Source organism: Rhizobium sp. BK312, from assembly GCF_014193605.1.
Taxonomy (GTDB): domain Bacteria; phylum Pseudomonadota; class Alphaproteobacteria; order Rhizobiales; family Rhizobiaceae; genus Rhizobium.
This window is the reverse complement of the sequence record NZ_JACHZP010000010.1, coordinates 57672-115342: the sequence shown is the minus strand read 5'-3', so window position 1 is coordinate 115342 and position 57671 is coordinate 57672. Positions and strand designations below refer to the sequence as shown.

The 57671-nt window shown below is 59.6% G+C and carries 51 protein-coding genes (2 of these 51 cut by a window edge); 30 read left to right on the top strand and 21 right to left on the bottom strand.

Features of this window, described 5'->3' with window-relative positions; genetic code table 11:
- The 3 genes in view from FHT85_RS25280 to FHT85_RS30620 are tightly spaced (at most 40 nt apart) and all read right to left on the bottom strand, a layout consistent with a single transcriptional unit that may run on beyond the window.
- Positions 1-1822 carry the 5' portion of an error-prone DNA polymerase gene (locus tag FHT85_RS25280; protein WP_112410478.1) on the bottom strand. 1646 nt of this gene lie to the left of the window's left edge, so 1822 of the gene's 3468 nt are visible here — the first part of the coding sequence; its start codon is at positions 1820-1822; the stop codon falls past the left edge of the window.
- A complete protein-coding gene (locus FHT85_RS25275) occupies positions 1819-3246 on the bottom strand; it encodes a DNA polymerase Y family protein (RefSeq protein WP_246780097.1) in 1428 nt (475 codons plus the stop codon). The genes FHT85_RS25280 and FHT85_RS25275 overlap by 4 nt, the downstream gene beginning before the upstream one ends.
- Before the next feature lie 40 nt (positions 3247-3286).
- A complete protein-coding gene (locus FHT85_RS30620; protein WP_246780087.1) occupies positions 3287-4267 on the bottom strand; it encodes an ImuA family protein in 981 nt (326 codons plus the stop codon).
- A gap of 274 nt (positions 4268-4541) precedes the next feature.
- Between FHT85_RS30620 and FHT85_RS25270 the strand changes: the two genes are divergently transcribed.
- A complete protein-coding gene (locus FHT85_RS25270) occupies positions 4542-4979 on the top strand; it encodes a metallopeptidase family protein (protein ID WP_015341742.1) in 438 nt (145 codons plus the stop codon).
- Between the two features lie 49 nt (positions 4980-5028).
- Here the strand turns inward: FHT85_RS25270 and FHT85_RS25265 are convergent, their stop codons facing one another.
- Positions 5029-5235 carry a DUF1737 domain-containing protein gene (locus FHT85_RS25265; protein ID WP_037155128.1) on the bottom strand — a complete coding sequence of 69 codons (207 nt, stop codon included), beginning with the start codon at positions 5233-5235 and terminating at the stop codon, positions 5029-5031.
- Positions 5236-5272: 37 nt separating this feature from the next.
- The gene (locus FHT85_RS25260; protein WP_112400258.1) at positions 5273-6217 is read right to left on the bottom strand and encodes an HpcH/HpaI aldolase/citrate lyase family protein; all 945 of its coding nucleotides are present in this window, start codon (positions 6215-6217) and stop codon (positions 5273-5275) included.
- A gap of 111 nt (positions 6218-6328) precedes the next feature.
- Between FHT85_RS25260 and FHT85_RS25255 the strand changes: the two genes are divergently transcribed.
- The 10 genes from FHT85_RS25255 (at position 6329) to FHT85_RS25210 (ending at position 15333) form a co-directional block, all read left to right on the top strand.
- Positions 6329-6565, top strand: a complete 237-nt coding sequence (locus tag FHT85_RS25255; protein WP_041677743.1) for a hypothetical protein — start codon at positions 6329-6331, stop codon at positions 6563-6565.
- 185 nt (positions 6566-6750) lie between these two features.
- Positions 6751-7359, top strand: coding sequence for a 3-isopropylmalate dehydratase small subunit (gene leuD, locus FHT85_RS25250; protein ID WP_112400257.1), 609 nt, complete (start codon positions 6751-6753; stop codon positions 7357-7359).
- A 281-nt stretch (positions 7360-7640) separates the two neighbouring features.
- Entirely contained in the window at positions 7641-8459 is an 819-nt protein-coding gene (locus FHT85_RS25245) for a sugar phosphate isomerase/epimerase family protein (protein ID WP_112400256.1), read from the top strand.
- Positions 8460-8615: 156 nt separating this feature from the next.
- Positions 8616-9728, top strand: coding sequence for a 3-isopropylmalate dehydrogenase (leuB, locus tag FHT85_RS25240; protein ID WP_112400255.1), 1113 nt, complete (start codon positions 8616-8618; stop codon positions 9726-9728).
- A gap of 200 nt (positions 9729-9928) precedes the next feature.
- Complete coding sequence (gene lpxE / locus FHT85_RS25235) at positions 9929-10693, top strand: lipid A 1-phosphatase LpxE (protein WP_112400254.1); 765 nt, start codon at positions 9929-9931, stop codon at positions 10691-10693.
- A 152-nt stretch (positions 10694-10845) separates the two neighbouring features.
- Complete coding sequence (locus FHT85_RS25230) at positions 10846-11100, top strand: ArsR/SmtB family transcription factor (protein WP_083258232.1); 255 nt, start codon at positions 10846-10848, stop codon at positions 11098-11100.
- Positions 11101-11257: 157 nt separating this feature from the next.
- A complete protein-coding gene (locus FHT85_RS25225) occupies positions 11258-12007 on the top strand; it encodes an SDR family NAD(P)-dependent oxidoreductase (RefSeq protein WP_112400253.1) in 750 nt (249 codons plus the stop codon).
- A 298-nt stretch (positions 12008-12305) separates the two neighbouring features.
- The gene (locus tag FHT85_RS25220; protein WP_112400252.1) at positions 12306-12815 is read left to right on the top strand and encodes a Dps family protein; all 510 of its coding nucleotides are present in this window, start codon (positions 12306-12308) and stop codon (positions 12813-12815) included.
- A gap of 378 nt (positions 12816-13193) precedes the next feature.
- Entirely contained in the window at positions 13194-14228 is a 1035-nt protein-coding gene (locus tag FHT85_RS25215) for an aspartate-semialdehyde dehydrogenase (protein ID WP_112338628.1), read from the top strand.
- Positions 14229-14511: 283 nt separating this feature from the next.
- Complete coding sequence (locus FHT85_RS25210) at positions 14512-15333, top strand: lytic transglycosylase domain-containing protein (RefSeq protein WP_112338627.1); 822 nt, start codon at positions 14512-14514, stop codon at positions 15331-15333.
- Between the two features lie 112 nt (positions 15334-15445).
- Here the strand turns inward: FHT85_RS25210 and FHT85_RS25205 are convergent, their stop codons facing one another.
- Both FHT85_RS25205 and FHT85_RS25200 read right to left on the bottom strand, forming a co-directional pair.
- A complete protein-coding gene (locus tag FHT85_RS25205) occupies positions 15446-16087 on the bottom strand; it encodes a carbonic anhydrase (RefSeq protein WP_112400251.1) in 642 nt (213 codons plus the stop codon).
- A gap of 98 nt (positions 16088-16185) precedes the next feature.
- Entirely contained in the window at positions 16186-16893 is a 708-nt protein-coding gene (locus FHT85_RS25200; protein ID WP_106999610.1) for a DUF1013 domain-containing protein, read from the bottom strand.
- A gap of 224 nt (positions 16894-17117) precedes the next feature.
- Here FHT85_RS25200 and acs point away from each other — a divergent pair, with 224 nt between their 5' ends.
- Complete coding sequence (gene acs / locus FHT85_RS25195; protein ID WP_112400250.1) at positions 17118-19076, top strand: acetate--CoA ligase; 1959 nt, start codon at positions 17118-17120, stop codon at positions 19074-19076.
- Positions 19077-19272: 196 nt separating this feature from the next.
- On the opposite strand, the gene FHT85_RS25190 is transcribed toward acs, so the two are convergent.
- Positions 19273-19500, bottom strand: a complete 228-nt coding sequence (locus FHT85_RS25190; protein ID WP_112338663.1) for a DUF1674 domain-containing protein — start codon at positions 19498-19500, stop codon at positions 19273-19275.
- A 108-nt stretch (positions 19501-19608) separates the two neighbouring features.
- Between FHT85_RS25190 and htpX the strand changes: the two genes are divergently transcribed.
- The 4 genes from htpX (at position 19609) to purH (ending at position 25598) form a co-directional block, all read left to right on the top strand.
- The gene (htpX, locus tag FHT85_RS25185; RefSeq protein WP_112400249.1) at positions 19609-20607 is read left to right on the top strand and encodes a zinc metalloprotease HtpX; all 999 of its coding nucleotides are present in this window, start codon (positions 19609-19611) and stop codon (positions 20605-20607) included.
- Positions 20604-22013 carry an RsmB/NOP family class I SAM-dependent RNA methyltransferase gene (locus tag FHT85_RS25180; protein ID WP_112400248.1) on the top strand — a complete coding sequence of 470 codons (1410 nt, stop codon included), beginning with the start codon at positions 20604-20606 and terminating at the stop codon, positions 22011-22013. The genes htpX and FHT85_RS25180 overlap by 4 nt, the downstream gene beginning before the upstream one ends.
- Before the next feature lie 92 nt (positions 22014-22105).
- Positions 22106-23809 (top strand): heparinase II/III family protein, encoded by a 1704-nt coding sequence (locus tag FHT85_RS25175; protein ID WP_112338622.1) that lies wholly within the window; start codon positions 22106-22108, stop codon positions 23807-23809.
- Between the two features lie 172 nt (positions 23810-23981).
- A complete protein-coding gene (gene purH / locus FHT85_RS25170) occupies positions 23982-25598 on the top strand; it encodes a bifunctional phosphoribosylaminoimidazolecarboxamide formyltransferase/IMP cyclohydrolase (RefSeq protein WP_112400247.1) in 1617 nt (538 codons plus the stop codon).
- Between the two features lie 66 nt (positions 25599-25664).
- Here the strand turns inward: purH and FHT85_RS25165 are convergent, their stop codons facing one another.
- Positions 25665-27053, bottom strand: coding sequence for an MFS transporter (locus FHT85_RS25165; RefSeq protein WP_112338620.1), 1389 nt, complete (start codon positions 27051-27053; stop codon positions 25665-25667).
- Between the two features lie 49 nt (positions 27054-27102).
- Complete coding sequence (locus FHT85_RS25160) at positions 27103-31893, bottom strand: NAD-glutamate dehydrogenase (RefSeq protein WP_112400245.1); 4791 nt, start codon at positions 31891-31893, stop codon at positions 27103-27105.
- 294 nt (positions 31894-32187) lie between these two features.
- On the opposite strand from FHT85_RS25160, the gene pdxY reads away from it, so the two are divergent.
- Positions 32188-33063, top strand: coding sequence for a pyridoxal kinase PdxY (pdxY, locus tag FHT85_RS25155; RefSeq protein ID WP_112338618.1), 876 nt, complete (start codon positions 32188-32190; stop codon positions 33061-33063).
- Between the two features lie 18 nt (positions 33064-33081).
- On the opposite strand, the gene FHT85_RS25150 is transcribed toward pdxY, so the two are convergent.
- Positions 33082-33741, bottom strand: coding sequence for a YggS family pyridoxal phosphate-dependent enzyme (locus FHT85_RS25150; RefSeq protein WP_112338662.1), 660 nt, complete (start codon positions 33739-33741; stop codon positions 33082-33084).
- 199 nt (positions 33742-33940) lie between these two features.
- Here FHT85_RS25150 and leuS point away from each other — a divergent pair, with 199 nt between their 5' ends.
- From leuS to holA, 3 genes are read left to right on the top strand one after another with little or no spacing between them, the layout of a single operon-like run.
- Entirely contained in the window at positions 33941-36571 is a 2631-nt protein-coding gene (leuS, locus tag FHT85_RS25145) for a leucine--tRNA ligase (protein WP_112410475.1), read from the top strand.
- Positions 36561-37082 carry an LPS assembly lipoprotein LptE gene (locus tag FHT85_RS25140; RefSeq protein WP_112338616.1) on the top strand — a complete coding sequence of 174 codons (522 nt, stop codon included), beginning with the start codon at positions 36561-36563 and terminating at the stop codon, positions 37080-37082. The genes leuS and FHT85_RS25140 overlap by 11 nt, the downstream gene beginning before the upstream one ends.
- A gap of 13 nt (positions 37083-37095) precedes the next feature.
- Positions 37096-38133 carry a DNA polymerase III subunit delta gene (gene holA / locus FHT85_RS25135; RefSeq protein WP_112338615.1) on the top strand — a complete coding sequence of 346 codons (1038 nt, stop codon included), beginning with the start codon at positions 37096-37098 and terminating at the stop codon, positions 38131-38133.
- A gap of 85 nt (positions 38134-38218) precedes the next feature.
- Here the strand turns inward: holA and FHT85_RS25130 are convergent, their stop codons facing one another.
- The 8 genes from FHT85_RS25130 to hemE form a co-directional block, all read right to left on the bottom strand.
- Positions 38219-39103, bottom strand: a complete 885-nt coding sequence (locus FHT85_RS25130) for a ParB/RepB/Spo0J family partition protein (protein ID WP_112338614.1) — start codon at positions 39101-39103, stop codon at positions 38219-38221.
- 33 nt (positions 39104-39136) lie between these two features.
- Positions 39137-39934 (bottom strand): ParA family protein, encoded by a 798-nt coding sequence (locus tag FHT85_RS25125; protein ID WP_015341771.1) that lies wholly within the window; start codon positions 39932-39934, stop codon positions 39137-39139.
- 21 nt (positions 39935-39955) lie between these two features.
- Positions 39956-40573: a 16S rRNA (guanine(527)-N(7))-methyltransferase RsmG gene (gene rsmG, locus FHT85_RS25120; protein ID WP_112338613.1), complete on the bottom strand. Its 618-nt coding sequence runs from the start codon at positions 40571-40573 to the stop codon at positions 39956-39958.
- Positions 40574-40599: 26 nt separating this feature from the next.
- Positions 40600-42480, bottom strand: coding sequence for a tRNA uridine-5-carboxymethylaminomethyl(34) synthesis enzyme MnmG (gene mnmG / locus FHT85_RS25115; RefSeq protein ID WP_112410557.1), 1881 nt, complete (start codon positions 42478-42480; stop codon positions 40600-40602).
- A 107-nt stretch (positions 42481-42587) separates the two neighbouring features.
- Positions 42588-43922 carry a tRNA uridine-5-carboxymethylaminomethyl(34) synthesis GTPase MnmE gene (gene mnmE, locus FHT85_RS25110; protein WP_112338612.1) on the bottom strand — a complete coding sequence of 445 codons (1335 nt, stop codon included), beginning with the start codon at positions 43920-43922 and terminating at the stop codon, positions 42588-42590.
- A gap of 133 nt (positions 43923-44055) precedes the next feature.
- Positions 44056-45321 carry a transcription termination factor Rho gene (rho, locus tag FHT85_RS25105; RefSeq protein WP_015341775.1) on the bottom strand — a complete coding sequence of 422 codons (1266 nt, stop codon included), beginning with the start codon at positions 45319-45321 and terminating at the stop codon, positions 44056-44058.
- Between the two features lie 200 nt (positions 45322-45521).
- Positions 45522-46067 (bottom strand): protoporphyrinogen oxidase HemJ, encoded by a 546-nt coding sequence (gene hemJ / locus FHT85_RS25100; RefSeq protein WP_181476394.1) that lies wholly within the window; start codon positions 46065-46067, stop codon positions 45522-45524.
- Positions 46067-47101 carry a uroporphyrinogen decarboxylase gene (gene hemE, locus FHT85_RS25095; protein ID WP_112400243.1) on the bottom strand — a complete coding sequence of 345 codons (1035 nt, stop codon included), beginning with the start codon at positions 47099-47101 and terminating at the stop codon, positions 46067-46069. Before hemE ends, hemJ begins: the two co-directional genes overlap by 1 nt.
- 402 nt (positions 47102-47503) lie before the next feature.
- Between hemE and FHT85_RS25090 the strand changes: the two genes are divergently transcribed.
- The 5 genes from FHT85_RS25090 to dnaQ are packed head-to-tail and all read left to right on the top strand — an operon-like array spanning position 47504 to position 51143.
- On the top strand, positions 47504-48325 hold the full coding sequence (locus FHT85_RS25090) for a pyruvate, water dikinase regulatory protein (protein WP_112338610.1): 822 nt from the start codon (positions 47504-47506) through the stop codon (positions 48323-48325).
- A gap of 33 nt (positions 48326-48358) precedes the next feature.
- A complete protein-coding gene (locus tag FHT85_RS25085; protein ID WP_112338609.1) occupies positions 48359-48958 on the top strand; it encodes a Maf-like protein in 600 nt (199 codons plus the stop codon).
- Positions 48951-49808, top strand: coding sequence for a shikimate dehydrogenase (locus FHT85_RS25080; RefSeq protein ID WP_112400242.1), 858 nt, complete (start codon positions 48951-48953; stop codon positions 49806-49808). The genes FHT85_RS25085 and FHT85_RS25080 overlap by 8 nt, the downstream gene beginning before the upstream one ends.
- Before the next feature lies 1 nt (position 49809).
- Positions 49810-50409, top strand: a complete 600-nt coding sequence (coaE, locus tag FHT85_RS25075) for a dephospho-CoA kinase (protein WP_112338607.1) — start codon at positions 49810-49812, stop codon at positions 50407-50409.
- Between the two features lie 17 nt (positions 50410-50426).
- Positions 50427-51143 carry a DNA polymerase III subunit epsilon gene (gene dnaQ / locus FHT85_RS25070; RefSeq protein ID WP_112338606.1) on the top strand — a complete coding sequence of 239 codons (717 nt, stop codon included), beginning with the start codon at positions 50427-50429 and terminating at the stop codon, positions 51141-51143.
- Positions 51144-51224: 81 nt separating this feature from the next.
- Here the strand turns inward: dnaQ and secB are convergent, their stop codons facing one another.
- A complete protein-coding gene (gene secB, locus FHT85_RS25065) occupies positions 51225-51707 on the bottom strand; it encodes a protein-export chaperone SecB (protein ID WP_069613913.1) in 483 nt (160 codons plus the stop codon).
- 95 nt (positions 51708-51802) lie between these two features.
- Complete coding sequence (locus FHT85_RS25060) at positions 51803-52333, bottom strand: FxsA family protein (protein ID WP_112410474.1); 531 nt, start codon at positions 52331-52333, stop codon at positions 51803-51805.
- Positions 52334-52480: 147 nt separating this feature from the next.
- On the opposite strand from FHT85_RS25060, the gene FHT85_RS25055 reads away from it, so the two are divergent.
- The 5 genes from FHT85_RS25055 to gyrB all read left to right on the top strand — a co-directional run.
- Positions 52481-53182, top strand: a complete 702-nt coding sequence (locus tag FHT85_RS25055; protein WP_015338173.1) for a Tim44/TimA family putative adaptor protein — start codon at positions 52481-52483, stop codon at positions 53180-53182.
- Entirely contained in the window at positions 53179-54297 is a 1119-nt protein-coding gene (locus tag FHT85_RS25050) for a murein transglycosylase A (protein WP_112338603.1), read from the top strand. Before FHT85_RS25055 ends, FHT85_RS25050 begins: the two co-directional genes overlap by 4 nt.
- Positions 54297-54881 (top strand): Smr/MutS family protein, encoded by a 585-nt coding sequence (locus tag FHT85_RS25045; protein WP_112338602.1) that lies wholly within the window; start codon positions 54297-54299, stop codon positions 54879-54881. Before FHT85_RS25050 ends, FHT85_RS25045 begins: the two co-directional genes overlap by 1 nt.
- Complete coding sequence (locus tag FHT85_RS25040; protein WP_112338601.1) at positions 54878-55243, top strand: helix-turn-helix domain-containing protein; 366 nt, start codon at positions 54878-54880, stop codon at positions 55241-55243. The genes FHT85_RS25045 and FHT85_RS25040 overlap by 4 nt, the downstream gene beginning before the upstream one ends.
- 260 nt (positions 55244-55503) lie before the next feature.
- Positions 55504-57671, top strand: the 5' portion of a protein-coding gene (gene gyrB / locus FHT85_RS25035; RefSeq protein WP_112400240.1) for a DNA topoisomerase (ATP-hydrolyzing) subunit B. Its footprint extends 268 nt past the window's final position; the window shows 2168 of its 2436 coding nt (coding positions 1-2168); its start codon is at positions 55504-55506; its stop codon lies beyond the right edge, outside the window.

Here is a 57671-nt window from a genome sequence, read left to right as displayed (position 1 = left end):
AAACCGGCTTGCCGTCCGGATATTCCTTGCTCCCAAGATCGGCGAGCGCCTTCTTCACATCGTAATGCAGCAGCAGGAGGTCGAAAGCCTTGGCGAGACAGGTCAACATGCCGAGCGCAAGCACGTCGATCTTCAATATGTTGAGATTGTCGAGATCGTCCTTGTTCCACTCGATCATGTAGCGATCGTCCATCGCCGTATGCATGATCGGCACGACCTCATCCAGCCGATCCCGGGTGATGACGAAGCCGCCGACATGCTGGGTCAGGTGCCGCGGAAACCCCATCAGCGTCGAGGCATAGGAAAGGACGTTGCGTGTCGTCTTGTTCGTGAGATCGAGGCCGGCAATCTTCGCCTCACGCTCGGACAGCTCCTCCGTCGACCAGCCCCAGACACCGCTTGCAAGGGCCGACTGCACATCCTCCGACAAACCGAAGGCTTTCGCCACTTCGCGGCCGGCCGAGCGCGCCCGATAGCTGGTGACCGCCGCGGTCAGCCCGGCATGCTCCTTTTTGTAATGCCTGTAGATGAACTGAATGACTTCTTCGCGTTTCTCATGCTCGAAATCAACGTCGATATCAGGCGGCTCCTCGCGCTCCGTCGAGATGAAGCGCTCGAAAAGCAGGCTTGTTAATTCGGGATTGACCTCGGTAATCCGGAGGCAATAACAGACCGTCGAATTGGCGGCCGATCCGCGCCCCTGGCATAGGATATTCGCACTGCGGGCAAACTCCATGATGCGGTGCACCGTCAGGAAATAAGGCTCATATTGCCGTTCCCGAATGAGCTTGAGCTCATGCTCGATCTGCGCCGAAACCTTTGGCGGGATCCCTCCGGGAAAGCGCCACTCGGCGCCCTCCCATGTCAGCCGCTTCAGCGTCTCCGCAACGGTCTCTCCAGGAACGCTTTCGTCGGGATAATTGTGTTTTAGCTCGTCCAGTGAAAAAGAAAGCCGGCTAAAAAACTTCTGCGTATTGGCGATAGCCTTCGGATAATCCCGCAACAGACGTGCCATCTCGGCAGCGTCCTTCATGTAGCGCTCGGCGTTCGCTGCCAGTTTGAAACCAGCCTCGGCGATCGGTACATGTTCGCGGATCGAAACGACGATATCAGCAAGCGGCTTGCGCTCGGTCGCATGATAGAGCGGCTGATTGCTGGCGATCAGCCGCACGCCATTGCGCTGCGCCAGGATGGAAAGCGTGGCGAAGACCATCCGGTCCCGCCCGTCATAGGCCGGCGACAGGACCATGTGGAACTTCCGGCCGAAGCGCATCCATAACCGCTTGAGGCATTGCTCTAGCTTTTCCTGCCCTTCTTGCGTCTCGACGCTTTCAGCATCGGGAACCAGCGCCAGCATCATCTCGTCACCCCATTCCACGAGGTCGCTTTCATTCAGGATGCAGACGCCTTTTTCGCCGCGCAGATTACCGGCGCTCAGCAGCCGGCAGAGATGCGCCCAGCCCTTTCGGTTTTCCGGATAGGCAAGAATGTCAGGTGTACCGTCCGAAAACACGAGGCGCGCACCAGGCTGGAAAGGGACCGGCTTCAGAAGCGGCTTTTCTGGCTTGCCCTTCGCTTGAAGCTCCAGGTTTTTCTCAATGCCCTCCTTGTACTTCTCCCGGAGAAGCTTGGTATGCGCATGCGCCTTGACCACGCCGGCAACCGAATTGCGGTCGGCAATCCCAAATCCGGAAAGTTTCAGAATGGCGGCCTGCGCCACGATTTCCTCCGGATGCGAGGCACCTTCGAGAAAGGAGAAATTCGTTCTCACCCCGATCTCAAAGAAGGGTACGGGTTCGTGGAAACTCGGGCGCGCGTTCATGCGAAGACCCCGTGCATGTACCAATCCGGCGTTGTGCCGCCTCGGCCATAGAGCCCCTTGCGGAACAGCCAGAAACGATGGCCCTCCTCATCCTCGACCTGGAAATAATCGCGGGCAGGCTCTTCCTTTTCCTCGACCCACCACTCCGCCGAAAGCCGCTCCGGCCCTTCGGCCCGGCTGACCCGATGCATAACCCGCCGCCAGCGGAACTGCCGGGGCGGGCCGTCGGGCACTTCGGCAGCAATGGTTTCGACCAGCTCCGGCATGCGAAACAGCCGCAGCGGCCGTTCGCCGCGGAAGAAACCATGGCCGGCATCCTTCTCACCTGTGCGCCGCTTCGAGGCGAGGATAGCCATGGCCGGCAGCGACCGCACGGCCCGCTCAGGGATGTGGCTCTGCCGCAACTCGAACCCTTGCAGACAGTCCGGCCCCAGCCGGGCGGCCACACGATCCACAAAGGCGGCAAGAGATCCTTCCTGGCGGTCTTCTCCGACAAAATCGCCTTGCATGGCATCGAAGGACGCATGCTGAAGCACATTGAGGCGGATGATTTCGAAACCGTAGCCGACATCGAGATCGTTATGAATGGCGCCGAAGCGCTCCGTGAACAGGCTGGCGATCCGGTTCGGCTCCCGCAGCGGCTGCGATGCGCCAGCCGCGATGCGGAAAACCGCCCCATCCACCCGGAAAAGCAGAAGCTCGAAGGAACGGCCGCCGACGCCGCGCGCTTCCAGCCCCGGCTTCAGGGTTTCGGCAAGCTGGCGAGCAAGCTGAAGAATATCCTCTTCCGCCTGCACCGGCTCGGCAAGCCGACGCTCGGCTGACAATTGCGCGACCGGGCGACGCGGCGAAATCGGTTCCTCGACGAGGCCGACGGCCTGATCGAGCCGCAACATTAGCTGCGCACCGAAACGGCGGGCAAGCGGCGCACGCGGTGCTGCCAGAAGGTCGCCGACCTGCTTCAGGCCCATCTTCTGCAAGGCGGCGACAATCTCCTCGCCAAGCCGAAGACATGCAACCGGCAGCGGTGCCAGTGCCTCTTCCATGGCTTCGGGCGGAACGATGCGGCTCTCGTCAAAGCGGGCGACGGCCCAGGAGAGGCCGGGCGCAGAGGAAATGGCGCCGCGCACATCGAAGCCCAGTCGGGAAATCCGGATCAAGATATCCTCGAGCAGCGCCTCTTCGCCGCCGAAAAGATGGGCGCAGCCGGTAATATCGAGAAAAAGGCCATCCTTGCCGTCGATCGCCACCAGCGGCGTATAGCGGTCGCACCAGTCGGCGATCGCTTCCAGAAGCTTGCGATCCGCGACCGGATCCTCCTCGACGACATCAAGATCAGGACAGATCGCCTTTGCTTCAGCCACGCCCTGACCCTGCTTCAGGCCGATCATTTCGGCGCGCTCGTTGATGGCGGTCAGCCGCATGGCATTGTTCAGCTTACCGGCACAGGCGAGCGGCGGCGCTTCAAGCCTGCCTGCCGAACGCCAGGACAGACCCCAGCGCTTTCGCGCGATCCGGTCGGTCGGCAGATGCGGGAAGGTCAGCGCCAGAATGCGCTGTGTGTTCGCCGGGAAAGGCAGGGTAATGAACATCGGAGACAGGGGCAAAGCGGCGGTCATGGGCATTCCACTCCAGGGTTATGGAAAGGGGCGCCGGGTTTCGGCTCTTTTCCAAGGTCAGACGAAAAGCCGGGTGACCAATGCTGCCGCCAAGCACCGATCCGTCCGGCAGGGGCCGCGCCTGTGCCGGCGCGGGTTCGACGGAAAAGCGGAAGAGGGCGCTGCTTGCTTCCTCCTCGCCTCCCTGTCGCAACAGAAACAAGGGCCGTCCCGCCGCCTTGGCCCTCAGCGCCAGCCGCCGGCTTTCGGTCAGACCGAAACGGGCGGGATTGCCGCGCACTTCCAGAATGACGACGGCAAAGGCAGCACTGCCAAGGGCTGCTTCCGCCACCCAGAGCGCATCGTCGAGCTTGCGCGGCGACGCCTGCAGGAGAGCCTGAGGCTCCAGCCCGAAATCGCCGATGCCGATGGCATAGGGCAGGCCTGCCTCCATCGTTGCCACCGTATCGCCGATCCATAGGACCGGCGACTTGGCCGCGGTCTTATCCGATGCTCGCGCATGCAGTCTCGCCGCAAGCGCCAGGGCAAAGCCGCTCGCCGCCCCGGCATCGCGCAGGCCGAGCGAGCGGATTTCCGTCAGCGCATCGAGCGGCAGACCGCCTTGCAGAGCCGCATCGAGCTCATCGATGCCGATCGGAAGGAGCGACTGTTCAAGCGTAGGCTCAGTAGGCAGGGATTTCGCACTACCCATCGCCTCTCTCACCGGCTTGTCTGCCAAAGCCTCATGCGCTGCGGCTGCCAGCGCCGGGATCGGCCTGCCTTCCAGTCGGGCAATGGTTTCACGCAGGGCAAAAAGCGTTTCCCGCGCCACGGCAGCCTCGGCCATGACGTTCACTCCAGATCGATAATGTTCCTGTTATGTTCTTATGGATTCCAGAGCTTGGAGAAAGAGTCAACACCATTTCATAAGAAAATATTCCTGTGAACCGAGCCAGATGATGTCGGTCTGTCACCCGAAAATCCGAATCCGCTCTAGAATCAAAAAAATAGAGCATGACGTCGATCGAAAACCGCTCAAACACTTTTCGGTATCACGCCCTATTCCGCTCTCGTAAAAGCAGCGCAAAGTCTCTATATGACCAGCCAAGGAAGGAATATTCATGGCTCGCGTTGACCAGAGCGAAGATTGGCGGGATCGCCATTCTCCCTCCATCAGCACATTCGAATCTCTGGCAATGGAGGCTTACAGCCACCTGCCGGAGGAATTCCGCTCGCTCACCGGCAACCTCGTCATTCTCATCGAGGATTTCCCGGATGACGAAGTGTTCGAGGATATGGCGCTGGAAACACCCTTCGACCTGCTCGGCCTTTTCGAAGGTCGCGGCATCTCGGAGCGCTTTACCGCCCAGACCGGCGACATGCCGAACAAGATCCGCCTCTATCGCCGGCCGATCATCGACTATTGGGCTGAAAACGACGAAACTCTCGGCGACATCATTACCCATGTCCTGATCCACGAGATCGGCCACCATTTCGGCCTGAGCGACGAGGACATGGAGCGCATTGAGGAAAGTGCTGAGGAAGCGACGGATCGGTAATACCAACCCCGATCGTAAGCCAACCTGGGCGAAGAACTTCGGTTACGGCTTACTGCTCCGAAAGCTTCATATCCGGATCGTAATCCTTGCCGGCAACTTCCTTGACGACGGCCTGACCGCACTCCATACGCCCGCTTGCAGAATTGAAGCCATAGGTCGGCGAGCCGTATAGCTCCCAGCCCTTGTTCAGCGCCGCACTGACCTTGTGGCAGAAGGAAGCGTCATCGGGGCCGGTGAGGAAGCGGTAGAGTTTCATTAGGGTATCTTTCGTATTTGGCCGGGCAATTCGACGGTCAGACCTCGGTGCGGGACGCCGCTGCCGTGCCCGAAGAGCGCTGTTCGATCAGGCGAGCTTTATGAATGAGTCTTTCCGCCTGGACAAGGTGCAGCCGCTCCACCATGCGCCCGCCAAGGTTCACGACATTGAGAGTGGCGGCGCTCGTTTCGGCAAAAGCCGCAATGATGGCTTCGGCCTCGGCAATGGCAGCCTCAGCCGGGCCGAAATGCCGGTTGGCCGCCTCGATCTGGTTTGGGTGGATCAGCATCTTGCCGGCAAAACCCATGGCGACACCCTGGCCACATTCGGCCTCAAATGCTTCAGCATCCCTGAAATCGTTGAAGACGCTGTCGATCGCCTCAAGGCCGTAAGCGCTGACGGCCAATATCACCTGCATCAGCCAGGGCACGAGATAGGGGCGACCGGGCTGCGGCAGAACGCCCGTTTCCTTTCTGAGGTCGTTGAGACCGACGACGAAACAATCGAGCCGGCTTCCTGCCGTGCGCCCAGCTTCGGCGATCGCCGCCGCATTCAGGATGCCGCGCGGCGTCTCGATCATGGCCCAGATACGCAAGTCTTCCGGTGCATCGGCTTCCGCAAGCCGGTCACTGACATCGCTTACGTCCTGCGGCTCGCCCACCTTCGGCAGCAACACCGCATCCGGCTCCAACTCCGTAACCAGCGCCAGGTCATCGGCGCCGAAATTGGAGGAGAGCGCATTGATACGGATGATCCGCTCCTTGCCGGGAAGCTGCGAGACCGCAAAGAAGGCCCGGAGATTCTCCCGCGCCTCGGCCTTTTTCTCCGGCGAAACCGAATCCTCAAGATCGAAAATGACCGCGTCGCATTCGAGGCTCGAAAGCTTGTCCAGCGCGCGTCGGTTGATCGCGGGAACGCTCAAGACCGAGCGGCGCAGACGGGCGGGACGGGACGAGGGGTTTTGGCTCGCAGATTGGCTCATTGTGCCGTTTTGCCGCGCTTTTAATCGGCAGGCAAGTCAACAAAAAGCCATGCTCCTCTTGCAGATGACAATCATGAGGGCCACATTGCTTGATGTAGAGAGGTCTCGACCATGCAGAATATTCGTTCCCTGTTCATCGCACTTGCCGGTATCACCGTGTTTGCAGCCATGGCGCTGTTTACCGTTTCGGTCACGCTCGCCGTCGGCGCTATCCTTACCGTGCTGATGGCAGCCCGCGCGATTTCGCTGCGCATGAAGCCGGCCCCGGTGCACGCCAAGGCGAAGACGAACGGCCAGCGCGAAATGCGCATCTGGAACGACGGTCGCGGCACGATCATCGACCTCTAGGATTGAAAGCAGGGCAGGGTGGTCTATCCGGCGGGCCTATGTGTGCGATCAGGCCTCGTCCTGAAGGGCACCACGACCCAAAGCGCCGCGTTTTAGAGCATTTCCAAGATTTCCCTTCATTTCGAGCCGGATTTGCTCTATTGGCAGGATAATTCGTGCTTAGACGAGAATGAAGGCAGGACCCCATGGACAAGTTCGTGAAATTGACCGGTGTCGCAGCACCCCTCCCGGTCGTCAATGTCGATACCGACATGATCATCCCGAAGGATTACCTGAAGACCATCAAGCGCACGGGTCTCGGCAAGGGCCTCTTCGCTGAAGCCCGCTACAATGAAGACGGAACGCCGAACGAAGATTTCGTGCTGAACAAGCCGGCCTATCAGAATGCCAAGATCCTTGTCGCCGGCGACAATTTCGGCTGCGGCTCCTCGCGTGAGCATGCTCCCTGGGCACTTCTCGATTTCGGCATCCGCTGCGTTATTTCGACCAGCTTCGCTGACATCTTCTACAACAACTGCTTCAAGAACGGCATCCTGCCGATCAAGGTCAGCCAGGAAGAGCTCGACAAACTGATGGACGACGCCTCGCGCGGCTCCAACGCCATTCTGACGGTCGATCTGGAAAACCTCGAGATCACTGGCCCGGACGGCGGCTCGCTGAAGTTCGAACTCGACGAATTCAAGCGCCACTGCCTGCTGAACGGCCTCGACGATATCGGCCTGACGCTGGAAAAATCCTCCGCGATCAGCGATTTCGAAAAGACGAACGCCGCATCGCGCCCCTGGGCTGCCTGATCGGTCTTTCGTTTATCGCATGTTTCGAAGCCGGGCCTTGCGCCCGGCTTTTTTCATGCCGGGCATATTAGACTCCCTCTCCCCGCCTGCGGGGAGAGGGGACTATCCCGCAATTATCACAGCCCAGGAGTGGAGACCGCAAATCCCGCGAAAACAGCTCAGACGCCGTCTTTCCCGCCCGCTGTAATATGATCGACAAGAAGGAGGTCCATACAGACCGCCGAGATCCTTCGGGCCGTCTCTCTCACCCTTAAATTTTCTCCACGCAATGGAGCCCCTTCATGACCTCCCTTCCCATTGTCGGCGCCGCCATGACGCTCGACGACGTCGAAATCCATCGCAACTGGCTGCTCGAAAAGCCGCGCGATCTGGAGCTGCAGAGCTTTGTCGAAGCCGAAATCCTCAACGGCGATTGGGCTCCGCTGGCCGAGCGCGCCCGCAAGCTGCTCGACGGCCATCAGGGTCGCCTCGGTATCCACGGCCCGTTCTGGGGTTTTGTCGTCGCCTCGCAGGACCCGGACGTCCGCGCCGTCGTCACCAAGCGCCTGCTGCAGGCGCTCGACGTCTGCGCCAATATCGGCGCCACGCAGATGGTCATCCATAGCCCCTATACGTCGTGGTCCTACAACAACCTCGACAACAACAAGGGCGAGCGCGAAAAGATCATCGAATACACGCATCTGACGCTGAAAGAAGCCGTCAAGCGCGCCGAAGACATCGGGCTCACCATGGTCATCGAGAACATCGAGGACAAGGATCCTCATATCCGCGTCGGCCTCGCCGACAGCTTCAATTCACCCGCCGTCGCCGTTTCGATCGACACCGGTCATGCCCATTACGCCCATGGCTATACGGGCGCTCCTCCTGTTGACTACTACGTCCATGCCGCCGGCAACCGCCTGCAGCATGTCCACCTGCAGGACGCCGACGGCTATGCCGACCGCCACTGGAGCCTCGGCGAAGGCAACATCCACTGGCGCGCGGTCTTTGCCGCCCTTGCCAAGCTAAATAGCAATCCGCGTCTGATCATCGAGATCAAGGACAAGTCGAAGATCCCGGCATCGGCCGCCTATCTCGCTTCGCTCGGTCTGGCTGAGTAAGGGTAAGCGACGCAAACCACCCGCCCTCGTGGTTCAAGGGCGGGTGCCCAGTCTCAAAAGCCCGAAAACCGTACCGTTTCGGCCTCTTCCTCGCTTGAAAAGCCGCATTTGGAAGTCTAAAAACCCCGCAACTTTTTCTTTCGCGGAGGCTTCCTCATGACAGTGCGCAATCTTTTCCTCCTGCCGGGTGACGGCATCGGCCCAGAGGCCATGGGTGAAGTTCGCAAGATCATCGCTTACATGAACGAGGCCAAGAACGCCGGCTTCGTCACCGACGAGGGCCTTGTCGGCGGCAGCGCCTATGATGCGCATGGCGCGGCGATCTCCGATGCCGACATGGCAAAGGCAATGGCGGCTGACGCCGTGCTCTTCGGCGCTGTTGGCGGCCCGAAGTGGGATAGCGTGCCTTACGAAGTACGTCCGGAAGCAGGCCTGCTGCGCCTGCGCAAGGATCTACAGCTCTTCGCCAACCTGCGCCCGGCCATCTGCTATCCGGCACTGGCATCCGCTTCTTCGCTGAAGCCGGAGCTGGTCGAAGGTCTCGACATCCTCATCGTGCGTGAGCTCACCGGCGGCGTGTATTTCGGCGAGCCGAAGGAAATCATCGACCTCGGCAACGGCCAGAAGCGCGGTATCGACACCCAGGTCTACGACACCTACGAGATCGAGCGCATTGCCGGCGTCGCCTTTGAACTGGCACGCACCCGCAACAACCGTGTCTGCTCGATGGAAAAGCGTAACGTCATGAAATCGGGCGTGCTCTGGAACCAGGTCGTTACCGCGACGCATAAGGAAAAATATTCCGACGTGCAGCTCGAGCATATGCTGGCCGATGCCGGCGGCATGCAGCTCGTGCGCCAGCCGAAGCAGTTCGACGTCATCGTGACGGACAACCTCTTCGGCGACATGCTGTCCGACGTTGCCGCCATGCTCACCGGCTCCCTCGGCATGCTGCCGTCCGCCTCACTCGGCGCCCCCGATGCAAAGACCGGCAAGCGCAAGGCTCTCTATGAACCCGTGCATGGCTCGGCCCCCGATATCGCCGGCAAGGGCATTGCCAATCCGATTGCCATGATCGCCTCCTTCGCCATGTGCCTGCGCTATTCCTTCGCCATGGTTGCCGAAGCCGATGCGCTGGAAAAGGCGATCGCCAACGTGCTCGACAGCGGCATCCGTACCGGCGACATCATGTCGCCAGGCAGCCGCCAGGTCGGCACCACCGAAATGGGTGACGCCATTCTTGCCGAATTCAAGGCTCTCTCCGCATAATCTCCGGCAGAAATAGCCTGATATATTTCACGTGAAACACGAAGCCCCATTCTGCGAGGAACGGGGCTTTTTCTTGTGAACGGGATGGGCGCGTCTCAGCTCGAGACCGCGGCGCCGGCCCCCGTCATCGATTTTTAGAAAAACTGTAACAACAACCTGCTATCTATCGGATCGATTGGAAATCGACATAGGCACTGATTATGCAGGCGATCTTGACGTCTCTCGACAGGCGTTGGCGGCGAAGCGATGCAGCTTTTGCACCATCCCATTGGAAACTCTGCCTTTTTGTGACAGCCAATATTGTCCTTCTTTCCGCTCTCCTGTTCGATGGGCCTGTCGGCGCCACCCTTAAAGACCTATCGCCCTCCATTCGCTTCGTCGGTGGAATGCTGACCGATTTCGGCGATTCCGGATGGATCCTTCTCATCAGCGCCTTCCTGTTTTTCGAAGGTTGGGCAGGCAGCAAGCTGCTGCATTCGCAACGCTGTCGCTGCCAAGCACTGCGCATCTGTCAGATCGGCGGCTATCTCCTGACAACCGTGGCGCTTTCAGGCATCCTCGCCAATTTGCTGAAGCGTGCCATCGGCCGCGCCCGCCCGACGCATTTTGCCGATTGGGGGCCTTTTGGCTTCTCGCCTTTTAATGGCCGTGCCAGCTTCGAAAGCTTCCCCTCCGGCCATGCGACCACCATCGGCGCCCTGTTCGTGGCGCTTGCCTTCCTGTTTCCGCGCTATCGCTATATCTTCGCTGCTTGCGCCCTATGGCTGGCGATCACCCGCGTCATGGTCGGCGCGCATTATCCGAGCGACGTCATGGCCGGCCTGGCGCTCGGCGGCTGGTTTTCCTTCATGATAGCCATCGTCTATTCACGCTACGGCCTGCTCTTCCGCATCGACGCGGCCGGTTGGCCGACGCCGCGCTTGCCGTTCTTCAAAAGCAGCAGGCTGCGTCAGACCGATTCCTGAGCCCGCCGCGGCTGCATCGCAAAGGTTGCCAAGGCTCTCGCGCATTCATATATCTGGCAGGATGGGGATGATCGAAGCCAGTCAACCCGATTTTGTTTCCGTTTGCGATGAACACCATGGATGCCGGGCCAATACGTTTGAGCGAAAGGCAGATGGGATTGATCTCCCGGGCACTTGCCGAGCCGCGACGCGTGCAGATCCTGAAGGAGATCGGCACACGGAGCGAACCCATGCCCTGCAGCCTCCTGAACGAATGCCACGCTGTCAGCGCCGCGACAATGTCGCATCATATCAAGGAGCTGGAGAATGCGGGCCTCATCGAGATCCAGCGCGAAGGTAAATTCGCCAATCTCGTGCTGCGCCGCGATACGCTGAACGCCTATATGGCGGAACTTTCCAAGATCTGACGATTCCATTCACGCCATCAGCATTTCTTCTCACCGCCCTTGTATCAATTAGATGATTATCTAAATATCAAAGTGACGGTGCGATCGGTTTTCGGGTCGCACGCGCCAAATGATTCGATGATTGTAAAACTGTCTAAGTTTTTCGAAGGAAAATGACATGAGCAAACTGGCAGGCAAGGTCGCGATCGTGACCGGAGCATCCAAGGGCATCGGTGCCGGCATCGCCAAGGCAATGGGCGAAGCGGGCGCGGCCGTTGTCGTCAACTACGCCTCGAGCCGCGAAGGCGCCGACAGGGTGGTTGCGGAAATCGCAGCCAAGGGCGGCAAGGCGCTCGCCGTCCATGGCGACGTTTCCAAATCAGAAGACGTCAAGCGCCTCTTTGCAGAAACGAAACAAGCCTTCGGCCGCGTCGATATCCTCGTTAACAATGCCGGCGTCTATCAATTCGCCCCGATCGAGGAATTCACCGAGCAGGAGTTCCATCGCCAGTTCAATATCAACGTACTTGGCACGTTGCTGGCCACGCAGGAAGCCGTGAAGCACTTTGGCGCCGAGGGTGGCAATGTGATCAATATCGGCTCCAACGCCGTCAGCATGAACCTGGCGACGGCCTCCGTCTATACGGCGACCAAGGCCGCTGTTGATTCCATCACCAAGATCCTCGCCAAGGAACTCGGTCCACGCAATATCCGCGTCAACAATCTGGCACCCGGTGGCGTCGAGACGGAGGGCGTCGTTGCCGCAGGCATCATTGGCAGCGATTTTGAGAAGCATCTCGTCTCCCAGACACCGCTTGGCCGTCTCGGCCAGCCGACGGATATCGCGCCGGTCGCCGTCTTCCTCGCCTCCCAGGATGCGGGCTGGGTGACCGGCGAAACCATCTATGTCGGCGGTGGCCTGAAGTAACCGCATGATCCCGATGCCGCCTCCGAGAAGAGACGGTATCGGCGGCGCGGCGGGACGGCACGCCGCGCCAATCCATAGCCAAGCAATTGCCAAACCATTCCATTTTCCTATTTAGTAGAGACGTTCGGGTTTTTCCGCCTAAGCATCGCAGTTGGCCATGCCGCGAAGCGACATTTCGACTGTGAAATTTCAAAACAATCCTGTCTTCAATGCGATCCCGCGCAGCAGCTGATGTCATCGAACTCCCCTAAGATCCGCCGGCGATCGCTGTCGTGAACAACAAACGGAGGACGCCTTTATGAATACCGCCAACACCAAATCGAAATTGGGTACGCGCACCAATCTCAGCGAGGAGGCGACGCGCGATATTTCCGCGGCCTTGAGCGCCCTGCTGGCGGATGTCTTCGCCCTCTATCTGAAAACCAAGAATTTTCACTGGCATATGAGTGGGCCGCATTTCCGCGATTATCACCTGCTTCTCGACGAACAGGGCGAACAGATTTTCGCGATGACCGACCCGATGGCAGAGCGTGCCAGGAAGATCGGCGGAACGACCCTGCGGTCGATCGGGCAGATCGCCAAGCTGCAGCGCATCCCGGACAATGATGCCGAATATGTCGATCCGCAGGACATGCTCGCCGAGCTGGCGGACGATAATCTGAAGCTTTCCGCCGAAATGCGTGCCGTTCACGACGTTTGCGACGAATATGGCGATGTCGCCACAGCCAGCCTTCTCGAAAACTGGATTGACGAGACCGAGCGCCGCACTTGGTTCCTGTTTGAAACCACCCGCCAGTCCAACCGCTGACATCGAAGTGACACGCCTTCGAACACGATAGGTCGAAGGCCGGTTTCGACGCCTCCGATTTCCTCGCTCCGGCAACGATGCAAGCGAGGAAATCCTTGACTCCTGTGGAAAACATCTTAGAACCGGCGACGGAAAAGGAAGACTTCCATGGTTCGCTTCGAACAGCTCGATAGCTTCAGTCACCTGGCGCAACGTGCCGGGCGGGATGTCTATTTTCCGGTTTCTTCCAAAACCAAGGCCAAAACGACGACGAAAACCGTCTGACGTCTCTGGCCTGCCGCTCTCTCCCCGGCCCGGCCGGGGACAGGACCCGTCGCCGATGGATGGCCGCGGTTCCCCCCTCGCCCAAGAGGAGAGAAGAGAAAGAGAGCTTGAGAAATGGGTTTCAAAGTTGCAGTAGCGGGCGCGACCGGGAATGTCGGCCGTGAAATGCTCAATATCCTCGCCGAACGCGGCTTTCCTGCCGATGAGGTCGTGGCACTCGCATCGGCCCGCTCGCAGGGAACCGAAGTCTCCTTCGGCGATCGGACGCTGAAGGTTTCCAACCTGGAGAATTACGACTTCTCCGACACCGACATCTGCCTGATGTCGGCCGGCGGCGACGTTTCCAAGAGGGTATCGCCGAAGATCGGCGCCCAGGGCTGCGTCGTCATCGACAACTCCTCCGCCTGGCGCTACGACGCCGACGTGCCGCTCATCGTTCCGGAAGTAAACCCGGATGCCATCACGCAGTTCACCAAGCGCAACATCATCGCCAATCCGAATTGCTCCACCGCGCAGCTCGTTGTTGCGCTAAAGCCGCTGCATGACTTCGCCAAGATTAAGCGCGTCGTCGTTTCCACCTACCAGTCGGTTTCCGGCGCCGGCAAGGACGGCATGGACGAGCTCTTCAACCAGACCCGCGCCGTCTTCGTCGCCGATCCGATCGAGAACAAGAAGTTCACCAAGCGCATCGCCTTCAACGTCATCCCGCACATCGATGTGTTCATGGAAGACGGCTATACCAAGGAAGAGTGGAAGGTACTGGCCGAAACCAAGAAGATGCTCGACCCAAAGATCAAGGTCACCTGCACGGCTGTGCGCGTGCCTGTCTTCATCGGCCATTCGGAATCGGTCAACATCGAATTCGAGAACGAGATCACTGCCGATCAGGCCCGTGACATCCTTCGCGAAGCTCCGGGCTGCCTCGTCATCGACAAGCATGAGAACGGCGGATACATCACGCCGTACGAATCCGCCGGCGAAGATGCGACCTATATTTCGCGCATCCGTGAAGACGCGACCGTCGAAAACGGCCTCAACCTGTGGGTCGTCTCCGACAACCTGCGTAAGGGCGCCGCGCTCAACGCCATTCAGATCGCCGAATTGCTCGTCAACCGTGGGCTGATCAAGCCGCGCAAGCAGGCTGCATAAGGATCTGTAAACCAATTTACGGTTTATCAACCCTCATTGGGTAAGCAGGACAGAACGGAAGCCTCGCCATTTCGATAAACGGCGGGGCTTTTTTGAATGATTTTGGCGGCGATGTTTCAAATGCAACGAAAACATCACGCGCTAAAATATGATGACATGATGGCCGGATGCTGGCATGGTCCGGTGACGACTAAACGCACGTGATCCCTTGGCTTCCAAGGGTTTGCGCGCCATTGAAAACGGTTACCGCGTTCGCATCGCGGTAAGAATTCGGGGACACTGAATGCGCTTCACAAAATCTGGAATGGCAGCTCTCGTGGCGGGCGGGTTGCTGCTGGGAATGCCGCTTGCGGCGAATGCCGCCTCTTGTGGTAACACTTCCGCCGGATTCGAGAACTGGGTGCAGGAATTCAAGCGGGAAGCGCAGGGACAGGGTGTCAGCCCATCCACCCTCGACAGGGCCTTCGCCGACGTTCATTACAACCAACCCACCATCCGCGCCGACCGCGGCCAGAAGAGCTTCAAGCTTTCCTTCGAGGAATTCATGAAGAAGCGCGGCGGCCAGACGATCATCAATCGTGGCAAGAGCATGAAGCAGGCCAATGCTGCACTGTTTGCCAAGATCGAGAAGCGTTTCGGCGTTCCCCCAGGCCCGATCATCGCGATCTGGGGCATGGAAACCGGCTTCGGCAGCTATATGGGCGACCAGCATACGCTTTCGGCGGTCTCAACCCTTGCTTATGATTGCCGTCGTTCCGCATTCTTTACCGAGCAGCTCTACGCCGCCCTGAAGCTCGTCGGCGAAGGCTATCTCAGCCCATCAGCCAGAGGCGCCGCCCACGGCGAAATCGGCCAGACGCAGTTCATGCCGAAGAACGTGGTCCTCTACGGCGTTGATGAAGATGGCAACGGCAGGGTCGATCTTGTGGGATCGCGCGCGGATGCGCTCGCTTCGACGGCCAACTTCCTGCGCGGCCATGGCTGGCAGCCGGGCGCTGGCTATCAGCCCGGCGAGCCGAATTTCTCCGCTATCGCCGGCTGGAACGACGCAAAGGTCTATCAGCAGGCAATCGCCTATATCGGCCAACAGATCGACGGCAAGTAAGTCTGATCTCATGAATCAAAAAAGGCGCTGCGACCAGATGGTCCGCAGCGCCTTTTTCGTTTGATCCACCTGCCGCCCCATCAGGCGGCCAGTCCTTTAAACCTCGAGCCCCTTAAATCTCAGGACGGATGAAATCGCGCGTCGCCGGGTCCATGACCCAGAGTTCGCCGGTCGAAATATCAAACCAGGCACCGTGCAGATTAAGCTTGCCTTCTTCCTCGCGCGCCCTGATCTCCGGAAAACTGCGGAGATTGTCGAGCGAATTGCGGATCGAGATGCGCTCCAGAGCCGTCTGACGCTCGGTCTGCGTCATGATGTCGTTGCTCTGGATCTGTTCGGCCGCCGGCTTCAGCAATCCCATCCATCGGCCGATAAAATCACCCGGCGACAGTGGTTCGGCGTTGGGGTCAAGCGCAGCGCGGATACCCCCGCAGCGGCCGTGACCCATGACGACGATATCCGACACTTTCAGCGATAAAACCGCGAATTCGAGCGCTGCCGAAGTCGCATGGAAATTGCTGTCCGGCTCGTAGGGCGGCACCATATTGGCGACGTTACGGATGACGAAGAGCTCGCCAGGCCCCGCATCGAAGATGATCTCCGGCGCCGAGCGGGAGTCACTACAGGCAACCACGAGGGTCGATGGGTTTTGGCCGAGCTCGGCGAGAGTGCGGTAGCGTTCGCGCTCATCGACGTAACGCCCGCTCATGAAGTTGCGATAACCGTTCAGAAGGGTGTCGGGAAAGCTGCTCATGATATTGGATTACAGCGCGCTTTTACCAATGGCAACCGTTGCGCTGCAAAAAGCCCCGGTCGAAAACCGGGGCTTTGCGAAAATCCGATCGTCCGATTTCAGAACTGGTCGTCGTCTTCGTCGTCGCGGCTGGTCGACTTCAGCGACTTCAGCTTGGCGAAAACGGCGTCGGCGTCGATTTCCTTTTCCTTCTCTTCTTCACGCTCATAGCTGAAGCCGAGCTTTTCGGTTTCCTGAGCCGGCTGCAGGGTTGCGCCGAGCTCGGCGGCGGTCGGCAGCGGACGGCCCTTGGAGGCCTTTTCGACTTCCATGTCGAGGTCGATCTGGCTGCAGAGGCCGAGCGTGACCGGGTCCATCGGTGTCAGATTGGCCGCGTTCCAGTGCGTGCGATCGCGGATCTGCTCGATGGTCGACTTGGTGGTGCCGACCAGGCGGGAAATCTGCGCATCCTTCAGTTCCGGATGGTTGCGCACCAGCCACAGGATGGCGTTCGGGCGATCCTGGCGCTTGGAGACCGGCGTGTAACGCGGGCCGCGGCGCTTGGATTCCGGCACGCGGACCTTCGGCTCGGAAAGCTTCAGCTTGTGGTTCGGGTTGGCTTCGGCGCGGGCGATTTCATCGCGGGTTAGCTGACCGGTCGAGATCGGGTCGAGGCCCTTGATGCCCTGCGCTGCTTCGCCGTCGGCAATAGCCTTCACTTCGAGCGGATGCAGCTTGCAGAACTGCGCGATCTGGTCGAATGACAAGGCCGTATTGTCGACAAGCCAGATGGCAGTTGCCTTCGGCATGAGCAATTGTTGAGCCATGGATATAGTCCTTCTGTCAGTCCGCGCCGGTGTCGCGGTCCGGGGTGTAACACCACATTGTCCGGGAAATACGGCCCTATATAGCGATAGTGTCGCGGAATTGCAATTCTTTGCGCATGAAATGCACTTTGTCCAATTGCTGTCGTAGTTTGACCTGCTATTTATTGCGCGGAAAGAGCACTCACAACGACAAATAGGAGTGCGAGGGAGTTGAGGAGGAAGTGATGTCGGAGAAGGTTCATCCTGTGACGAAGGCAGCCAAGGCGCATGCTTTGATCGACAAGGCGAAGTACCAGAAATGGTATGAGCAGAGTGTTCAGGATCCCGACAAGTTCTGGGGCAAGCACGGCAAGCGGATCGACTGGTTCAAACCCTTCACCAAGGTGAAGAACACGTCGTTCACCGGCAAGGTCTCGATCAAATGGTTCGAGGATGGCGTCACCAACGTCTCTTATAATTGCATCGACCGCCATCTGAAGAAGCATGGCGATCGCGTCGCATTCATCTGGGAAGGCGACAATCCCTATATCGACAAGAAGATCACCTATAACGAGCTTTACGACCGAGTCTGCCGGCTGGCGAATGTGCTCAAAAAACACGGCGTCAAAAAGGGCGACCGCGTCACCATCTACATGCCGATGATCCCGGAAGCGGCCTATGCGATGCTCGCCTGCGCCCGCATTGGCGCGGTGCATTCAGTTGTCTTCGGCGGCTTCTCGCCGGAAGCGCTTGCCGGCCGCATCGTCGACTGCGCCTCGAGCGTCGTCATCACCTGCGATGAAGGTGTGCGTGGCGGAAAATCGATCCCGCTCAAGGAAAACACCGATAAGGCCGTTCAGATCGCCGCGAAGCATGAGGTCGCGGTCAAGACCGTGATCGCCGTGCGCCGCACCGGCGGCAAGGTCGGCTGGGAGCCCGGCCGCGATGTCTGGTATCACGAGGAAATCGCTAAGGTGAAGGGGGATTGCCCGCCGGCGAAGATGAAGGCGGAAGACCCGCTGTTCATTCTCTACACCTCTGGCTCGACCGGTAAGCCGAAGGGCGTGCTGCACACGACGGCCGGCTATCTCGTCTATGCCGCAATGACGCATGAATATGTGTTCGACTATCATCCCGGCGATATCTACTGGTGCACGGCCGATGTCGGCTGGGTGACCGGCCACTCCTATATCGTCTATGGGCCCCTTGCGAACGCCGCGACCTCGCTGATGTTCGAAGGCGTGCCGAACTACCCGGACCAGGGCCGCTTCTGGGACGTCATCGACAAGCACAAGGTCAATATCTTCTACACGGCGCCGACGGCGATCCGCTCGCTGATGGGCGCCGGCGATCATTTCGTCAAGCGCGCCTCGCGCTCCAGCCTGCGCATCCTTGGCACGGTTGGCGAACCCATCAATCCGGAAGCCTGGGAATGGTATTACAATGTGGTCGGCGACAGCCGCTGCCCGATCGTCGATACCTGGTGGCAGACGGAAACCGGCGGCCACATGATCACGCCGCTTCCGGGCGCAACCGATCTCAAGGCGGGTTCGGCGACGCTGCCCTTCTTCGGCGTGCAGCCTGAGCTGGTCGACAATGAGGGCAATGTGCTGGAAGGGGCGGCCGACGGCAATCTCGTCATCGCCGATAGCTGGCCCGGCCAGATGCGCACCGTCTATGGCGACCATGAGCGCTTCATCCAGACCTACTTCTCCACCTACAAGGGCAAGTATTTCACCGGCGACGGCTGTCGCCGCGACGAGGACGGCTACTATTGGATCACTGGCCGCGTCGACGACGTGCTCAACGTCTCTGGCCACCGCCTCGGCACGGCCGAAGTGGAATCGGCGCTTGTGTCGCACAAACATGTCTCGGAAGCCGCCGTCGTCGGCTATCCGCATTCCATCAAAGGCCAGGGCATTTATTGCTATGTGACACTGATGGTCGGGATGGAAGGCACCGAAGCGCTGCGGCAGGAGCTGGTAAAGCATGTGCGCGCCGAAATCGGCCCAATCGCCTCGCCGGACAAGATCCAGTTTACCCCCGGCCTCCCGAAAACCCGCTCCGGCAAGATCATGCGCCGCATCCTGCGCAAGATCGCCGAGGACGATTTCGGCGCGCTTGGCGATACCTCGACGCTCGCCGATCCGGCTGTCGTCGATGATCTGATTGCCAACAGGCAGAACAAGCCGGACGCGGCGTAAGTCGAGCCTTCGCTCTATCCCGCCCCCAGCGGGCGGGATAGCAAAATCAGCATTTAGCCGGAAGGCTAAGTGCTAGATTTTGCAAGGGAGGGTAGGCAGGGACGCTCTGACTTTAGTAGTACTATCTCAGCCAGAAAAGACCCACGCTCTTGCAATCGCCGGCCCACTTCAGCACGGTAATTACCCAAGCGAGATCTCAAAAATCGATCGCCCGGCCGTTGATCTCCCAATCGCCGAAGCGGGCGGGGTCGGCACCGCCGCGGCCGCCGATTTCGGGGGGAAGTTCGGCCTGTGCTTGAGCTTCCTGCGCCTTGCGGCGTTCCTCAGCTTCGGCGAGCGCTCGCTTGGCAGCGGGCGAGAGCGGCTTGCGCGTGATTTCACCGGTTTCGGTGTCGAGTTTATTGTCGTTATCGGCTGTCTGCATGATCTGATCGGTCCGGAACCGTTGAATTAGGCGGAGGAATAGCCAAATCATAGTGCGTCCGGCCGCAAAGAAAAAGGTTCGGACGCCAGATGTGTTGGAGACCTTTCGATGAATCTCATGCGTACCGCGATGCTGCTCGCCTTCATGACCGCCCTGTTCATGGGCGTCGGCTATCTGATCGGCGGTCAATCGGGCATGCTGATCGCATTGGTCGCCGCCGCTGGCATGAATTTCTTTTCCTACTGGAATTCGGACCGGATGGTGCTCTCCACCTACGGAGCGCAGGAGGTAGACGAGCGCAGCGCGCCGGAATTCTACCGTATCGTCCGAGATCTCGCCCGCAATGCCGGCCTGCCGATGCCGAAGGTCTATCTCTATGACAGTCCGCAGCCGAATGCTTTCGCGACAGGCCGCAATCCGGAAAACGCCGCCGTTGCCGCTTCCACCGGCCTGCTGCACGCGCTGACGCCGGAGGAAGTGGCCGGCGTGATGGCCCACGAGCTCGCCCACGTCCAGAACCGCGACACGCTGACCATGACGATCACCGCGACCCTTGCCGGCGCCATCTCGATGCTTGGCAACTTTGCTTTCTTCTTCGGCGGCCGTCGCGACAACAACAATCCGCTCGGCATGGTCGGTGTTCTCGTCGCCATGATCGTCGCCCCTCTGGCTGCCATGCTGGTGCAGATGGCGATCAGCCGGACGCGCGAATATTCGGCCGACCGCCGCGGCGCTGAAATCTGCGGCAATCCGCTCTGGCTCGCCTCCGCCCTCGGCAAGATCGCCCGCGGTGCGGCGCATATTCCGAACGAAGAGGCCGAAGGCCATCCGGCGACCGCGCATATGTTCATCATCAATCCGCTCTCCGGCGAGCGCATGGACAACCTGTTTTCCACCCACCCGAACACGGAAAACCGCATCGCCGCGCTGCATGAACTGGCCCGTTACGGCGGCGGTGGCGCCTCGCCAATGAAGCCGTCTTCTGGCCCATCTTCCGACTTTGCCTCGACGGGACGGTCCTTCGCTGCTAATCCGGGGCGCAAATCGCGCTCCGTGCCGAATACGGGTCGCGGTGGTTCGCAACCGCCGAAGGGTCCCTGGTCTTGAGTTCTGACACGAAAAACAACGCTTCCAACAGAGACGGAAAACGCTCGGGCAAGCCGCCGCAGCCAACGCGACAGCCTGATACGTCTCCGCCGAAGCCGGGCCTTGCGGCCCGCGCGGCTGCGTCGAAGATCCTGGGAGCCGTGCTTGACCGCAAAACCTCGCTCGACGGCATGCTGGATGTCGAAGGCGGCAGCGCCGCCTATACGACGCTCAGTGATGGCGACCGTGCGCTGGTGCGGGCGATCTTGAACAGCGCGCTGCGCCACCTGCCGCGCATCGAGGCGGCGATCTCCTCGCTGCTGGATTCGCCCCTGCCGGAAGGCGCCCGCGCGCTGCATCATGTGCTCGTCGTCGGCGCGACGCAGATCCTCTATCTCGACGTGCCGGATCATTCCGCCGTCGATCTTGCCGTTGAGCAGGCCAACCGCGATCCCCGCAACCGCCGCTTCGCCAAACTGGTCAACGCGATCCTCCGCCGCATTGGCCGCGAGAAGCAGAAGATTCTCGAGCACGTTGCGAAGGTACCGGCTATGCCGGCCTGGTTCCTTTCCCGCCTGGAAGCTGCCTATGGCGGCCCTGCGGCGCTCAGGATCTCCGACACGCAGCTCGAGCCGGCGGCGATCGACCTCACGGTCAAATCCGATCCTGAGGGCTGGGCAAAACGCCTGAATGGCGTAGTGCTGCCGACCGGGGGGGTAAGGCTTGCCGCGTTCGAAGGGTCCATTCCCTCGCTGCAGGGTTTCGATGGCGGCGAGTGGTGGGTTCAGGATGCTGCCGCCAGCATTCCGGCAAAGCTCTTCGGTTCGCTGGTCGGCAAGCGCGTGGTGGATCTCTGCGCAGCGCCCGGCGGCAAGACTGCGCAGCTCATTCTCGCCGGCGCCAAGGTGACGGCTCTCGATCAATCCGCCAATCGCCTGAAGAGACTGTCCGGCAATCTGACGCGCCTAGGCTTCGAGGCCGAAACCGTCGTTGCCGATATGAGCAAATACCAGCCCGAAGAGCTTTTCGACGCCGCTCTGCTCGACGCTCCCTGCTCCTCGACAGGAACGACGCGCCGCCATCCGGACGTGCTCTGGACCAAGGGGCCGGAGGATATCGCCAAGCTCGCCGCGCTGCAGGAGCGCCTGCTTCGCCATGCCCTGACATTGGTCAAGCCAGGCGGCGTGGTGGTGTTTTCCAACTGCTCTCTCGATCCCGAAGAGGGTGAGGATCTGGTCGCGCGTCTGCTGGCAGACACGCAGAATGTCGAACGAGTCCCGGTCACAGCGGGCGATTGGCCGGGTCTGGAAGCGGCGATATCGCCGCTTGGCGCTTTCCGCACCACGCCGGACATGCTCCCGCTTTCCGATGGCTTTGCTTCCGGTCTCGATGGCTTCTTTGCCGTCGTGCTTCGCCGCACTTATTGACCTCCACCTCGAATCATTTTTACCGGGCGGTTAAAAAACGGGCGAATATGTCCCTAATTGATATATTTGTAACCTCTTTTTAACCACGGCCAATGAGAGTAAGCAGAAGCACATATGCAGTTCTGCGGCAGGGTTTTGTGAGTTCATATATGCGGGAAGCATGGCGGCGGATGTCCCGCCGCGCGGCGTTGACGCGATTGCGTCTCACCCGCCACACGATGCGTGTGCCGGAACGCCTGATCGTGGCACCCACCGATCTGCGCAGCGTCGATCCCTTTTTCGTCGAAGAACTTCTGAACGGCCGCATCCTGCTGGCTGGACGGGTCTTGGAAACACAGGGCGAATCGCCTTTTTCGCTCGAATTGCCATCGCTGGCCTTTGCCGCCCGACTGCACAATTTTCGCTGGCTGCGGCATTTGCGAGCGGAAAAGAGCGATCAGGCCTCAGCCGCGGCGCGATCGATCCTCACCGATTGGATTGCCGTTCACGGTCGCCGGCTGCATGGCCTTGCCTGGTCACCCGATATAGCGGCGCAGCGGCTGATCGCGCTTCTGTCGCATTCGCCCGTGCTCTTGCAAGGCACGGATAGCGGTTTTTACCGCCGTTTCATGCGCATGCTGGTTTTCCACGTGCGCTTTCTGCGCCGGACCGTTGCGTCGTCACCGGATGGCATCACCCGGTTTCGTGTGCGCATCGCGCTTGCCATGGCCTCGGTCGCCATGCCGAGCAGTTCGTTGACGCTGAAGCGGGCGGGGCAGGCGCTCGACCGGGAGATAGACCGGCAGATCCTGCAGGATGGGGGCCACATCTCCCGCAATCCGCGCGCATCGCTGGAGCTGCTGCTCGATCTGCTGCCGCTGCGCCAGACCTATGTCAATCTCGGCCACGACGTGCCGGTGCGGCTGATCCCTGGCATCGATCGCATGTATCCGGCACTGCGCTTCTTCCGCCACCAGGATGGCGATCTGGCCCTGTTCAACGGCGCGACATCGACTCTCGCCAATGAGTTAATGTCGGTGCTGCGTTATGACGAGACGGCCGGTCAGGCCTTCAAGGCGCTACCGCATACCAAGTATCACCGGCTGGCGGCCGGGTCGGCCGTTGTCATCATCGATGTCGGGGCTGCAGCTTCGACCGATCTCAGCCGCACTGCGCATGCCGGCTGTCTCTCCTTCGAGATGTCGTCGGGCAAGACGCGCTTCATCATCAATTCCGGCGCGCCCGAATTCGCAGGCGATCGCTTCATGCAGGCGGCGCGGGCGACCGCGGCGCATTCCACCGTCACGCTCAATGACACCTCCTCCTGCCAGTTTTCCAAATCGAAATCGCTTGGGCCAATCATGGTCAGCGGCATCAAGAAGGTCATCGTCGAGCGGGCCGAGACCGAAGACGGGCGCGACTATGTGCGCGCCGCGCATGATGGCTATCTCTCCACCTTCGGCTATGTCCATGAGCGGGAAATCAGCCTCAATGCCAGCGGCACGATCGTCGCCGGCCGCGATCGCTTCTTCGTGCCTGAGGGCAAGAAGAACAAGCCGAAGGGTGAGGGCATTGCTTCGGCCCGCTTCCATATCCACCCTTCCATCAGCCTTTTGCAGACGGAAACGGATTCCGCGCTGCTGATCGCGCCGGACGGAGAGACCTGGGTCTTCTCCTCGCCCGGCAACGAGGTGCTTGTGGCTGAGGATATCTTCTTTGCCGATCCCTCGGGTATGCGCTCTTCCGATCAGCTCGAGATCGTCTTCCGGGTCACGGAAAAGCCGGAAATCCGGTGGTTTTTATCGCATCGGCCATAGGCTAAGCGCGTGAGCTATGCTAACGGGGCGGCATTATCCGTCCCGCACCCTTTTTGCCGGACGCCACATCTCCTCATTCCAGAGCGTTTCCGCTCTGTTTTTTGTTATCGCAACTCCGGACGGAAAACCGCCATACACTTTTCCTGGAGTTGCTCTAGACCGGAGAAAGCCCATGGCCGTCGTTTCCAAGAAAATTCCCGCTCCCGACAAGGTGAAGGTGAAAACCGCACTTCTGTCCGTTTTCGACAAGACTGGCATCGTCGAGTTGGCGCGTGCGCTCAGCGAACAGGGCGTGCGCCTACTGTCGACCGGCGGCACACACAAGGCGATTGCTGCGGCTGGCCTTGCTGTGACCGACGTGTCGGAAGTGACGAATTTTCCGGAGATCATGGACGGCCGCGTCAAGACGCTGCATCCGAAGGTACATGGCGGCCTGCTGGCCATCCGTGACGATACCGAGCATCAGGCTGCGATGAAGGAGCACGGTATCGAGGGCATCGATCTTGCCGTCATCAACCTCTATCCCTTCGAGGACGTGCGCAAGGCGGGCGGCGACTATCCGACGACGGTGGAGAATATCGACATTGGCGGCCCGGCGATGATCCGTGCTTCGGCCAAGAACCATGCCTATGTGACGACGCTCACCGATCCCGCCGATTATACCGAGCTGCTGGCACAGCTTTCCGCCGATGCAGGCCAGACGACCTATGATTTCCGCAAGCGCATGGCCGCCAAGGCCTTTGCCCGCACCGCTGCCTATGACGCGATGATCTCCAACTGGTTTGCCGAAGCGCTCGATATTGCCACGCCACGCCATCGCGTCATCGGCGGGGTTCTGCGCGAGGAAATGCGCTATGGCGAAAACCCGCACCAGAAGGCGGCGTTCTACCTGACCGGCGAAAACCGCCCCGGCGTTTCCACGGCGACGCTCATCCAGGGCAAGCAGCTTTCCTACAACAATATCAACGATACAGACGCCGCCTATGAACTCGTCGCCGAGTTCCTGCCGGAAAATGGTCCGGCCTGCGCGATCATCAAGCATGCTAACCCTTGCGGCGTTGCCACCGGCCCGAGCCTTGTCGAAGCCTATAAGCGCGCGCTCGCCTGCGATTCCACCTCTGCCTTCGGCGGCATCATCGCACTGAACACCCTGCTCGACTCCGCAACGGCGGAAGAGATCGTCAAGCTTTTCACCGAGGTCATCATTGCGCCTGACGTCACCGAGGAAGCCAAGGCGATCATCGCCCGCAAGCCGAATCTCCGCCTCCTCTCGGTCGGCGCCCTGCCCGATCCGCGCGCAGCTGGCCTTACCGCCAAGACCGTCTCGGGCGGCCTGCTCGTGCAGAACCGCGACAACGCGCTGGTCGAGGATATGGAGCTCAAGGTTGTCACCAAGCGCGCGCCGACGGCGCAGGAGCTGGAAGACATGAAGTTCGCCTTCCGCGTCGCCAAGCACGTGAAGTCGAACGCCGTTGTTTACGCCAAGGACGGCCAGACGGCCGGCATCGGCGCGGGGCAGATGAGCCGTGTCGATTCCGCCCGGATCGCCGCCATCAAGGCCGAGGAAGCCGCCAAGGCCATGGGGCTCGCCGAGCCGCTGACGCGCGGCTCCGCCGTCGCTTCCGAAGCCTTCCTGCCCTTTGCCGACGGCCTGCTCTCGGCGATCGCGGCGGGTGCTACGGCCGTCATCCAGCCCGGCGGCTCGATGCGCGACCAGGAAGTGATCGACGCGGCCAACGAGCACAATGTCGCAATGGTCTTCACCGGCGTGCGCCATTTCCGCCATTGATCGGCGGATATACCACATTGAAAAATTGTATATCCCGGCTGGTTCACCAGCCGGGATTCTCTTTGACTACTTCGCCTTATCAGCCGGATAGGGCGTTGGCAGCAGAAGCAGCAATCCGCCGGCAAGGAAGATGACGAGCGTCGCCATGCCGAGGCGGGCCGAACCGCTCCAATAAGTCACCAGCGAGAAGAACAAGGTCGCCATGAAGCTGGTGGCGCGGCCTGACAGCGCGTAGATGCCAAAATAGCGGCCGGCCTCCGAGAGGCTGACACTGCGGGCGAGATAGGAACGCGAGGAGGCCTGCACGGGACCGAAGGCGATGCCGATCAGCAGGCCGTAGCCGATATAGGCTTTTTCCGCCGCGGTGCCGAACAGGCCGCCGGAGCTGACGGTCGAGAGAGGCACGAGGCCGAAGAGCGTGAAGCCGGGTCCTGTAGAGATGATGCCGAAGGTGGCGACCAGCAGCAGCGTCAGACTGATGACAACTGTCGTCTTCGAGCCCAGCCAGCGATCGACATAGCCGGCGGCAAAGCAGCCGAATATGGCGATGATATTGAGGATGATGCCGTAGATACCGATCTCGATCGTCGCCCAGCCGAACATGCCGGCCGCAAAGGTGCCGCCGAGGATCAGCAGGCCGTTGACGCCATCCTGATAGATCATGCGGGCGATGAGGAAGAGGCTGATGCCGCGCCGGCGCTTCAGCTCGCCGAGGGTCGCCGATAGCTCGCGCAGGCCCGAGCGAACGGCAGCGCGAAGCGGCAGGCCACGGGCGGCGTCGGGCGTGAAGAAGAACATCGGCAGAATGAAGATGAAATACCACACGGCCGAGATCGGCCCGGTGATGCGGGCATCCTCGCCGAGCGTGGCATCAAGCCCGAAGAGCGGCGTCAGGCCGAGAATGGTCTTCCCGGTCTGCGGATTACCGGCGAGCAGGGTCACGACGGTGATCAGCACGATCATGCCGCCGAGATAGCCGAGCCCCCAGGCGGCGTTCGACAGCCTGCCGACATCGTCCTTGCCCACCAGCCGTGGCATCATCGAATCGTTGAAGACAATGGAGAATTCGGCCGAGATCGAAGCGAGGATCATGAAGATCACGGGATAGATGACGGGCGACCCGGGGGCTGCGCCCCAGAGGCAGAAGAGACTTGCGATCTTGATGATGGCGAAGAAGGCGATCCAGGGCTTGCGGGCGCCGGATTGATCGGCAATCGAGCCGAGAACCGGCGAGAGGATGGCAATGATCACCGAGGAGATCGTCGCCATATTGCTCCATGTCGTCTGGGCGGAAACGGGATCAGCGGTCAGTCGCGCGACGAAATAGGGGCCAAAGATGAAGGTGGTGACGACGGTGAAGAAGGGCTGGGCCGCCCAGTCGAAGAACATCCAGCCCCAGATGCCACGTGCCGGCACTTTTGCCGGCACGTCATTGCTAACTTCGGTTGCCACCAGATCCTGCCCCTGATTCCGTTACCGCATCAAGCGGTTGGGGCGGACTGTGTCACCTTGCCCGGCCGTTCGCAAGATCGCTAAGCAGGCCGGCGGCGACGGTGATGCGGGCGAGGTTTGGATCGCCGCTTTCGCTGAGGCCGCCGAGCTCCTCGGCGATGCGATTGATGCGGATACGGTCTTCCGCATGCCATGCCTGAACCGGCTGCTTGTCCTTCGGATGGTTGGACAATGCGGAGATGACGATATCGCGGCGGGCGCCGGCGATCTGATCGAGGCTGCGTGCCAAGGCGAGGCTCTCATAGTGATCGCCTGTCACGATCCGGCTGCCGGCGAGCAGCAGGCGGCCGACGCGGAAGGTTTGAGAGACGGTGAAGTAGCTTTCCGCTGCCCGGTTCAGCGTATCGCCAGTGCGCTCGGCGATCTGCATGATCTCAGGCACGAGGACGAGCGCGTAGATCGTCGCGATCTCCGAAGCGAGCTTCTCCGGCAGGCCGGCAGCCTGATATTCCGCTTCGCGCGCGGCGATCTCCGCGGCAAAATCCGCCGGAATATGCGTCAGGAAGACAGGTCGCAGTTTCTTCAAAGCTGCGCGAAGCCGGCTAACGGTTTCTTCGATTTCGCCCTTGGCGGCCCCGGTCTTCAACAGGAGCCGCGTCAGCACGGTATAGACCTCGGTGATCTCACCGTAGACGCGGTTCTGCATCTGGCCGCCGACCTTACCATCAAGCGCATCCGTCTCGTTCCAGAGCCGGTCGAGGTCGAAGCCGTCGCGAGCGATGACGGCGGCTTTCACCACCTCGGCAGCCGATGCCGCCGTCGCATCCATCATGCTGACCGCAAAGCCCGGTCCGCCGCGATTGATCGCTTCGTTGGCAAGCGCCGTGCCGATGATTTCGCGGCGCAGGCGATGGCTTTCGATATCGACGGCGTTCGAGCGTTGCATCTTGGCTGGGAAATAGCGGCTGAGCGTGGCAGCGAAATACGGGTCGTCAGGCAGGTTGCTGGCGACAATCGCGTCGAAGAGAACGATCTTGGCATAGGAAAGCAGCACGCCGATTTCGGCACGGGTCAACGGACGTCCGTTGGCATAACGCTCCGCGAAGGTCTGGTCGTCGGGCAGGGTCTCGACCTTGCGGTTGAGCTGCTTGGCCGCTTCCAGCACGCTCATGAAGCGGCTGAGTTCCAGGCCGTTGCCAGTACCCTTGCGCTCTGTCAGTGAGATCGCCAGGGATTGCAGATAGTTGTTGCGCAGGACGAGCGAAGCCACCTCATCGGTCATGGAGGCAAGCAGCGTATCGCGCTTGGCGCGGGTCAGCCGGCCGTCGTGCATGGCGTTGGCAAGCGCGATCTTGATGTTGACCTCGACGTCGGAAGTGTTGACGCCGGCGGAGTTGTCGATGGCGTCGGAGTTGCAGCGCCCGCCCTTCAGGCCATAGGCAATGCGGCCCTTCTGCGTAACGCCAAGATTGGCGCCTTCGCCGATGACCCTGGCACGGACTTCATCGGCCGTGATGCGGATCGGATCGTTGGCACGGTCGCCGACCTCCGAATCGGTTTCGGACGGCGCCTTGACGTAAGTGCCGATGCCGCCGAACCACAGGAGGTCGACAGGTGCCTTGAGGATCGCCGTCATGATTTCGAAAGGCGTTGCGACCGACTTGTCGATGCCAATGGCTGCGACTGCCTCCGGCGTCAGCGTGACCGATTTTGCCGATCGGGAAATGATCATCGCGCCCTTCGACAGAACGGACTTGTCGAAGTCCTGCCAGCTCGAGCGCGGCAGATCGAATAGGCGTTGCCGCTCGGCGAGCGTCTTGTCCATGTCCGGATCAGGATCGATGAAGATGTCGCGGTGATCGAAAGCGGCAAGCAGGCGGATCTTCGGAGAGAGCAGCATGCCGTTGCCGAAGACATCACCGGACATGTCGCCGACGCCGACGACGTTGAAAGGCGTCGTCTGGATGTCGATATCCATTTCGCGGAAGTGGCGCTTCACGGTTTCCCAGGCGCCGCGGGCGGTGATGCCCATCTTCTTGTGGTCGTAGCCGGCCGAGCCGCCTGACGCAAAGGCATCGTCGAGCCAGAAGCCGGCTTCCTGCGCCAGCGCATTGGCGGTGTCGGAGAAGGTGGCGGTGCCCTTGTCGGCGGCGACGACGAAATAGGGGTCGTCGCCATCGAGCCGCACGGTGTCGGCAGGCGGGATGATATCGGCGCCGGAGATATTGTCGGTAATCGACAGCAGCGTGCGGATATAGGTCTTATAGGCCTCGCGGCCGGCATTGAAGATTTCGTCGCGGCTGCCGCCGACCGGGAGCTTTTTCGGATAGAAGCCGCCCTTGGCGCCAACAGGCACGATGACGGCGTTCTTGACCTGCTGCGCCTTCACGAGGCCCAGCACTTCAGTGCGATAGTCTTCAGCGCGATCCGACCAGCGCAGGCCGCCGCGCGCTACCTTGCCGAAGCGCAGATGGACACCTTCCACCTCGACGCCGTAGACGAAGATTTCACGGAAGGGCCGGGGTTCGGGCAGGCCGTCGAGCAGCTTCGGATCGAGCTTGAAGGCAAGCATGGCCTTAGGCGTGCCGTCCGCATTTTTCTGGAAGTAATTGGTGCGCAGTGTCGCGTCGATGGCGTTGACGTAACGGCGCAGGATGCGGTCGTCATCGAGACTCGGTACGTCGGCAAGCTTGGTTTCGATGGCAGCATGCAGTTCCGGGAGCTTCTTCGTGCGGCTCTTGTCGCTGAGCTTCGGATCGAGCGTGTCGTGAAACAGGCGGAAGAGCGAGGCGGCGATCCCGGGATATTTATCCAGGGTAGAGGCGATATAATCCTGCGAATAGGCAATACCGGCCTGGCGCAGATAGCGAGAATAGGCGCGCAACACGTTAGTTTCGCGAGCGGAGAGATCGGCGGAGACGATCAGCCGATTGAAAGCGTCATTGTCGATCGTGCCGCCGAAGGCGGCGAGGAAGGCTTCTTCAAGGGCAGCGCCGTGGCGAGCGAGATCGATCGTCATGCCGCTGCGGGTTTCGAGCTCCATGTCGTGGAGGACGACATGGCCGGTCGAGCCGTCTTTGGCCGTGACATAGATATCGAAGGTGCGCTCGCTGATAACGTTGAAACCGAGATTTTCGAGCAGCGGCACGCGGCGCGACAGCGCCAGGTTGCCGTCACCATGGAAGATCTTCAGCGAGAGAATGTCACCCGCTTCATCCTTGCGGATATAGAAGGCGATGCGGATCGGCTCGGTGCCGGCCGTGGCAATAATATCAGGCAGATCGGCAAAGGCGTCTTCCGGCGAGAAGGCTTCCTGGAAGGCCTGGCTAACGGAAATGTTCGGCGCCTTTGGACCTGCCAGCATGGCAAAGCGTTCGTCCCAGCGGGCTGTTATGGCGCGTATCGCTTCTTCGAGCTTGGCTTGCGGAACATGCGGCGTCTTTCCGGCGCTGCGGCCGATAATGAAATGCACGCGCGCCACTCCGCCTTCCGGGAAGGCGGGATAATAGGCGGAGACGCGGCCGTCATAGACGGTCTTCAGATAATTGCCGATCTTTTCACGAACGACGGAATCATACTCTTCGCGCGGGACATAGACGATGACGGAGACGAAGCGGTCGAAATGGTCGATGCGCGGCAAAACGCGTACGCGCGGCCGATCGGTCAGGTCGTTGATCTGCTCGGCGAAATTTGCCAGCAATGAGGTGTCGATCTGGAAGAGATCGTCGCGGGGATAGGATTCCAGCGTGTTTTCGAGCGTGCGACCCGAGTGGCTTGTCGGATCGAAGCCGAAGTGATCCTTGACCTTCTGCAGCTTCGAACGCAGCAACGGCACTTCGGTGGCAGCACTCGTATAGGCCGTCGATGTGAAGAGGCCGACGATGCGCAGTTCGCCCGTAACATTGCCATCAGCATCGAAACGCTTGACGCCGACATAATCCATATAGGCACGGCGGTGGACGATCGACTTGACGTTGGCCTTGGTGACGATCAGGAAATCCGGGCCGTCGAGGAAGGCGAGGATTTCCGGCGTCGTGGTGACGGCGTCTTTGCCCTGCCGGAGAACGCGAACATCCGGATTGGAGAGAATGCCGAGGCCGGTACCGCGATCCCGCTCGACCTTGGCGTTGACGCCCTTGCCGGAATAGACATATTCGCGCATGCCGAGGAAGGTGAAATTGCCGTCGCGTAGCCAGGCAAGGAAGGCAAGCGCCTCATCGCGGTCATTCTTGCGGCGGCCGGCAGCCTCATAGGTTGATAGTTCCGATATCACGGTATCGAGGCGCGACAGCATCGGCTTCCAGTCGGAAACGGCAAGATGCGTCTGATCGAGCACGGTCTGGATCCGCTTGGTCAGATCGGTCGCCTGCGCTGTCGTCAGAGGCGAGAGATGAAGCTGGATATGGCTGACCCGATGGGCTGGATCGCTCGGGCGATCGGCGGAATAAAGGCTCGGCTCCTTACCCTTCTCGATGACCAGGATCGGATGCACCGCCATATAGAGATCGCGATAGCTGCTGGTCACTTCGCCCATGATCGATTCATAAAGGAAGGGCATATTGTGGTCGGTGATCGAAAGGATCGAGACGGCAACGCCATCGGGTTCGATACCGCCGACCTGCTCGATGCTGACGCGGGGGGACGTGGCGCTCCAGGCTGCGAGTTCCTTGGCCGCATGCGCCGCGGCAAGTGCCAGCATCTCCGGGCTGTAAAGCTCCATGTCGTCATTGCTAGCCCGGCCAAACAGGATTTCGGGATCGAGATGTGCCTCGCCTGTCGCAGCCGCAATCTTGCGTGCCGCCTCGATCTGTTTTTCCCGTTTCGGATTAGTCTTGGGCGCCATGAAATTCCTCCCGATTTTCGAACTTTGACGACAGTAGCAGAAGGTTTAGCGAAAAAACTGGCAAAAAGAATGCGAATTTGGTTCGTTTCGGACTGATTTTGGTCGGTTTTTTTGAAAAAACTTGCCGAAAACGGCGATGTTGACGAAAAACAGGCTTAATCGGCGAGAAATTGGCGGAATCAACTCGTCAACAGAGGTTTTCATGACTCCGTGAAGGGCGGTTGACAGAGTGCCGCGAAAGGGATCATCAACTTGCGCCATTGCAGTTTGAAGCCCTGAACTGAAAGCACAATCATGTCGCAAGTGTCGGCCGGCGCCGTTATCGTCATTTCCAGTCATGTCGTTCGAGGGTCCGTTGGCAATCGCGCTGCAGTCTTTGCTCTGGAAACACTCGGCCATCCGGTCTGGGCGCTGCCGACCATCGTTCTGCCATGGCACCCTGGCCATGGCCGCTCGACGCGGCTAACCTTCAACGAAGCCGATTTCGACCATGCGATTGACGATCTTATCGCCGCACCCTGGCTTTCCGAGGTCAAGGCGGTGCTATCGGGCTACTTCGGCAACGCCGCCCAGGCGTATGCCGTCGCCCGGCTGGTGACGGCTCTGCGGGAGAAAAACCCGGATATTCTCTATGCCTGTGATCCCGTCATCGGCGATGCCGGCGGGCTGTATGTGCCGCAGGCGACAGCGGAAGCGATCCGCGACTGCCTGATCCCGCTGGCGTCACTCGCAACGCCGAACCGCTATGAGCTTGCCTGGCTGGCGGGAGCGCCGCTCGAGGATAACAACGCCATCATGGAGGCGGCGCTCGCGCTTGGACCGTCGCGCATGCTGGTGACGTCCGCCGTTCCGATGATGGCCGGTGGTATCGGGAACCTCTATCTCAGCGGCCGAAACGCACTGCTTGCCGAGCATCGCAGCGTCGAAGGCGCACCAAATGGGCTCGGCGATCTCCTGTCTGCCGTCTTCCTGTCGCGCCTGCTTTCGGGGATGGATGAGGAGCGGGCATTGCAGCTGACGACGGCCAGCGTCTTCGAGGTGCTGGCACGAGCCGTCAAGCGCGGCAGCAACGAGCTGACGCTGGCCGTAGATTCCGCAAGCCTGTCGACACCGATGGCGATGGTGCAGCTGCGCCACCTTGTCCATCCAGCACAACGCAGGAAAAAGTAACGGCCAGAGCTTTTTAGCCTATCGCGCGCCGAAGATCGCCGAGCCGACGCGAACACTGGTCGCGCCGAAGGCAACTGCGATTTCATAATCGCTCGACATGCCCATCGAGAGCTTTTCGACGCCGGCCTGCTTGGCGAGCTTTGCAAGCAGGGCAAAATGCGGCCCCGGATTTTCGTCGGCGGGCGGGATGCACATCAGGCCCTCTATGGAAAGCCCGAGCTCCTTACGGCAGAGATCGACGAAACTGGCCGTATCGTCGGGCGCGATACCCGCCTTTTGCGGCTCTAACCCGGTATTGACCTGTACGTAGAGCCGAATGGCCTTGCCCTGTCGCTTGATTTCATCGGCAATGGCCCGCGCGATCTTTTCCCGGTCAACGGTTTCGATCACGTCGAACAGCGCCACGGCGTCTGCGGTCTTGTTCGATTGCAGCGGCCCGATTAGATGCAATTCAATCCCGGGCGTTTCGGTCTTGAGCTCTGGCCACTTGCCCTGGCTCTCCTGCACGCGGTTTTCGCCAAACACCCGCTGGCCGGCCGAAATCGCCGGGCGGATCTGACCGGCATCGAAGGTCTTGGAAACGGCAACGAGCTGCACAGAGCCGGCAGCTCGGCCGGCCTGACGCTCGGCAGCCGCGATATGGGAACGGACTTCGTCCAAGCGCTCTTGAAGTTCCATCTTCTCGCCTCGATATTTGGCTTGCTTCTCAAACTTTGCAGTAATGAGGCTCGCAGGCTTTGCCAAGGGCGAATGCGACCGAATCCGGCTTTGCATTGCAAGATAAGGCACTTGCTGCGGCTGCTAAACTTGACGCTTGGGTGGTTTCGTGGTGAAGGTCACGCCTTACTCCCCATGATTTTCCGGAATACAAGAACAGATGACTAGCGAACGTTATAATCCGCGCGATGCCGAGCCCCGCTGGCAGGAAAAATGGAACGAAGAGAAGGTCTTCGTGACAGATAATGCCGATCCGCGTGAGAAATATTACGTCCTAGAGATGTTTCCCTATCCGTCCGGCCGCATCCATATGGGTCATGTGCGTAACTACGCCATGGGCGATGTCGTTGCCCGCTACAAGCGCGCCCGCGGCTATAACGTGCTGCATCCGATGGGCTGGGACGCCTTCGGCATGCCGGCGGAAAACGCCGCACGCGACAATAAAGTGCATCCGAAGGAATGGACCTACCAGAACATCGCCTCCATGCGCACCCAGCTGAAGGCCATGGGGCTGTCGCTCGACTGGAGCCGCGAGTTCGCGACCTGCGACGTCGATTATTATCACCGTCAGCAGATGCTCTTCATCGACATGATGGAGAAGGGCCTGGTCTACCGCAAGAAGTCCAAGGTCAACTGGGACCCGGTTGACAATACCGTTCTCGCCAATGAGCAGGTCATCGACGGCCGCGGCTGGCGCTCGGGCGCTCTGGTCGAGCAGCGAGAGCTGACGCAGTGGTTCTTCAAGATCACAGAGTTCAGCCAGGAACTGCTGGATGCTCTGGATACGCTCGACCATTGGCCGGAAAAAGTGCGGCTGATGCAGAAGAACTGGATCGGCCGCTCCGAGGGCCTGACGGTTCGCTGGGAAATCGTGGCCGAAACAGCTCCCAACAGCGATCGCGAGATCACCGTTTACACCACCCGTCCCGATACACTGTTCGGCGCCTCCTTCCTGGCGATCTCGGCCGACCATCCGCTCGCCAAGGAAGCGGCTGCCAAGGATCCGGCCATCGAGGCTTTCTGCGAGGAATGCCGCCGTGCCGGCACCTCGCTGGCAGCACTCGAAACCGCCGAGAAGAAGGGCATGGACACCGGCATCCGCGTCCACCATCCCTTTGACGCATCCTGGGAGCTGCCCGTCTATATCGCCAATTTCGTGCTAATGGATTATGGCACGGGCGCTATCTTCGGCTGCCCGTCCGGCGATCAGCGCGACCTGGATTTCGCCCGCAAGTATGGCCTGCCGGTCGTTCCCGTCGTCATGCCCGCTGGTGGCGATGCGGCGAGCTTTGTCGTCGGCGACGTCGCCTATGACGGCGATGGCGTGATGATCAATTCGCGCTTCCTTGACGGCATGAGCACCGAGGAAGCCTTCCAGACGGTGGCGACGAAGCTCTCTGAGACGAGCCTCGGCAACACGCCGCAGGCTGAGCGCAAGGTGAATTTCCGCCTGCGCGACTGGGGCATCTCCCGTCAGCGTTACTGGGGCTGCCCGATCCCGGTCATCCATTGCGATGACTGCGGCGTGCTGCCGGTGCCGAAGAAGGATCTGCCCGTCAAGCTGCCCGACGACGTGACTTTCGACCAGCCGGGCAATCCGCTCGATCGGCACGCCAGCTGGCGGCATGTCGCCTGCCCGCAATGCGGCAAGGATGCCCGCCGTGAAACCGATACGATGGATACTTTCGTCGATTCGAGCTGGTATTACGCCCGCTTCACCGCTCCCTGGGAAAATCAGCCGACGGATCCGAAGGCCGCCAATCACTGGCTGCCTGTCGACCAGTATATCGGCGGTATCGAACACGCGATCCTGCACCTGCTCTATTCGCGCTTCTTTACCCGCGCCATGCGCGAAACCGGCCATCTTGACGTGAAGGAGCCTTTCAAGGGCTTGTTCACGCAAGGCATGGTCGTGCACGAAACCTATAGCCGCGGCAGCGGCCTGACGCGCGAATGGGTGTCGCCGGCCGATATCAGGATCGAGGAAGTCGACGGCCAGCGCCGCGCCACACTGCTGTCATCAGGCGAAGACATCGCCATCGGTTCGATCGAGAAGATGTCGAAATCGAAGAAGAACGTCGTCGACCCCGACGATATCATCGCCTCCTATGGCGCCGATACGGCACGCTTCTTCGTGCTCTCCGATTCGCCGCCCGATCGCGATGTCATCTGGTCGGAAGCCGGCGTCGAGGGCGCACATCGTTTCACCCAGCGCATGTGGCGCCTGATCTCCGAAGCCGCCGATGTCCTGAAGGCGGTCGAACCTGCGGCGGCTAAGGAAGGCGAAGCCCTGGCGATTTCGCAGATCGCCCACCGCACGCTGAAGGCGGTTCAGGGCGATTACGACAAGCTCGCCTTCAACAAGGCCGTGGCGCGCATTTATGAATTCGTCAATGCGCTGGCGGCACCGCTCGGCAAGGTCGCGGCCGGTCAGGCCGATAGCGCCTATCGCTCTGCCGTTCGCGAAGCCGTGGAAATTTTGGTTGCGCTGGTCGCGCCGATCACGCCGCATCTGGCCGAGGAATGCTCCGCTGCGCTTGGCAACGTCGACATGGTCGCGACCAGCCCATGGCCCGTTTATGACGAGGCGCTCGTGATCGAGAATGAGATCGTTTATCCCATTCAGATCAACGGCAAGAAGCGCGCTGAATTGACAATCGCGCGCGATGCAGATCAGAATGCCGTGCAACAGGCCGTGCTCGCCCTGGACGCCGTTACAAGCGCATTGAATGGTCAGGCGCCAAAGAAGATCATCGTCGTTCCACAGAGGATCGTAAACATTGTCGTCTGATAGACTTTTTAAATTCGCCCGCATGGCTGGCGTTGCGTCTCTGGTGGCCGTTGTCGGCCTCCTGTCTGCATGTCAGGTTCGACCGCTCTATGCCGTCAGCACGGGCGTGACGCAGAAGCTGTCGGAAGTTTCCTTCTCTGACGTCAACACGCGCGTGGGCCTCCAGGTGCGCAACCAGCTGATCTTCATCGCCGGGCGCGGTGCAGGGGAGACCAAGACGCCGAAATACAGTGTCGACCTGAGCGTCAGCTCCGGCACCGGCGGCGTGCTTTATCTGCCGTCTTCGAGTACGTCGGCCGCAGGCCGCACGACTGTGACCGCCTCCTTCACATTGAAGGAGATCAGCACCGGCAAGATCATCAAGTCCGGTAGCCGCGCGGTAACTTCACTGGTCGACTTCCCGACGCAGGAATTTGCCAAGCAGCGCGCAATCCGTGATTCGGAAGACCGTGCCGCCCGTGAAGTCGCCGAGATAGTAGCAGCCGACATCGGCGCCGCGCTCAGCCGCTGATAGAGAGCGCGGCATGGCAGAAATCAAGTCTCATGAATTTGACGGATTCCTGCAGAATGCCGCGCGCAATTACCGGATCTTCGTGATCTACGGTCCGGATCGCGGTCTCGTTTCCGAACGCGCCGCGCAGATTGCCGGCAAGACGGGCGTTGATCTCAAAGACGCATTTTCCCTCATAAAGCTCGACGTCGGCGACCTGCAGAATGACGCTGGCCGCCTGCTTGACGAAGTCAACGCGATCGGCCTGTTCGGCGGCGAAAAGCTCGTCTGGATTCGCGGCGCCGCCAATGAGAAGGCGCTGGTCGATGCGCTGCAGATCATCGCGGACAATCCGCCCGATGCCAGTTTTGTCATCGTCGAAGCCGGCGATCTCAAGAAGGGATCGGGATTGCGCAAGGTGGCAGAGCCGGCTCGAACTGTCGCGACCATTCCCTGCTATGCCGATGACGCAAGAGCCCTCAACAATCTGATCGATACCGAATTGGCGAATGAAGGCCTGCGCATCTCATCTGCTGCCCGCCAGGCGCTGCTCGAACTTCTCGGTGGCGACCGCATCGCCTCGCGCAACGAAGTGCGCAAGCTCGCGCTTTACTGCCGCGGGCAGGGGACGATCGAAGAAGAGCACGTGATCGAAATTATTGGCGATGCCAGCGCCATTTCCACCGACGATGCCGTTGATGCGATTCTTAAAGGGGATTCCAGCGCCTTTCTACATGCCATGCAGAAAATCGCCTCGTCCAAAACGCCGATGTTTCTCGTTTTGCAAGGCTGTCTGAGGCAGTTTCAGATGCTTGACACGATGCGGGCCGAGATGGATGAAAAGCGCCTCGCACCCGCTCAGGTCATGCAGACGCATGGGCGCCATCTCCATTTCAGACGAAAGCCCGTGATCGAGCAGGCGCTGAAAAGCTGGAACGCTCCCGCCATTGCCCGCGAGATGAACAGGCTGCAAATGGCCATTCTGCAGACACGTCAGCGCGCCAGCCTCGAAGATACGATCGCAACGCAAACGCTGCTTGCGACCACTCTCCAATCAGCCCGCAAGGGCTGATGTTTCACGGGAATCAAGCGCGCGCAAATCTCGGAAAAGCCAGAGCTCTCCGCTAATATATTGTTCTTATTGCATTTTCTCTGTGTTACCGGCGCTCCAGCAGCCGGCATATCTCTTCAAGCTGCTCCAGCGTCTTATAGCTGATTTTCACCTGGCCGCCATTGCCGCGGTGATTGATCGAGACATCCAGCCCGAGCGTGTCCGACAGTGTGCGCTCGAGCGCCAGCGTATCGGAATCCTTTTCATCCCTGCGCGCGCCGGCGGGGCGGGGGTCATTCTGAGCCTTAATGTCGTTCTGCGCGAGACGCTCGGCATCGCGAACCGACATGCCCTTTGAAACAACGGTTCTCGCAAGCCCTGTCGGATCGGAGGTTGAAACCAGGGCGCGGGCATGGCCGGCGGAAAGCGAACCCGCGGCAAGCATATCACGCACCGGGTCGGGGAGCTTCAACAAACGCAGAGAGTTGGCGACATGGCTGCGGCTCTTGCCGATGATTTCACCGAGATCGTTTTGCGTATAGCCGTGTTCGGCAATCAGCTGCTCGTAACCCAGCGCCTCTTCCAGGGGATTGAGATCCGCTCGCTGCACATTCTCGACAATGGCGATCTCAAGCGCTGTCTTGTCATCGACATCGCGAACGATCACTGGAATTTCGATCAGACCGGCAAGCTGCGCCGCCCGCCAGCGCCGTTCACCGGCAATGATCTCATAGCGATCGACCGAGGTGGTGCGAACGACGACCGGCTGTACGATGCCATGTTGGCGAATGGAGCTGGCAAGATCATGCAACTCGGTCTCGTCGAAATAGCGGCGAGGATTGCGCGGGTTGCGGCTGATGAATTCGATCGGGACCAAGCGATCGGGATTGACCGCCGGTCGGCTTGCATCCACGGGCGTCGGCTGGTCCATCTCCCCGATGAGAGCCGCCAGTCCGCGCCCAAGGCGCCGCTTCGAAAGATCATCATTCATTGCCGATACTCACCCTGAAACAAATACTAGATATCAGGCGGCAGCTTTCCGCTGCCGCTCTCTTTGAATGACTTCGGAAGCCAGTTGGAGATAGGCTTGGCTGCCGGCGCACTTCAGATCGTAAAGAATGGCTGGTTTGCCATAGGAAGGCGCCTCGGACACGCGCACGTTGCGTGGAATCAACGTGTGGTAGACCTTTTCGCCCAGATGGGTCCGTACGTCGCTCACCACTTGCTGCGCTAGATTATTACGGGAATCGAACATGGTTAGGACGATCCCCTGGATGTCCAGGGATGGATTGACCGTGCGCCGAACCTGATCGACCGTCTCCAGCAATTGACTGAGGCCTTCCAGGGCGAAAAATTCGCATTGTAACGGCACCAAAACGGAATGCGCCGCAGCCATCGCGTTCATCGTCAGGAGATTGAACGAGGGTGGGCAATCAACGAGAATATAGGAAAAGGAGAGAGCGTCCGGCGTATTCAACGCACGGCGCAGCTTGAAGACGCGATCGGATTGCTGCGCAATCTCCATCTCAATCCCGAGCAGATCCATCGTCGACGGCACAATAAAGAGATTCGGTACGGCCGTTTCCTGCACCGTGTCCATGATACCGTGGCTACCGACGAGCAGATCATAGGAAGACAATTTGCGATCGCGCCGTTCAATACCCAAACCCGTGCTAGCATTGCCCTGCGGATCGAGATCGACGATGAGGACACGCTCGCCAATGGCGGCAAGGGCCGTCGCGAGGTTGATTGCCGTCGTCGTCTTGCCGACGCCGCCCTTTTGATTTGCGATGGTAATAATCCGGTTTCGCTCGCCGATCATCTGCCGCATATCCAATTATGGTTAAATCAGGCGTCGAAGGTGGCTGAATTCCAAAATAACCGAATCTCGCTCAACGACACTCTGATGTTTTACCAGATCGAATTGCCAACGACCACGGGCTTTCTGAAGCTCCCGCTCGTAATCCCGGCCTTTGTGCAGCAGAAGGCGGAGATTTTCATTGCGCATGAGCCAAGGCTCCGCGTAGTCCAGCAATGTCTCAAGCTCCGCAAGGGCGCGAGCGGAGATCATATCGCAGTTTTGGATGGCTGCGGGTGCCTCTTCGATACGAATGGCATGAACCGCGCCGCGGGCATCGCATTCACGCAGACAGACGCGCAGAAAAGCAGCTTTCTTCTGATTGCTCTCGACCAGATCGACATGACCTGCGCCTTTTTCTGCAAGCAGGATCGCAGTTATCACGCCCGGAAATCCGCCACCGCTTCCCAAATCAACCCAATGATCGGTTACGGGATGCAATTGAAAAATCTGCGCACTGTCCGAGATATGGCGACGCCAGAGATCATCGATTGTGGACGGCGCGACAAGATTGATGGTCTTTGCCCATTTTTGAAAGAGTTGTGCAAAATGCTGCAGCCGCTCCTGTGTTTCACGTGAAACACGTACGCCGTTCAATTCCATATTATGGACTCTCTAACCTTGTATTGTCAGGAAACGAGTTTCTGCTCTTCGGCTGTACCCAACTTCCTTAGATAAGCCAACAGCAAAGAGATTGCAGCCGGCGTCATTCCGTCAAGGCGTGATGCTTGCGCGATATTCTTGGGGCGGGCGGCCGTGAGCTTCTGCTTCAGCTCGTTGGATAATCCCGAAATAACGGAGAAGTCGAATTCTGCCGGTATGGCACGCTCTTCCTCTCTCCGAGCCTGAACGATATCGGCGGTCTGGCGATCCATATAAACGGCGTAGGCCGCCTCGATTTCTATCGCCTCGCCAATCCTTCGCTGCATTGAATGCAGTTCCGGCCAAATGTGCGAGAGACTTTCAATGGACTGGCCCGGATGCGAAAGAAGCTCATAAGCCGAGCGGCGTTGGCCATCCTTGTTAAGATGCATTCCGGCGCGTTCTGCTTCATTCGGCGTAACCGTCAAGCTCTTCAAGCGATCGCGGGCCTGGTCAAGAGTCTTTATATACTGCTCGAAGCGCATGGCCCGATCAGAACCGACGCAGCCTACGGCAATACCCATCGGCGTCAGACGAACGTCTGCGTTGTCTGCCCGCAGCGATAGGCGATACTCCGCCCGCGATGTAAACATGCGATAAGGTTCCGCGACACCGCGCGAGGTCAAATCGTCAATCATCACCCCAATATAGGATTCCGTACGACTGAACTCGATTGATTTGCCGCCCGCCGCTAGACGCGCAGCATTCAGTCCCGCAACGAGCCCCTGAGCGCCAGCTTCTTCATATCCCGTTGTACCATTGATCTGGCCTGCCAGAAAAAGGCCGGGAATCTTCTCCACTTCCAGGGACAGCTTCAATTCGCGCGGATCGACATGGTCGTATTCGATCGCGTACGCATGTTGAAGAATGCGAACTCGTTCCAGACCCGGAATGGTCCTGACGAATTCCTCTTGAACGTCCTCCGGCAGGGACGTGGATATGCCGTTCGGGTAGACCGTAGTGTCGTCCAAACCTTCTGGCTCCAGAAAGATCTGGTGGCCATCACGCTCGCCGAACTTGACGATCTTGTCCTCTATGGAAGGACAATAGCGTGGCCCGACACCTTCAATCTGCCCTGAATACATCGCCGACCGCTTCAGGTTTTCAGCAATAATTCTATGCGTTTCCGGCGTCGTGCGGGTAACACCGCATTCGATCTGCGGATTCACGATAGCATCCGTCATGAAGGAAAAAGGCGTCGGATCTTCATCCGCACCCTGACGCCCGACCGAGTCCCAATCGATCGTTGCACCATCAAGCCGGGCAGGTGTCCCGGTCTTCAACCGACCCAATGCCAGTCCATGCCGGAGCAACGTATTCGAGAGTCCAATAGAGGGTTCTTCTCCGACGCGGCCCGCCGGTATCTTTCTATCGCCGATGTGGATAAGGCCGCGAAGAAAAGTCCCTGTTGTCAGGACGACGGCCCCACAGGGAATATGACGCCCGTCCTTCAAGATCACGGCGGACACGCGGCCGTGCTCAAAGGCAAGATCGAAAGCGTCACCCTCTATAACATCGAGATTATCGATGGCGGCGATCTCTGCTTGCATGGCCAGGCGATACAGCTTCCGATCCGCCTGCGTGCGGGGGCCTCGCACCGCCGGGCCTTTCTTGCGATTGAGCATGCGAAATTGAATGCCCGCCGCATCCGCGACGCGGCCCATCAAGCCGTCAAGAGCGTCAATTTCGCGAACCAAGTGACCCTTGCCAAGTCCGCCAATCGCGGGATTGCAGGACATGACACCGATCGTCTCGCGCCTATGCGTCACGAGCGCCGTGCGCGCGCCCAAGCGCGCCGATGCAGCGGCAGCTTCGCTCCCTGCATGACCACCGCCCACAACAATCACATCATACGCTTTATCGAACATCATCAAGTCCTCGGCCGTGCCGTTTGTTTGGCACACCAATTTCAGGAGTCAAGAAGGTTTCACGTGAAACGTTCAGCTAGGGTATGCCGCTCTCTGTTTCACGTGAATCATTTGCCGATGCAGAATTCCGAGAAGATCACATCCAGTAGATCTTCGACATCGACGCGTCCGGTTATGCGCCCCAAGCTCGTGGCCGCCTGCCGCAAGTACTCCGCTCTAATATCCAGACCTCGATCCTCGAACGCGAGCGCCGCCGCCACCGCACCAAGGCTATCGGTCAGCAATGTGCGATGACGCAAGCGGCTAGGAAGAGCCAGGGACAGCATTCCCGAACGTGCCTGCAAATCCCGCCGAAGAAGCTCATGCAACTCATTCAATCCGGCGACGTCCACGGCTGAAATCATTACATCATAGCGATTGTGAATGCCGGGGTGAATATCAGATTTTGTTCCGACAGTCAGCACCTTGCCGGCAAAGCCTGGAAAGGCGCGTTGCGGTTCCTCGCCGATTTCGGCCAGAGATAAAACCAGATCTGCGTCTGCCACTGTGCGTAACGCACGGCGAATGCCTTCACGCTCGACGATCTCGTTAGTCTCCCGAAGCCCCGCCGTATCGTAGAGCTTGACTGCATATCCCTCGATATTCAGATCGACGTGCAGCACGTCACGGGTGGTTCCGGCAATGTCTGTGACAATCGCCACTTCGCGCTTCGCTAGCGCGTTCATCAGGCTGGATTTGCCGGCATTGGGTGGGCCCGCGATCACCACCTTTAGCCCGTCGCGAATAATCTCGCCGAGATCGGCGCCTGCAAGATGGTCAGACAGCTCGCGGTGCAATTGCTTCATATCCGCCCAGACCATATCCGATACGGAGCCGGGGACATCATCCTCATCGGCAAAGTCCAGCTCCGCTTCGATCAGAGCACGCGCGCGCGTTAAACGATCTGCCCAGCTGTTATAGAGGTCCGATAGCCCCCCGGCGGCATGCTCCATTGCGAGCCGCCGCTGCATCTCGGTTTCGGCGCTGATAAGATCGGCAAGGCCTTCTACCTCCACCAGATCCATCTTTCCATTTTCCAGCGCTCGTCGGGAGAACTCCCCATGTTCCGCTAGGCGAAAGTTTTCGAACCTCGAGAGCTCGTCGAGGAGCGCGTTCACCACCGCCTTGCCGCCGTGAACGTGAATTTCCACGCAATCCTCACCCGTGAAGGAGGCAGGACCGGGAAAAGTCAGGACAAGAGCTCGGTCGATAATTAGATCGTTACGAGTCCGAATCGTTTTAAGAGTCGCTTGTCGTGGCATCGGCAACGCGCCAGCAAGCGACTTGGCCGCGCGAAAGGCTCCATTTCCGCTGATACGCACCACAGCAACTCCAGCGGGCAAGCCGCCGCTGGATAGTGCATAGATTGTCTCGCTTGTCGCCAACATCAGATTGAACCGCATCCGAATCGATTGCCGAAGAATTTCTGACTTCGACGTTCGATACATCAAAAACAAAATCGGGCCGCATAACGCAGCCCGATCATAGCACTATTCAACACCGATAATCCTTCGACAGGAGCAATCCCGTAGCAGGTTAGGTGTTCATCGAATCGAAGAAATCCGGGTTGTTCTTCGTCTGCTTGAGCTTGTCGATCAGGAATTCGATCGCATCGGTCGTGCCCATGGGCGCGAGGATACGGCGAAGAACGAAGATCTTTTGCAGATCCTGGCGCGGAACGAGAAGGTCTTCCTTGCGCGTACCGGACTTGAGGATATCCATCGCCGGGAAGATGCGCTTGTCGGCCACCTTACGGTCAAGAACGATTTCCGAGTTACCGGTACCCTTGAACTCTTCAAAGATCACTTCATCCATGCGGCTGCCGGTATCGATCAGGGCCGTCGCGATGATCGTCAGCGAACCACCTTCTTCGATATTACGCGCGGCACCGAAGAAGCGCTTCGGGCGCTGCAGGGCGTTGGCGTCGACACCACCGGTCAAGACCTTGCCGGAAGAGGGGACGACGGTGTTGTAGGCGCGGCCGAGGCGGGTGATGGAATCGAGCAGGATGACGACGTCGCGGCCGTGCTCGACGAGGCGCTTGGCCTTTTCGATGACCATTTCGGCGACCTGAACATGGCGCACGGCCGGCTCGTCGAAGGTCGACGAGATGACTTCGCCGCGGACGGAGCGCTGCATATCAGTCACTTCTTCCGGACGCTCGTCGATCAAGAGAACGATCAGGTAGCAATCCGGATGATTGGCGGTGATCGAATGGGCGATGTTCTGCAGCAGGACGGTCTTACCCGTGCGCGGCGGAGCGACGATCAGGCCGCGCTGGCCCTTGCCGAGCGGTGCAACAAGATCGATCACGCGGGGCGAAAGATCCTTCGACGTGGGTACGTCGAGTTCCATGCGGAAGCGCTCATTGGGATAGAGCGGCGTCAGATTATCGAAGTGAACCTTGTGACGGATCTTTTCCGGATCGTCGAAATTGATGGTGTTGACTTTAAGGAGCGCGAAATAACGTTCGCCTTCCTTCGGTCCGCGGATCGGTCCCTCGACCGTGTCGCCGGTCTTCAAGGAGAAGCGGCGGATCTGGGAGGGGGAGATGTAGATATCGTCCGGACCGGGAAGATAGTTTGCATTCGCGGAACGCAAGAAACCGAAGCCGTCCTGCAAAACTTCGACGACGCCCTCGCCGATGATTTCTACGTCTTGGCTCGCCAATTCCTTCAGAATTGCAAACATCAGTTCCTGTTTGCGCATCGTGCTGGCGTTTTCGACCTCGAGCGATTCGGCAAAGGCCAGGAGATCGGTCGGGGATTTATTTTTCAGTTCCTGAAGCTTCATTTCAGCCATGAAGGGAATTACTCATTTTTTTAGGAGGGGAAAGGCAATGTTGCTCGTATTCAGAACCGCGATAGGGGCGCTCGCGGGCGACAGAATGGATACATGCCACGAAGAGAAGATGGCGGGAAAATAGCGACTCACTTTCTGAACCGCAAGGGGGGCAGGCAAAATGAAAGAAATTTAACGCCGCCCCCTAATACGGTCCCGCTTCACGCAAACGGCTTGACGACCACGAGAATGACGATTGCGATCATCAAAAGCGTCGGCGCCTCGTTCATGACACGCCAGTAGCGCGCCGAATGCTTGTTCTCGTCGCGGGCAAAGGCGCGGACCGCACTGCTGAAATGGCCGTGAACGCCCGAGAGAACCAAGACAAGCCCGATCTTGGCATGCAGCCATCCGCCCTGGAAATCATACACCGACCAGGCAAGATAAAGCCCGAAAATCCAGGTCAGGATCATCGCCGGGTTGATGATGTAGCGCAGCAGCCGCTGTTCCATCACCTTGAACGTCTCGGATTGCTGGGAGCCGGGTTCGGCATCGGTGTGATAGACGAAAAGCCGCGGCAGATAGAACATGCCGGCCATCCACGAGATCACGGCGATGATGTGCAGCGCCTTGATCCAGAGATAAAGATCGGCCGGATGCCAGGCGAAAAGCCCGATCGCCAGCGCCGCAAAGATCAGGATCATGAAATAGGCCCGCCGTCCGGCCTTCTGGCCCGCCGCGGAATCCGTCTGCTTTTCCACGGTCATCAGCTCCTCCATCCCCGCACGCGTTCGACCAGCGCCGCCACATTGGCCGGATCAGCTTGCGGCGTAATGCCGTGCCCAAGATTGAAGATCAGCGGGCCATTCCCGAGCTGCTGCAGGATATCGTCGATCCCGTCGTCCAGCGCCTTGCCGCCGGCAACGACACGCATCGGATCGAGATTGCCCTGCACCGGGCCATCCTTCTGAAGCTCCCGCGCGAAGGCCAGCGGTACGGACCAATCAAGCCCGATCGCATCGGCACCGGTCTTCTGCCGATAGGTTTTCAGCAGATAGCCCGCTCCCTTGGCGAAGGCGATTACCCGAGCCCGCGGCCGCCGCGTCTTGATCGACGCGATCATCTTCGCGACGGGCTTGATGGCGAAAGCCTCGAATTCCTTCTCACCAAGCACGCCCGCCCAGGAATCGAAAATCTGCACGGCATCCGCACCGGCATCGATCTGCGCCACGAGGTAATCGGCCGAGATCTCGGCAAGCAGCATCAGCAGATGTTCGAAGGCCTTAGGATAGCGATAGGCAAACAGCCGGGCAGGAGCCTGATCCGGGGTGCCGTGTCCGGCGATCATATAGGTCGCAACGGTCCAGGGAGCTCCACAGAAGCCAAGAAGCGTGGTTTCCTGGGGCAAGTCCCGCCGCAGCCGTCGCACCGTCTCCATGACGGGCTCTAGATACGCCAGAATGCCCTCTGGTTTCAAAGCCAGGATACCCGTCTCGTCGATTGGATCCATTTCCGGCCCATGTCCCTCGGTGAAGCGAACATTCCGCTTCAGCGCATCCGGGATGACGAGAATATCGGAGAAGAGAATGGCAGCATCGAAGCCATAACGCCGGATCGGCTGCAGCGTCACTTCGACAGCGTAGTCGGGCGTATAACAGAGATCGAGGAAACTTCCGGCTTTCGCACGCGTTTCACGATATTCGGGTAGATAGCGACCTGCCTGTCTCATCAGCCAGAGGGGAGGAGGGGTGAGCGTTTCGCCGCTCAGCACCCGCAGGATCTTCCGGCGTTCATCGGTCACAGACGTCGTCCTATATAAAACCAAACATATATTAAAAGGTTTCTATTTCTTAGAGTCGGTGAGTAGCAAGGATTAAAGTTCGTCCCTTGCCTGTCCAATTTGTCGCGCCTCGAGCATGGAATCGGGAGAGATTTCGGGATCACAAGCTGATATGTGGAAAAGAAAGGCGATTTTTCAATCTTTTGAGGGGGTTGAAGAGAAATTTGGCTCGTCCCGGTCTGGGGACAAGTCGGGGATGAGCGAGGTGTTGCCAATCTTGTCTACATTGCCCACAGCCGCCGCGAAAGCCGTCTCTCGAAAATTCCAAATGTGGAAAACTTGGCCGTTTTCCACTTGCCCTAGATAGCCCCCTTCTCGTACCTCTCTTTTCTCCCGAGATATCAACAGGCGATGGAAAGTAGCGTGGAAAACCGGACGAGCTTCTTTCATCTGCACCTGATTTCTGACTCAACGGGCGAGACTCTCATCTCCGCCGGCCGCGCCGCCTCCGTGCAATTCCATGCCAGCCAGCCGATCGAGCACGTCTATCCGCTAATCAGAAACCGCAAGCAGCTTCTGCCTGTCTTGGAGGCGATCGACCACAGCCCGGGTATCGTCCTCTATACGATCGTCGATCGAGAACTTGCCGATTTCATCGCTGAGCGCTGCAAGGAGATGGGCGTACCATCAGTCAATGTTCTCGAGCCGGTCATGAATGTTTTTCAGACCTATCTCGGCACAGCCTCGCGCCGCCGCGTCGGCGCGCAGCATGTGATGAATGCGGATTATTTCGCCCGCATCGAAGCGCTGAACTTCACCATGGATCATGACGACGGCCAGATGCCTGATGACTATGATGATGCCGATGTCGTCATCATCGGTATCAGCCGAACCTCGAAAACACCAACGAGCATCTATCTGGCCAACCGCGGCATCAAGACAGCAAACATTCCGATCGTCCATGGCGTGCCGTTGCCGGAAGGCCTTACCAGGGCGACGAAGCCCTTGATCGTCGGACTTGTTGCGACGACCGACCGTATCTCACAGGTTCGCGAAAACCGCATCCTCGGCACGACGCCCGGCTTCGATCGAGGCGACTACACCGATCGGGCCGCGATCTCCGAAGAGCTGAAATATGCCCGCTCGCTCTGCGCCAGGCACAACTGGCCGATTATCGATGTCACACGCCGTTCCATCGAGGAGACGGCTGCCGCCATTGTTGCCCTGCGACCCAAGCTGCGCTAAGCGCTCCCCATGACTATCTCGGAGGCAGCCGTCATGACCTCGCCCCTTATCCTTGCATCCTCCAGCCCATTCCGGCGGATGCTGATGGAAAACGCCGGATTGCATTTTCAGGCGATCGCTGCCGATATCGATGAGCGCGCGATCGAAGCACCGCTGGAGCTGGGTGGCGCCAGCCCGGATGCGGTCGCGCTCGTGCTGGCAAAGGCGAAGGCAAAAGAGGTGAGCGATCGCTTTCCCGCCACGCTCGTCATCGGTTCCGATCAGACCATGTCGTTGGGTGCCCAGGTCTTCCACAAGCCGAAGTCGATAGCCGATGCGGAAAATCATCTGCGGACCTTGTCCGGAAAGACGCATCGGCTGAACAGCGCCATCGCGTTGGCACGCAACGGCGACATTATATGGGAGCATGTGTCTCACGCCGATCTGACCATGCGGGAATTATCGGCCGATTTCATTCACCGCCACCTGGGCCGCGTCAGCGATAAGGCCTTGTCGAGTGTCGGCGCCTATCAGCTGGAAGGCGAAGGCATCCAGCTCTTCTCCAAAATCGACGGCGACTATTTCACCATCGTTGGATTGCCGATGCTGCCGCTTCTGGAAAAACTGCGAGAGTTGGGGACGATCGATGGATGATTCACGTGAAACACAAAGCGTAAACGCTTTTGTAACGGGTTATCCGGTCAAGCATTCGCGCTCGCCGCTCATCCATGGATACTGGCTGAAACAGCTCGGTCTGGCCGGCAGCTATCGCGCCCATGAGGTTGCCGTAGAAGCTTTCGAAGCCTTCATTGCATCCTTGAAGGACGGCACCAGCGGCTTCGTGGGCGGCAACGTCACCATCCCCCATAAGGAAGCGGCGTTCAAACTCGCTGATCGGCCTGACGAACTTTCGGAAGAATTGGGCGCGTCCAACACCCTGTGGCTCGAAGGCGGCGAGCTGCACGCAACGAACACCGATAGCCGCGGCTTCACGGCAAACCTGGATGAGCGTCACCCTGGCTGGGATCGTAGCGATCGTGCCGTCATCCTCGGGGCAGGGGGTGCCAGCCGCGCCGTGATCCAGGCGGTGCGCGACCGCGGCTTCAAGGAAATTCATGTGGTCAACCGCACGGTCGAGCGGGCGCAGGAATTGGCGGATCGCTTCGGCGACCGGATCCATGCCCATCCGATGGCCGCACTCCATGAGGTGATGCAGGGCGCCGGTCTCTTTATCAATACGACATCGCTCGGCATGGACGGCGAAGCATCGCCCCGTATCGATTTTTCCTCTCTTGCAGACGGCGCCGTCGTCACCGACATTGTCTATGTACCGTTGAAGACACCGCTTCTCGCCCAGGCCCAGGAACAGGGCTTCGCCATCGTCGATGGCCTCGGCATGCTGCTGCATCAGGCCGTGCCGGGCTTCGAGAAATGGTTCGGAAAACGTCCGGCGGTCGATGAAACCTTGAGGGCATTGATCATCGCCGATATGGAAAAGCACTAATATGATCAAGATCGGGCTCACCGGATCGATCGGCATGGGAAAATCGACCTCGGCAAAACTTTTCGCTGAAGCCGGAATACCGGTGAACGATTCCGATGCGGTCGTGCATGATCTCTATAGTGGCGAAGCCGTGCAGCTGGTCGAGGCTTCCTTTCCGGGAACGACCAGCGGCGGTAAGGTCGATCGGCAGGAGCTCAGCCGAAAGCTTGCCGGCGATCCCTCCGGTTTCAAGCGTCTCGAGGCCATCGTTCATCCGCTGGTGCGCGAACGCGAGCGTCAGTTCCTGGAACGTCAAAGCGAGGCCGGCGCCGATCTGGTGGTGCTGGATATTCCGCTGCTGTTCGAAACCGGCGCCGACAAACGAGTGGATAAGGTTGTTGTCGTCAGCTGCGATCCACAGATTCAGCGGGAGAGGGTGCTTGCCCGACCGGGCATGACGGAGGAAAAATTCAATATGATTCTCTCCCGCCAGACGCCGGATGCGGAAAAGCGCGCGCGCGCCGATTACGTCATCGATACCGGCGGAAGTATCGAGGCGGCCGGCGAGCAGGTCAGAGAGATTATTGCTGATCTGCGGCGCAAGCAGCAGAGCAAGACATAGGAAAGCGGAGTTTCGATATGCGCGAGATCATTTTCGATACGGAAACCACGGGCCTCGACAACAGGGCCGACCGGATCATTGAAATTGGCGGTATCGAGCTCATCAACCATTTCCCGACAGGAAACACGCTGCACCTCTATATCAATCCGGGTGATCGCAAGGTGCATCCGGATGCGCTCGCGGTGCACGGCATCACCGACGAATCGCTGAAGGACAAGCCGCCCTTCGAAGAGGTCGCCGACAAGATCCTCAACTTCTTCGGCGATGCCAAATGGATCGCGCACAACGCCACCTTCGACATGGGTTTCGTCAACGCCGAATTCGCAAGGCTAGGCCGGCCGCCGATCCTGCCCGACATGGTGATCGATACTTTGGCCATGGCCCGGCGCAAACATCCGATGGGTCCGAATTCGCTCGATGCTCTTTGCCGTCGCTACGGCATCGACAACTCGCACCGCACGAAACATGGCGCGTTGCTCGACTCCGAACTGCTGGCTGAAGTCTATATCGAGATGATCGGCGGCCGGCAGACGGCGCTCGGGCTTGGCAGTGTCACCGGTTCATCGGCGCGCTCGCGCCAGAACGATGTCGCGGAGGAAATCGTCGTCGATATCTTGGCGCGGCCCGCTCCGCTGCCGAGCCGGCTAACCGAGGAGGAACTCGCGGCTCATGCGGCGCTGGTCGCCAAGCTCGGCACGAAGGGAATCTGGTCGAAATACCCTGCTTCCGAATAGGGCGTTTTTTCAAGAATCAAAAGAAAATGCCCGGACGTGCGATCCGGGCATTTTCGTTTCCAGAACAGGAAAAATCGAGGCTCAGTTCGGAACGGCCGAAACCTGGGCGCGGGCCTGTTCTTCGGCCATGCGCTGCGTGAACATCTGAGCGAAATCGATCGGATCGATCATCAGCGGCGGGAAGCCGCCGTTGCGCGTGACGTCGGCGATGATCTGGCGTGCGAAGGGGAACAGCAGGCGCGGGCATTCGATGAAGAGCAGCGGCAGCATGTGTTCCTGCGGGAAACCGGTGACGCGGAAGACACCGCCATAAACCAGCTCGGTGTGAAAGAGAACGCGCTCGCCATCCTTGGCTTCGGCGCTCAGCGTCAGCACGACGTCGAAATCGGAATCCGACAGCGGGTTGGCGTTGACGTTCACATTGATATTGATGTCGGGAGCATTTTCCCGGGCCTGAAGCGAGCGCGGGGCACCCGGATTTTCGAAGGAAAGATCCTTGGTGTACTGAGCAAGGATGCTGAGGCTCGGGCTGGCAGCACCGTTGCCGTTGGTCTCGTTGGCCATGGGGGTGTCCTCTCACGTCTCGATGGGTGTCGCCATCTAGCATTTAGAAAAGGGGCTTACAACCCTTATGGCTCCGGCACTCCGGAGGCCGTTCTCTAGTCTTCCAGCCGCTTTTGGTCCGACCAGGGCGAGTTGCGGTTTGGCTCCCGATGGAAATCGCCTTCATCGAGATCGACAACGTTCCCGGGTTTGTTCGGCCGGCCTTGCGGTCCGGCGCCCGGGCCCGGGCCCGGGCCCTGCCCGCGGCGGAACGCCCGCGAATTGCCGACGACGACGATGCGCTTGCGCAAAACCTGCCAGGCGAGATCGCGTACGGCCGGGATGAAGAGCAGCAGGCCGATGATATCAGAGATGAAGCCGGGCAGCATCAGGAAGAAGGCGGCAACGACGATCATGGCGCCATGCACCATCTCGCGGCCGGGATCGCCGCCATTGCGGCTTTCGGCCGAAATGCGCTGAAGAATGCCGATGCCCTGGATTCTCAAAAGAGCAGCACCGAGCAGCACGCTGAGGATGACAAGCCCCAGTGTCGCCCAGACGCCGATCATCTTTCCAACCACGATGAATCCGGCAATTTCAGCCAGAGGCATCAGAAAGACGAAGATAGGAAGAAGTGATAGGCGCATGTTACGGTGGTCCTGAGAGCGGGGTTTCTTCGCGTAAGCGTTGGTTTCGCGCGTATAATAAAGAAACCGGTCCGCTATTTGAATGATAGATCGATGCGGACTATATGGGGATTGATCTTTTAATTTTAACGGTGGTTCCGATACGAGATGGGTGCAAACGATTTTGTGACGATCTTTTTCCTGGTGGCAGCGGTGCTGATCTTCTTTCAGCTGCGCAGCGTTCTCGGCCGCCGCACGGGGAATGAGAAGCCGCCGCGCGATCTCTATGGTTCCGCAGATCCGGCCAATGGCCCAACGGCACCGGATGCCGGTAAGGTGGTGACCTTGCCGCGGCGCGATGGGACCGAAGAGGAAGATCGTTTTGCTGCCATCGATGCCTTTACCCCGGCCGGCACGCCGCTCAATGATTCGCTGCGCGACGTGAGCAAGGCGGATCCTTCTTTCAATCCCAAGGAATTCGTCAACGGTGCCCGGATGGCCTACGAGATGATCGTCATGGCCTTTGCCGAGGGTGATCGCAAGTCGCTGAAAGGCCTGCTGTCGCGCGAGGTCTACGAGGGCTTCGATGCCGCCATCGCCGAACGCGAAGCCAGGGGCGAAAAGGTGAAGTCCACCTTTGTCGGTATCGACAAGGCCGATATCGTCACCGCCGAGGTGAAGGGAACGGATGTCCTCATCACCATGCGCATCGTCAGCCAGATGATCTCGGCCACCTACGACAAGGCCGGCACTTTGATCGATGGCGATGCCGAAGCGGTGGCCGAGGTCAGCGATCTCTGGACCTTCGCCCGCGACACGCGTTCGCGCGATCCGAACTGGAAACTTGTGGCGACCGAATCGGAACAATGACGAGCCTATCGCAGGATTTCAGGCTGGAACCGGCAACCTTCGCCGATCTGAAGGGCTGGGAGGACGACGATCCTTCCAGCCTTTTTCGCGCGATGAAAGACTGTCGCGCCTATATCCGCGATGTGAAGTCCTATCGCACGGGTGCAGTGGGACTGTCGGCCGATGATCTCCTGACGCTCCTCGAAGCGGCGGAAGGCAAGGAACCGCGCAATTCGGCCGAAGCCCGGGCTTTCTTCGAGCAACACTGTCAGCCCTTTTTCATTCGCCGTGATGGCGGCGCGGCCGGCTTTGTAACAGCCTTCTATGAGCCGGAAATAGAAGTCTCCGCCGAGCCGAACGAGATATACCGCTATCCCTTTTATCGTCGACCGGACGATCTCATCGATCTCGATGACAGCAATCGCCCCGCCGAGCTCGATCCTACCTACATGTTCGGGAGGCTTCAGGGCGATTCGATTTCAGCTTATCCCGACCGCGGCGAAATCGATCGCGGCTATCTCGATGGCAAGGGCCTGGAGATCGCCTGGGCGAAATCCAAGGTCGACATTTTCTTCGTGCATGTGCAGGGCGCGGCACGTCTGCGCTATCCTGACGGGCGTCTCGGCCGCATCACCTATGCCGCCAAGGCCGGTCATCCCTTTTCGGCGGTCGGTCGCCTGCTCATCGACCGCGGCCTGCTGGATCGCGCGACGATCTCCATGCAGACGATCCGCGACTGGCTCTACGCACACCCCGAGCAGGTCGATGAAGTCCTCTGGCACAATCGATCTTATATCTTCTTCCGCGAGGCCGATGTTAGCGACCCGGCTCTTGGGCCGATTGCAGCGGCGAAGGTGCCGCTGGTACCTGGCCGTTCCCTTGCGGTCGACAGGCTTATCCACACCTTCGGTTTTCCCTTCTTCATCCGGTCTGAAAGCCTGAAGCACCTCGATGCAGGCAAGCCCTTCGCCCGGTTGATGCTGGCGCTCGATACGGGTTCGGCGATCGTTGGGCCGGCGCGTGGCGATATCTTTACCGGCTCCGGCTACGATGCCGGCGAGCTTGCCGGGACCGTGCGCAATGACGCCGATTTTTATATACTCATCCCGAAGGCGGCGGCGCAGAGGTTCGGCTGATGGCCCCGGAACGGCAGAACAAGGAACGAAAGCTCAGCACGGAAGACCGAATCCTATGGGGTAAGGTCGCCAAGAGCACGCGTCCCATGCCCGGACGTGTGGCCGATATAGAGGCTTTCGAAGCGGCACTGCAGGCGGAAGCCGAAATCGAAGAAAGCGCCCGCGCCGCAAGGACGAAGCCAGTGCCTCCCTCGGCCGAAACGCAGGAAGCTCCCGCGCCTGTAAAGCAGCCCGCTGGCCGCCATCATCCGCTCGAACGCCCCGTCAAGCGCAAGATCGCCAGGGGGCATCTGGCACTTGAGGCCAGGATCGATCTTCACGGGCTCATCCAGAGCGAGGCCCATGGCATGCTTCTGGATTTCCTGCTGCGCGCCCATAGCCGCGGCCTTCGCCATGTGCTCGTCATAACAGGCAAGGGCAGCTCCATGGGCAGCGAGGGAGCCCTGAAGCGTGCCGTGCCGCTCTGGTTTTCCAAGCCCGAATTCCGCTTTCTGATTTCCTCTTATGAGACGGCGGCGCAGCATCACGGCGGCGAGGGTGCGCTTTATATCCGCCTGTCGCGCCTGAAGGGGGAAAAGCTTTGACCCCGTTCGGCGAAGCGGTACGCAAGCTGCGGCTGCGTAAAGGCGTCTCGCAGAAGCAGATGGCGACTGCGCTGAACGTGACTCCGGCTTATTTATCCGCCTTAGAACACGGAAAGCGCGGCCTGCCGACCTTCGATCTCCTGCAGCGCATCGCCGGTTATTTCAACATCATCTGGGACGAGGCCGAGGAATTGTTCCTACTGGCGCGGTTTTCCGACCCCCGCGTTGTCGTCGATACCTCCGGGCTTTCGCCGGAATATACGGCCTTTGTCAATCACTTGGCAGGCAAGATCCGCAGCCTTGACGCGGCAACAATCCGCGAACTCTCGAAGGTTCTGGAAAATGCCGGAAAAACCGGCTGAAAACCGCCTTAATCCCCTGTTTTATACCTGATTTCGGGGCCTTCCGTTTGGAACTTCAGGGTGAAACATCCTATATACAGGCTAGGAAAAACCGCTGATTCGTTAGAGTCGGAAGATTTCGGGTCGAAACGACCTGAAATCTGAATCCGCTCTAAACTCAAAGAAGTAGAGCATGATGCCGTCCGAAAACCGCTCACACTTTTCGGCATCATACTCTACGGATCGGCAGCGTTCTCTAAACACTGGAAAGACTTCAATATATGACCGACACGTCCGTAACCGATAATGGTGGCAACGCCGAGTATGGCGCAGATTCCATCAAGGTCCTGAAGGGCCTCGATGCGGTGCGCAAGCGTCCCGGCATGTATATCGGCGATACGGATGACGGCTCGGGCCTGCATCATATGGTCTATGAGGTCGTCGATAACGCGATCGACGAGGCCTTGGCCGGCCATGCCGATATCGTAACGGTGACGCTCAATCCCGACGGTTCGGTCACGGTCACCGATAACGGCCGCGGTATCCCGACGGATATTCACAGCGGCGAAGGTGTTTCGGCGGCTGAGGTTATCATGACCCAGCTTCATGCCGGCGGTAAGTTCGACCAGAATTCCTATAAGGTTTCCGGCGGTCTGCATGGCGTCGGCGTTTCGGTCGTCAATGCGCTGTCCGTCTGGCTGAAGCTGAAGATCCGCCGCCAGGGCAAGATCCATGAAATGAGCTTCACCCATGGCGTGGCGGATGCACCGCTGAAGGAAACGGGTGATGCGGGCGGCGAGACCGGCACCGAAGTCAGCTTCATGCCGAGCTCCGAAACCTTCACCATGATTGAGTTCGACTACGGCACGCTCGAGCATCGTCTGCGCGAACTCGCTTTTCTGAATTCCGGCGTCCGCATCCTTCTGACCGACAAGCGTCATTCCGACGTCAGGCAGGAAGAGTTGCTTTACGACGGCGGCCTGGAAGCCTTCGTCTCCTATCTCGATCGCGCCAAGAAGCCGCTGGTCCAAAAGCCGGTTTCGATCCGCAGCGAGAAGGACGGAATCACCGTCGAAGTTGCGATGTGGTGGAACGACAGCTACCACGAAAACGTACTCTGCTTCACCAACAACATTCCGCAGCGCGACGGCGGCACGCACATGGCCGGCTTCCGCGCTGCCCTGACGCGCCAGATCACCTCCTATGCGGACAGCTCGGGCATTACCAAAAAGGAAAAGGTGACGCTGACCGGCGACGACTGCCGCGAAGGCCTGACCGCCGTGCTGTCGGTCAAGGTTCCCGATCCGAAATTCTCGTCGCAAACCAAGGACAAGCTGGTTTCCTCCGAAGTTCGCCCCGTCGTCGAGAGCCTGGTCAACGAAGCCCTCAGCACCTGGCTCGAAGAACATCCGTCCGAAGCCAAGGTTCTGGTCGGCAAGGTCGTCGAAGCCGCAGCTGCCCGCGAAGCTGCCCGCAAGGCCCGCGAGTTGACCCGCCGCAAGGGCGCGCTTGATATCGCCTCGCTCCCCGGCAAGCTTGCCGACTGCTCGGAGCGTGATCCCGCCAAGTCTGAAGTCTTCCTCGTCGAGGGCGACTCGGCAGGCGGTTCGGCCAAGCAGGGCCGTTCGCGCGAAAACCAGGCCATCCTGCCGCTGCGTGGCAAGATCCTCAACGTCGAGCGCGCACGCTTCGACAAGATGTTATCGAGCCAAGAAATCGGCACGCTCATTACCGCGCTCGGCACCGGCATCGGCAAGGACGAATTCAATGCCGAAAAGCTCCGCTATCACAAGATCATCATCATGACGGACGCAGACGTCGACGGCGCGCATATCCGCACGCTGCTGCTGACCTTCTTCTTCCGGCAGATGCCCGATCTCATCGAGCGCGGCCATCTCTATATCGCCCAGCCGCCGCTCTACAAGGTGACGCGCGGCAAGTCGGTGCAATATGTCAAGGACGAGAAGGCACTGGAAGAATATCTGATCGGCCAGGGCACGGACGATGCAAGCCTGCGCCTCGGCAACGGCGAAGTCCGTACCGGTCAGGATCTGCGCGAGGCGATCTACGACGCACTGCGCCTGCGCACGCTGATCGACAATCTGCATTCCCGCTATAATCGCTCCGTCGTCGAGCAGGCGGCAATTGCAGGCGCTCTCAATGCCGAAATGGTCAGCGATCCCGCGCGTGCGGAGGCACTCGCCAATGACGTTGCCAAGCGGCTCGATGTCATCGCCGAGGAAACCGAGCGCGGCTGGACTGGTGCCGTGACGAGCGAGGGCGGCCTGCGCTTTGAGCGCACCGTACGCGGCGTCAAGGAAGTCGTCTTCCTCGACATGGCACTGATCGGTTCGCAGGATGCCCGCCTTATCGATCAGCTCGGCGCGCGGCTAAAGGAAGTCTATATCACACCGCCAAAGCTCGTTCGCCGCGATGGAGAGACGGAGAT

Excerpts from the sequence above, each read along its gene's own strand:
- leuB (WP_112400255.1), top strand. The coding sequence starts at position 8,616 with ATGACAGTGCGCAATCTTTTCCTCCTGCCGGGTGACGGCATCGGCCCA.
- FHT85_RS25255 (WP_041677743.1), top strand. The coding sequence starts at position 6,329 with ATGCAGAATATTCGTTCCCTGTTCATCGCACTTGCCGGTATCACCGTG.
- FHT85_RS25045 (WP_112338602.1), top strand. The coding sequence starts at position 54,297 with ATGGCCCCGGAACGGCAGAACAAGGAACGAAAGCTCAGCACGGAAGAC.
- FHT85_RS25260 (WP_112400258.1), bottom strand. The coding sequence starts at position 6,217 with ATGAGCCAATCTGCGAGCCAAAACCCCTCGTCCCGTCCCGCCCGTCTG.
- FHT85_RS25265 (WP_037155128.1), bottom strand. The coding sequence starts at position 5,235 with ATGAAACTCTACCGCTTCCTCACCGGCCCCGATGACGCTTCCTTCTGC.
- FHT85_RS25275 (WP_246780097.1), bottom strand. The coding sequence starts at position 3,246 with ATGCGGCTGACCGCCATCAACGAGCGCGCCGAAATGATCGGCCTGAAG.
- coaE (WP_112338607.1), top strand. The coding sequence starts at position 49,810 with ATGATCAAGATCGGGCTCACCGGATCGATCGGCATGGGAAAATCGACC.
- FHT85_RS25220 (WP_112400252.1), top strand. The coding sequence starts at position 12,306 with ATGAATACCGCCAACACCAAATCGAAATTGGGTACGCGCACCAATCTC.
- rsmG (WP_112338613.1), bottom strand. The coding sequence starts at position 40,573 with ATGGAATTGAACGGCGTACGTGTTTCACGTGAAACACAGGAGCGGCTG.
- FHT85_RS25215 (WP_112338628.1), top strand. The coding sequence starts at position 13,194 with ATGGGTTTCAAAGTTGCAGTAGCGGGCGCGACCGGGAATGTCGGCCGT.
- FHT85_RS25080 (WP_112400242.1), top strand. The coding sequence starts at position 48,951 with ATGGATGATTCACGTGAAACACAAAGCGTAAACGCTTTTGTAACGGGT.
- FHT85_RS25200 (WP_106999610.1), bottom strand. The coding sequence starts at position 16,893 with ATGGCTCAACAATTGCTCATGCCGAAGGCAACTGCCATCTGGCTTGTC.
- FHT85_RS25160 (WP_112400245.1), bottom strand. The coding sequence starts at position 31,893 with ATGGCGCCCAAGACTAATCCGAAACGGGAAAAACAGATCGAGGCGGCA.
- purH (WP_112400247.1), top strand. The coding sequence starts at position 23,982 with ATGGCCGTCGTTTCCAAGAAAATTCCCGCTCCCGACAAGGTGAAGGTG.
- leuD (WP_112400257.1), top strand. The coding sequence starts at position 6,751 with ATGGACAAGTTCGTGAAATTGACCGGTGTCGCAGCACCCCTCCCGGTC.
- FHT85_RS25245 (WP_112400256.1), top strand. The coding sequence starts at position 7,641 with ATGACCTCCCTTCCCATTGTCGGCGCCGCCATGACGCTCGACGACGTC.
- FHT85_RS25225 (WP_112400253.1), top strand. The coding sequence starts at position 11,258 with ATGAGCAAACTGGCAGGCAAGGTCGCGATCGTGACCGGAGCATCCAAG.
- FHT85_RS25150 (WP_112338662.1), bottom strand. The coding sequence starts at position 33,741 with ATGGAACTTCAAGAGCGCTTGGACGAAGTCCGTTCCCATATCGCGGCT.
- mnmG (WP_112410557.1), bottom strand. The coding sequence starts at position 42,480 with ATGTTCGATAAAGCGTATGATGTGATTGTTGTGGGCGGTGGTCATGCA.
- FHT85_RS25210 (WP_112338627.1), top strand. The coding sequence starts at position 14,512 with ATGCGCTTCACAAAATCTGGAATGGCAGCTCTCGTGGCGGGCGGGTTG.
- FHT85_RS25230 (WP_083258232.1), top strand. The coding sequence starts at position 10,846 with ATGGGATTGATCTCCCGGGCACTTGCCGAGCCGCGACGCGTGCAGATC.
- lpxE (WP_112400254.1), top strand. The coding sequence starts at position 9,929 with ATGCAGGCGATCTTGACGTCTCTCGACAGGCGTTGGCGGCGAAGCGAT.
- FHT85_RS25125 (WP_015341771.1), bottom strand. The coding sequence starts at position 39,934 with ATGATCGGCGAGCGAAACCGGATTATTACCATCGCAAATCAAAAGGGC.
- leuS (WP_112410475.1), top strand. The coding sequence starts at position 33,941 with ATGACTAGCGAACGTTATAATCCGCGCGATGCCGAGCCCCGCTGGCAG.
- FHT85_RS25205 (WP_112400251.1), bottom strand. The coding sequence starts at position 16,087 with ATGAGCAGCTTTCCCGACACCCTTCTGAACGGTTATCGCAACTTCATG.
- acs (WP_112400250.1), top strand. The coding sequence starts at position 17,118 with ATGTCGGAGAAGGTTCATCCTGTGACGAAGGCAGCCAAGGCGCATGCT.
- FHT85_RS25175 (WP_112338622.1), top strand. The coding sequence starts at position 22,106 with ATGAGAGTAAGCAGAAGCACATATGCAGTTCTGCGGCAGGGTTTTGTG.
- mnmE (WP_112338612.1), bottom strand. The coding sequence starts at position 43,922 with ATGCGGTTCAATCTGATGTTGGCGACAAGCGAGACAATCTATGCACTA.
- pdxY (WP_112338618.1), top strand. The coding sequence starts at position 32,188 with ATGTCGCAAGTGTCGGCCGGCGCCGTTATCGTCATTTCCAGTCATGTC.
- rho (WP_015341775.1), bottom strand. The coding sequence starts at position 45,321 with ATGGCTGAAATGAAGCTTCAGGAACTGAAAAATAAATCCCCGACCGAT.
- FHT85_RS25270 (WP_015341742.1), top strand. The coding sequence starts at position 4,542 with ATGGCTCGCGTTGACCAGAGCGAAGATTGGCGGGATCGCCATTCTCCC.
- hemJ (WP_181476394.1), bottom strand. The coding sequence starts at position 46,067 with ATGACCGTGGAAAAGCAGACGGATTCCGCGGCGGGCCAGAAGGCCGGA.
- secB (WP_069613913.1), bottom strand. The coding sequence starts at position 51,707 with ATGGCCAACGAGACCAACGGCAACGGTGCTGCCAGCCCGAGCCTCAGC.
- FHT85_RS25050 (WP_112338603.1), top strand. The coding sequence starts at position 53,179 with ATGACGAGCCTATCGCAGGATTTCAGGCTGGAACCGGCAACCTTCGCC.
- dnaQ (WP_112338606.1), top strand. The coding sequence starts at position 50,427 with ATGCGCGAGATCATTTTCGATACGGAAACCACGGGCCTCGACAACAGG.
- FHT85_RS25130 (WP_112338614.1), bottom strand. The coding sequence starts at position 39,103 with ATGAATGATGATCTTTCGAAGCGGCGCCTTGGGCGCGGACTGGCGGCT.
- FHT85_RS25060 (WP_112410474.1), bottom strand. The coding sequence starts at position 52,333 with ATGCGCCTATCACTTCTTCCTATCTTCGTCTTTCTGATGCCTCTGGCT.
- FHT85_RS30620 (WP_246780087.1), bottom strand. The coding sequence starts at position 4,267 with ATGGCCGAGGCTGCCGTGGCGCGGGAAACGCTTTTTGCCCTGCGTGAA.
- htpX (WP_112400249.1), top strand. The coding sequence starts at position 19,609 with ATGAATCTCATGCGTACCGCGATGCTGCTCGCCTTCATGACCGCCCTG.
- FHT85_RS25085 (WP_112338609.1), top strand. The coding sequence starts at position 48,359 with ATGACCTCGCCCCTTATCCTTGCATCCTCCAGCCCATTCCGGCGGATG.
- FHT85_RS25055 (WP_015338173.1), top strand. The coding sequence starts at position 52,481 with ATGGGTGCAAACGATTTTGTGACGATCTTTTTCCTGGTGGCAGCGGTG.
- FHT85_RS25190 (WP_112338663.1), bottom strand. The coding sequence starts at position 19,500 with ATGCAGACAGCCGATAACGACAATAAACTCGACACCGAAACCGGTGAA.
- holA (WP_112338615.1), top strand. The coding sequence starts at position 37,096 with ATGGCAGAAATCAAGTCTCATGAATTTGACGGATTCCTGCAGAATGCC.